This is a genomic window from Furfurilactobacillus curtus (genome assembly GCF_054657915.1).
The window spans coordinates 631130-688800 of the sequence record NZ_BAAHXU010000001.1 but is presented as its reverse complement, the minus strand read 5'-3'; the positions used below and the strand labels follow the sequence as shown (position 1 = coordinate 688800).

General features: G+C 43.2%; 52 protein-coding genes (2 of these 52 running past the window's edge). 44 read left to right on the top strand and 8 right to left on the bottom strand.

The window, feature by feature from the left end:
* From rny to dltD, 21 genes are all read left to right on the top strand, one after another.
* Positions 1-126, top strand: partial view of a ribonuclease Y gene (rny, locus tag ACYQ0Y_RS03565; protein WP_407883603.1) — the 3' end only. Its footprint begins 1434 nt before the window's first position; 126 of the gene's 1560 nt are visible here — the last part of the coding sequence; its start codon lies off the left edge, out of view; its stop codon occupies positions 124-126.
* A 219-nt stretch (positions 127-345) separates the two neighbouring features.
* Positions 346-2967 carry a DNA mismatch repair protein MutS gene (mutS, locus tag ACYQ0Y_RS03560; RefSeq protein WP_407883601.1) on the top strand — a complete coding sequence of 874 codons (2622 nt, stop codon included), beginning with the start codon at positions 346-348 and terminating at the stop codon, positions 2965-2967.
* 17 nt (positions 2968-2984) lie between these two features.
* Complete coding sequence (mutL, locus tag ACYQ0Y_RS03555) at positions 2985-4985, top strand: DNA mismatch repair endonuclease MutL (RefSeq protein ID WP_407883599.1); 2001 nt, start codon at positions 2985-2987, stop codon at positions 4983-4985.
* Positions 4986-5008: 23 nt separating this feature from the next.
* Complete coding sequence (gene ruvA, locus ACYQ0Y_RS03550; RefSeq protein ID WP_407883597.1) at positions 5009-5605, top strand: Holliday junction branch migration protein RuvA; 597 nt, start codon at positions 5009-5011, stop codon at positions 5603-5605.
* A gap of 31 nt (positions 5606-5636) precedes the next feature.
* Positions 5637-6644: a Holliday junction branch migration DNA helicase RuvB gene (gene ruvB / locus ACYQ0Y_RS03545; protein WP_407884021.1), complete on the top strand. Its 1008-nt coding sequence runs from the start codon at positions 5637-5639 to the stop codon at positions 6642-6644.
* 76 nt (positions 6645-6720) lie between these two features.
* Positions 6721-7203 (top strand): preprotein translocase subunit YajC, encoded by a 483-nt coding sequence (yajC, locus tag ACYQ0Y_RS03540; protein WP_407883596.1) that lies wholly within the window; start codon positions 6721-6723, stop codon positions 7201-7203.
* 144 nt (positions 7204-7347) lie between these two features.
* Entirely contained in the window at positions 7348-8484 is a 1137-nt protein-coding gene (gene dinB / locus ACYQ0Y_RS03535) for a DNA polymerase IV (RefSeq protein WP_407883594.1), read from the top strand.
* A gap of 85 nt (positions 8485-8569) precedes the next feature.
* Positions 8570-9520: a DHH family phosphoesterase gene (locus ACYQ0Y_RS03530; protein ID WP_407883592.1), complete on the top strand. Its 951-nt coding sequence runs from the start codon at positions 8570-8572 to the stop codon at positions 9518-9520.
* A complete protein-coding gene (locus tag ACYQ0Y_RS03525; protein ID WP_407883590.1) occupies positions 9517-10896 on the top strand; it encodes a DEAD/DEAH box helicase in 1380 nt (459 codons plus the stop codon). Before ACYQ0Y_RS03530 ends, ACYQ0Y_RS03525 begins: the two co-directional genes overlap by 4 nt.
* A 456-nt stretch (positions 10897-11352) precedes the next feature.
* The gene (gene alaS / locus ACYQ0Y_RS03520; protein ID WP_407883588.1) at positions 11353-14007 is read left to right on the top strand and encodes an alanine--tRNA ligase; all 2655 of its coding nucleotides are present in this window, start codon (positions 11353-11355) and stop codon (positions 14005-14007) included.
* A 238-nt stretch (positions 14008-14245) separates the two neighbouring features.
* A complete protein-coding gene (locus ACYQ0Y_RS03515; RefSeq protein WP_407883586.1) occupies positions 14246-14512 on the top strand; it encodes an IreB family regulatory phosphoprotein in 267 nt (88 codons plus the stop codon).
* The gene (ruvX, locus tag ACYQ0Y_RS03510; RefSeq protein WP_407883584.1) at positions 14509-14946 is read left to right on the top strand and encodes a Holliday junction resolvase RuvX; all 438 of its coding nucleotides are present in this window, start codon (positions 14509-14511) and stop codon (positions 14944-14946) included. Before ACYQ0Y_RS03515 ends, ruvX begins: the two co-directional genes overlap by 4 nt.
* A 31-nt stretch (positions 14947-14977) precedes the next feature.
* On the top strand, positions 14978-15277 hold the full coding sequence (locus ACYQ0Y_RS03505) for a DUF1292 domain-containing protein (protein WP_407883582.1): 300 nt from the start codon (positions 14978-14980) through the stop codon (positions 15275-15277).
* A gap of 95 nt (positions 15278-15372) precedes the next feature.
* On the top strand, positions 15373-15900 hold the full coding sequence (locus ACYQ0Y_RS03500; protein ID WP_407883580.1) for a CvpA family protein: 528 nt from the start codon (positions 15373-15375) through the stop codon (positions 15898-15900).
* A gap of 22 nt (positions 15901-15922) precedes the next feature.
* A complete protein-coding gene (locus ACYQ0Y_RS03495) occupies positions 15923-18292 on the top strand; it encodes an endonuclease MutS2 (RefSeq protein ID WP_407883578.1) in 2370 nt (789 codons plus the stop codon).
* 156 nt (positions 18293-18448) lie between these two features.
* Positions 18449-18766, top strand: coding sequence for a thioredoxin (gene trxA, locus ACYQ0Y_RS03490; RefSeq protein ID WP_407883576.1), 318 nt, complete (start codon positions 18449-18451; stop codon positions 18764-18766).
* 191 nt (positions 18767-18957) lie between these two features.
* Positions 18958-19104, top strand: coding sequence for a teichoic acid D-Ala incorporation-associated protein DltX (locus tag ACYQ0Y_RS03485; protein ID WP_407883574.1), 147 nt, complete (start codon positions 18958-18960; stop codon positions 19102-19104).
* Between the two features lie 24 nt (positions 19105-19128).
* Positions 19129-20658, top strand: a complete 1530-nt coding sequence (gene dltA, locus ACYQ0Y_RS03480) for a D-alanine--poly(phosphoribitol) ligase subunit DltA (RefSeq protein WP_407883572.1) — start codon at positions 19129-19131, stop codon at positions 20656-20658.
* Complete coding sequence (dltB, locus tag ACYQ0Y_RS03475; RefSeq protein ID WP_407883570.1) at positions 20655-21857, top strand: D-alanyl-lipoteichoic acid biosynthesis protein DltB; 1203 nt, start codon at positions 20655-20657, stop codon at positions 21855-21857. The genes dltA and dltB overlap by 4 nt, the downstream gene beginning before the upstream one ends.
* A gap of 34 nt (positions 21858-21891) precedes the next feature.
* Entirely contained in the window at positions 21892-22128 is a 237-nt protein-coding gene (gene dltC / locus ACYQ0Y_RS03470) for a D-alanine--poly(phosphoribitol) ligase subunit DltC (protein WP_407883568.1), read from the top strand.
* Between the two features lie 2 nt (positions 22129-22130).
* Positions 22131-23405, top strand: a complete 1275-nt coding sequence (gene dltD, locus ACYQ0Y_RS03465; protein ID WP_407883566.1) for a D-alanyl-lipoteichoic acid biosynthesis protein DltD — start codon at positions 22131-22133, stop codon at positions 23403-23405.
* Positions 23406-23467: 62 nt separating this feature from the next.
* Here the strand turns inward: dltD and ACYQ0Y_RS03460 are convergent, their stop codons facing one another.
* The gene (locus tag ACYQ0Y_RS03460) at positions 23468-23980 is read right to left on the bottom strand and encodes a DUF2507 domain-containing protein (protein WP_407883564.1); all 513 of its coding nucleotides are present in this window, start codon (positions 23978-23980) and stop codon (positions 23468-23470) included.
* 215 nt (positions 23981-24195) lie between these two features.
* Between ACYQ0Y_RS03460 and racE the strand changes: the two genes are divergently transcribed.
* From racE to ACYQ0Y_RS03430, 6 genes are all read left to right on the top strand, one after another.
* On the top strand, positions 24196-25020 hold the full coding sequence (gene racE, locus ACYQ0Y_RS03455; RefSeq protein ID WP_407883562.1) for a glutamate racemase: 825 nt from the start codon (positions 24196-24198) through the stop codon (positions 25018-25020).
* A gap of 93 nt (positions 25021-25113) precedes the next feature.
* Entirely contained in the window at positions 25114-25716 is a 603-nt protein-coding gene (locus ACYQ0Y_RS03450) for an XTP/dITP diphosphatase (protein WP_407883560.1), read from the top strand.
* Positions 25716-26246 carry a metallophosphoesterase gene (locus ACYQ0Y_RS03445; protein ID WP_407883558.1) on the top strand — a complete coding sequence of 177 codons (531 nt, stop codon included), beginning with the start codon at positions 25716-25718 and terminating at the stop codon, positions 26244-26246. The genes ACYQ0Y_RS03450 and ACYQ0Y_RS03445 overlap by 1 nt, the downstream gene beginning before the upstream one ends.
* Entirely contained in the window at positions 26243-27094 is an 852-nt protein-coding gene (locus ACYQ0Y_RS03440; protein WP_407883556.1) for an aldo/keto reductase, read from the top strand. Before ACYQ0Y_RS03445 ends, ACYQ0Y_RS03440 begins: the two co-directional genes overlap by 4 nt.
* 103 nt (positions 27095-27197) lie before the next feature.
* A complete protein-coding gene (locus tag ACYQ0Y_RS03435; RefSeq protein ID WP_407883555.1) occupies positions 27198-27620 on the top strand; it encodes a DUF948 domain-containing protein in 423 nt (140 codons plus the stop codon).
* A gap of 61 nt (positions 27621-27681) precedes the next feature.
* On the top strand, positions 27682-28203 hold the full coding sequence (locus ACYQ0Y_RS03430; protein WP_407883553.1) for a hypothetical protein: 522 nt from the start codon (positions 27682-27684) through the stop codon (positions 28201-28203).
* Between the two features lie 122 nt (positions 28204-28325).
* Here the strand turns inward: ACYQ0Y_RS03430 and ACYQ0Y_RS03425 are convergent, their stop codons facing one another.
* Positions 28326-29432, bottom strand: a complete 1107-nt coding sequence (locus ACYQ0Y_RS03425; protein WP_407883551.1) for a M24 family metallopeptidase — start codon at positions 29430-29432, stop codon at positions 28326-28328.
* 201 nt (positions 29433-29633) lie between these two features.
* Between ACYQ0Y_RS03425 and ccpA the strand changes: the two genes are divergently transcribed.
* Positions 29634-30635 (top strand): catabolite control protein A, encoded by a 1002-nt coding sequence (gene ccpA, locus ACYQ0Y_RS03420; RefSeq protein ID WP_407883549.1) that lies wholly within the window; start codon positions 29634-29636, stop codon positions 30633-30635.
* An 85-nt stretch (positions 30636-30720) separates the two neighbouring features.
* Here the strand turns inward: ccpA and ACYQ0Y_RS03415 are convergent, their stop codons facing one another.
* Positions 30721-31629: a LysR family transcriptional regulator gene (locus tag ACYQ0Y_RS03415; protein ID WP_407883547.1), complete on the bottom strand. Its 909-nt coding sequence runs from the start codon at positions 31627-31629 to the stop codon at positions 30721-30723.
* A 216-nt stretch (positions 31630-31845) separates the two neighbouring features.
* Between ACYQ0Y_RS03415 and ACYQ0Y_RS03410 the strand changes: the two genes are divergently transcribed.
* Both ACYQ0Y_RS03410 and ACYQ0Y_RS03405 read left to right on the top strand, forming a co-directional pair.
* Complete coding sequence (locus tag ACYQ0Y_RS03410; RefSeq protein WP_407883545.1) at positions 31846-32436, top strand: hypothetical protein; 591 nt, start codon at positions 31846-31848, stop codon at positions 32434-32436.
* Positions 32437-32599: 163 nt separating this feature from the next.
* Entirely contained in the window at positions 32600-35179 is a 2580-nt protein-coding gene (locus ACYQ0Y_RS03405) for a KxYKxGKxW signal peptide domain-containing protein (protein ID WP_407883543.1), read from the top strand.
* Between the two features lie 1100 nt (positions 35180-36279).
* On the opposite strand, the gene ACYQ0Y_RS03400 is transcribed toward ACYQ0Y_RS03405, so the two are convergent.
* Together ACYQ0Y_RS03400 and ACYQ0Y_RS03395 are read right to left on the bottom strand one after the other, a co-directional pair.
* The gene (locus ACYQ0Y_RS03400; protein WP_407883541.1) at positions 36280-37047 is read right to left on the bottom strand and encodes a CPBP family glutamic-type intramembrane protease; all 768 of its coding nucleotides are present in this window, start codon (positions 37045-37047) and stop codon (positions 36280-36282) included.
* A gap of 254 nt (positions 37048-37301) precedes the next feature.
* The gene (locus ACYQ0Y_RS03395; protein WP_407883539.1) at positions 37302-39575 is read right to left on the bottom strand and encodes an ATP-binding cassette domain-containing protein; all 2274 of its coding nucleotides are present in this window, start codon (positions 39573-39575) and stop codon (positions 37302-37304) included.
* 865 nt (positions 39576-40440) lie between these two features.
* Here ACYQ0Y_RS03395 and ACYQ0Y_RS03390 point away from each other — a divergent pair.
* From ACYQ0Y_RS03390 to ACYQ0Y_RS03335, 12 genes are all read left to right on the top strand, one after another.
* Positions 40441-41943 carry a nicotinate phosphoribosyltransferase gene (locus tag ACYQ0Y_RS03390; protein WP_407883537.1) on the top strand — a complete coding sequence of 501 codons (1503 nt, stop codon included), beginning with the start codon at positions 40441-40443 and terminating at the stop codon, positions 41941-41943.
* A gap of 2315 nt (positions 41944-44258) precedes the next feature.
* Positions 44259-44465, top strand: a complete 207-nt coding sequence (locus ACYQ0Y_RS03385; protein WP_407883535.1) for a hypothetical protein — start codon at positions 44259-44261, stop codon at positions 44463-44465.
* A 2-nt stretch (positions 44466-44467) separates the two neighbouring features.
* On the top strand, positions 44468-44806 hold the full coding sequence (locus ACYQ0Y_RS03380) for an acetyl-CoA carboxylase (protein WP_407883533.1): 339 nt from the start codon (positions 44468-44470) through the stop codon (positions 44804-44806).
* A 1749-nt stretch (positions 44807-46555) separates the two neighbouring features.
* The gene (locus ACYQ0Y_RS03375) at positions 46556-47152 is read left to right on the top strand and encodes a recombinase family protein (protein WP_407883531.1); all 597 of its coding nucleotides are present in this window, start codon (positions 46556-46558) and stop codon (positions 47150-47152) included.
* Positions 47153-47357: 205 nt separating this feature from the next.
* Positions 47358-50144 (top strand): MucBP domain-containing protein, encoded by a 2787-nt coding sequence (locus tag ACYQ0Y_RS03370; protein ID WP_407883529.1) that lies wholly within the window; start codon positions 47358-47360, stop codon positions 50142-50144.
* A 159-nt stretch (positions 50145-50303) separates the two neighbouring features.
* Positions 50304-51005: a hypothetical protein gene (locus ACYQ0Y_RS03365; RefSeq protein ID WP_407883527.1), complete on the top strand. Its 702-nt coding sequence runs from the start codon at positions 50304-50306 to the stop codon at positions 51003-51005.
* 3 nt (positions 51006-51008) lie between these two features.
* Entirely contained in the window at positions 51009-52046 is a 1038-nt protein-coding gene (locus ACYQ0Y_RS03360) for a hypothetical protein (protein ID WP_407883525.1), read from the top strand.
* A 278-nt stretch (positions 52047-52324) separates the two neighbouring features.
* The gene (locus ACYQ0Y_RS03355; protein WP_407883523.1) at positions 52325-52498 is read left to right on the top strand and encodes a hypothetical protein; all 174 of its coding nucleotides are present in this window, start codon (positions 52325-52327) and stop codon (positions 52496-52498) included.
* Positions 52499-52620: 122 nt separating this feature from the next.
* Positions 52621-53127 (top strand): hypothetical protein, encoded by a 507-nt coding sequence (locus ACYQ0Y_RS03350; protein ID WP_407883521.1) that lies wholly within the window; start codon positions 52621-52623, stop codon positions 53125-53127.
* 11 nt (positions 53128-53138) lie between these two features.
* Positions 53139-53636: a hypothetical protein gene (locus tag ACYQ0Y_RS03345; protein WP_407883519.1), complete on the top strand. Its 498-nt coding sequence runs from the start codon at positions 53139-53141 to the stop codon at positions 53634-53636.
* A 9-nt stretch (positions 53637-53645) separates the two neighbouring features.
* Positions 53646-54122 (top strand): hypothetical protein, encoded by a 477-nt coding sequence (locus ACYQ0Y_RS03340; protein WP_407883517.1) that lies wholly within the window; start codon positions 53646-53648, stop codon positions 54120-54122.
* Between the two features lie 125 nt (positions 54123-54247).
* Positions 54248-54802 (top strand): tyrosine-type recombinase/integrase, encoded by a 555-nt coding sequence (locus ACYQ0Y_RS03335; protein ID WP_407883515.1) that lies wholly within the window; start codon positions 54248-54250, stop codon positions 54800-54802.
* 41 nt (positions 54803-54843) lie between these two features.
* On the opposite strand, the gene ACYQ0Y_RS03330 is transcribed toward ACYQ0Y_RS03335, so the two are convergent.
* A complete protein-coding gene (locus tag ACYQ0Y_RS03330; RefSeq protein WP_407883513.1) occupies positions 54844-55356 on the bottom strand; it encodes a hypothetical protein in 513 nt (170 codons plus the stop codon).
* A 44-nt stretch (positions 55357-55400) separates the two neighbouring features.
* A complete protein-coding gene (locus tag ACYQ0Y_RS03325) occupies positions 55401-55850 on the bottom strand; it encodes a hypothetical protein (RefSeq protein WP_407883511.1) in 450 nt (149 codons plus the stop codon).
* A gap of 317 nt (positions 55851-56167) precedes the next feature.
* Between ACYQ0Y_RS03325 and ACYQ0Y_RS03320 the strand changes: the two genes are divergently transcribed.
* On the top strand, positions 56168-56590 hold the full coding sequence (locus ACYQ0Y_RS03320) for a helix-turn-helix domain-containing protein (protein ID WP_407883509.1): 423 nt from the start codon (positions 56168-56170) through the stop codon (positions 56588-56590).
* Between the two features lie 45 nt (positions 56591-56635).
* Here ACYQ0Y_RS03320 and ACYQ0Y_RS03315 read toward each other — a convergent pair whose 3' ends face one another.
* Positions 56636-57520, bottom strand: a complete 885-nt coding sequence (locus ACYQ0Y_RS03315; protein WP_407883507.1) for a DNA-methyltransferase — start codon at positions 57518-57520, stop codon at positions 56636-56638.
* Positions 57521-57577: 57 nt separating this feature from the next.
* On the opposite strand from ACYQ0Y_RS03315, the gene ACYQ0Y_RS03310 reads away from it, so the two are divergent.
* A protein-coding gene (locus ACYQ0Y_RS03310) for a hypothetical protein (RefSeq protein ID WP_407883505.1) crosses the window boundary here: on the top strand, positions 57578-57671 show its 5' portion. It continues 1622 nt past the right edge of the window; 94 of the gene's 1716 nt are visible here — the first part of the coding sequence; its start codon is at positions 57578-57580; its stop codon lies off the right edge, out of view.

The window sequence follows — 57671 nt, the reverse complement described above, 5'->3', positions numbered from 1 at the left end:
GATGATTTGCAGGCAGCTGTGATTGCCAGAGATGTTAAGAATGAGATTGAAAGTGATCTTGACTATCCCGGCCACATTAAGGTGACGGTCATCCGTGAAACGCGTGCCGTTGAATACGCGAAATAAAATTTCTAAATATTGTTTTAGTTCAATAAAGTAGCCGACATTCTCATTTTAGGAGTGTCGGCTACTTTATTGTTGATTTACACTCAGACGGACTGAGACCTATGAGGTCAACTCAGACAGTTGAGCAAAAAAATGTTAAAATTATCTCATTGTTTCAGTGCGAAATTCGATAACAACCTCTCCATAAGTAGTTATTATCGATCAAAAGGAGTTTATTGAATGGCCAAAAAATCGGCGCAAGAGAGTATGGAAACCCCGATGATGAAGCAGTATCAGGAGATTAAGGATCAATATCCGGATGCTTTTTTGTTTTATCGGATCGGTGATTTTTATGAATTGTTTAACGACGATGCAGTGAAAGGATCACAGCTGCTAGAATTAACCCTAACGGCACGTAACCATAATGCAGCGGACCCAATTCCGATGTGTGGAGTTCCACATCATGCAGTTCAAAATTATATTGATATCTTAGTTGATCATGGTTATAAGGTGGCCATTTGTGAACAAATGGAAGATCCCACCCTAGCTAAGGGGATGGTTAAACGAGAAGTTATCCAACTTGTTACCCCAGGGACTCGGATGCAGACGGGGATCAGTGGTGCGAAGGACAATAACTATCTTGCTGGGATGGTTCAACACGAGCATCAGTTTGGGTTTGCTTATACGGATGTATCGACTGGTGAATTGAAGACGGCTAATTTAACCACCATTGAAGCAGTCATGAATGAGATCATGGCGGTTGAAGCAAAAGAAGTGGTTGTTAATGACACGATTGATGAGTCGATTCGCGCGCGGTTTAAACCATTAGGAATCTTAGTTTCACAACAAGATACGGCTGTAGCAGCGAATGCAGAATTAAGTTTTCTAACGCAAGATTTAGACGATCAAGCAGAAAATAATGCTGTTTCTCTATTATTGACTTACATGGAGTCGACCCAAAAGCGCAGTCTAGCTCACTTGCAGCGAGCAATTGCCTATGAACCGTCCTATTATTTGAAGATGGATCATTATGCAAAACGCAACCTAGAGCTTTCAGTGAATATTCGAACTGGCAAACGTTCGGGCACACTGTTGTGGTTAATGGACGAGACGAAAACCGCGATGGGTGGACGTTTATTGAAGCAATGGTTAGACCGGCCACTGTTGTCACAAAGTGAAATCATCGCCCGTCAAGATAAAGTACAGTCATTATTAGATCATTATTTTGAACGCTCGAACTTACAAGATGAATTAACTAAAGTATATGATCTGGAACGATTGGCCGGTCGGGTCGCTTTCGGCAGTGTGAATGGGCGTGACTTGATCCAGTTGAAGACCTCACTTCAACAGGTCCCGAAAATTAAGTACGTTTTGCAAGAACTGGACGATCAGGTCTTTGGCGAGATGTTGGCCCATTTAGATCCGGTGGATGATGTGGCTGAATTGATTGAACGGGCCATTGATGATGAACCACCGATTTCTGTGACGGATGGTGATGTGATCAAAGACGGTTACGACAAACAATTGGACGCTTATCGAGATGCAATGGCCAATGGAAAACAATGGATTGCCGAACTGGAAGCTAAGGAACGAGCAGCGACTGGAATTAGCACGTTAAAGATTGGCTACAATCGGGTGTTTGGCTATTACATCGAAGTCACCAAAGCCAATTTGAGTAAATTGCCCGAGGATCGCTATGAACGCAAACAAACATTGACGAATGCTGAGCGTTTTGCGACTCCAGAATTAAAAGAAAAAGAGCAACTCATTTTGGAAGCCCAAACGAAGTCGACTGCTCTAGAATATCAGCTGTTCACTAAAATTCGCGAGGTGGTGAAAGCTGCCATTGCTCGCTTGCAGCGTCTGGCAAAAACATTGGCCAGCTTAGACGTACTGCAGAGTTTTGCCGTGGTCGCCGAAAATTATCGGTTCAGCCGGCCAACTTTAACGGATGGACATGATTTAGAAATCGAATCGGGCCGGCACCCTGTAGTGGAAAAAGCATTGGGCAAACAAGCCTACGTCCCCAATGACGTACGGATGGATGAACAGACAGCTATTCTACTGATTACTGGTCCCAACATGTCAGGAAAGAGTACCTATATGCGCCAATTGGCACTTACCGTCGTTTTAGCTCAGATGGGAAGTTTTGTGCCAGCAAAATCGGCAATGATACCAATTTTTGATCAAATTTTCACCCGCATCGGGGCCGCTGATGACCTAATCTCCGGAAATTCCACGTTTATGGTTGAAATGCAGGAAGCTAATGATGCTTTGGCACATGCCACCGCAAATAGTTTGCTGTTGTTTGATGAAATTGGTCGGGGTACTGCAACTTATGATGGGATGGCCTTAGCCCAAGCGATCATTGAATATGTGCACGATCATGTCCATGCGAAAACGTTATTTTCAACGCATTATCATGAATTGACAGGGTTATCGAATGAATTGACGGGGTTGAAAAATATTCATGTCGGAGCGGTCGAGGAAAATGGTGAACTAGTATTCTTACATCAGATCCAACCAGGCCCGGCTGATAAGTCGTATGGGATTCACGTGGCTAAACTAGCGGGGATGCCAGAAAAATTGTTGGCGCGGGCCAGCACAATATTGCAACAGCTCGAAGCAAACGCCGGAGAAAACCCGATGCCAGTAGATGTTGATCAACCATTGACTGAGCCAGCTACTGATGTACTGCCGTTAGATGAAACGCAGTCGACGCAATTAGCCTTATTTGACACACCAAGTCAGGACCCAACGACAGCAAAGATTTTGGCTGACTTAAAGTCGATGAATTTGATGGCGATGACACCGATGGATGTGATGAATAAGTTTTATGAAATTCAGCAACAATTGAAATAGAGGTAAGAGGTCAAGCAATGAGCAAAATTCAAGCTTTAGCAAGCGTTTTGGCTGATCAAATTGCGGCCGGTGAAGTCGTTGAACGCCCTGCGTCAGTAGTGAAAGAACTCGTGGAAAATTCGATTGATGCGCATGCGACCACTGTGGATGTGTTGATCGAAGCATCCGGTTTAAAAACGATTCAAGTGATTGATGATGGTAGTGGTATCGATGATGAAGAAGTTGAGCTAGCCTTTGCCCGACATGCGACCAGCAAAATTAGTTCACGGGCAGATTTGTTTCGCGTACACTCGTTAGGTTTTAGAGGCGAGGCGTTACCAAGTATTGCCTCGGTCGCGGATGTATGGTTAAAGACGGCTACTGGCGTCGGTGCAGGTAGCCAAGTACATTTCAAGGGTGGACAATTAGTTAGTCACACGGCAGCACAGGCTCGACCTGGCACTGAGGTAACGGTCAGCGACTTATTCTTTAATACACCGGCGCGGTTGAAATATTTAAAATCCGCACAAACTGAATTAGCTAACATCGTGGATGTTGTTAATCGAATCGCCTTAGGCCATCCAGAAGTCGCGATTAGTTTACAACACAACGGTCATGAATTACTTAGAACGGCGGGCCGCGGTGATTTGCAACAGGTGATTGCGGGAATTTACGGCGTTCAAACCGCGCGTAAAATGGTCGAAATTAAGGGGGAAGACGCCGACTTTACCTTGGCTGGCTTTGTTTCCCGCCCCGAATTAACACGTGCTTCGAGAAATTATTTGACGGTATTGATTAACGGACGGGCGATTCGCAATAGCCAGATAACTAAAGCACTCATTAAAGGATATGGTTCTAAGCTGATGGTTGGTCGGTATCCACTAGCGGTAATCAACTTACAGATGGATCCTTTTTTAGTTGATGTGAATGTGCATCCGACTAAACAAGAGGTTCGTTTGAGTAAAGAACCTCAACTGGTCAAGTTGATTGACCAGGTTGTATATCAACGATTGGCACAGGAAAACCTAATTCCTGATGCCTATCAAAATCTGACGGGAACGGTGCAATTTGACGCCGATCAAGTTGCCAGCCGACTGACCGAAGCGTCAACGCTTCATGACGAAAGCGTAGCAGTCCGACCAGTGTCACCAGTTTCAAGTGGTGCAACTTTTGCTCAATCCGAGGCGGCTGCCTCCACACCGCCACTACCTGACGCGTTGCCAAAGCAAGTATTAACGCCAATTGTGGTACACCATCGTGAGGAGATAGCCAGCCAACCAGTGGTGGATTTTGAGGCACGCTATCAAGCTGAACCAGTGGAACCGTTTGATGATGAGCCAATGAGTGATTCTTTGAAACCGAGTCAACCTAAAACGATGGAAATGTTACCTGAGGATCAAGAGCAGACTGGGCAACGGTTCCCAACCCTTTCTTATATCGGTCAAATGCACGGTACATTTTTATTCGCCCAAGCAGCCGATGGTTTGTACCTAATTGATCAGCATGCAGCCCAAGAGCGGATTAAATATGAGTTCTATCGTGTTAAAATCGGTGAAGTTGCTCGCAATCTTCAAGATTTATTGGTCCCCATTGTGTTAGATTATCCGACCAGCGATGTGTTGAAGATCACGGCAGCAAAACCACAATTAGAGCAATTGGGTTTGTTTTTGTCGCCATTTGGACATAATTCTTTTATTGTCCGGCAGCATCCAACGTGGTTTATTGAAGGGCAAGAAGCGTCTACGATTCGTGAAATGGTTGACTGGGTGCTCAGTGATCGACAGCTAACCGTTGCTAAATTTCGCGAAAAAACGGCCATTATGATGAGCTGTAAACGATCAATCAAGGCCAATCATCACTTAGATGAGCGCCAGGCCAAAGCTTTATTACATGACTTGAGTCAAACGGAGAACCCATTTAATTGTCCCCATGGGCGACCAGTTTTGGTTCATTTTACTAATGCCGACATGGAAAAAATGTTTAAGCGGATTCAAGATTCTCATGAGTCTTGGGCTGAATTTGATGAACATGAATTTTAATTAGCTCATGAAAGGGTCACAGTATGTATGAATATCTAGTTGGTCAAATTACGGAAGTTACACCCACCCATGTCGTTTTGGAAGTTAATGGGACGGGATATTTGATTCAAACCGCCAATCCTTACCGCTTCCAAGTCGATATGGAGACGTCAATCCGAATTTACGTTCATCAGGCGATTCGGGAAACCGAAGTGAGTTTATTTGGGTTTGTTGATCAAGCAGAAAAACGTCTTTTCTTAAAACTGTTGAACGTTTCTGGAATCGGACCTAAGAGTGCGCTAGCCATCTTAGCTAATGAGGACCATGATGGCCTCGTGAACGCGATTGAAACGAATGATGTTACTTTTTTGACCAAATTTCCCGGAATAGGCAAAAAAACGGCGCAACAAATCGTCTTAGACTTAGCCGGTAAGTTGGCTGATCTAGGAATAACACCAGTAGCTGCGTCATCAGTTAACGTTTCAGATAACGACGCTTTAGACGACGCACTGGCCGCCTTGACAGCTTTAGGGTACAGTAGTCGTGAGGTTAAGCGCGTCTCGAACAAGTTGGCGAACTTAGATCAGTTAACGACTGATCAGTATCTGAGTGCTGCCTTGCGAGAGTTGACCCATGCGTAGCTGAGGATATCATGAGTAAGAGAGGAGCTGGATCGTGGACGATGAATTAATGTCAACGCAACCCATGGATGACCAAGAGGCCTCATTGGAACGGTCCTTGCGTCCGACGACGCTGGCTCAATACATTGGGCAAGATGCGGTTAAACAACAGTTAAACGTGTATATTAGCGCAGCGACCAGTCGGGAAGAATCTTTGGACCATGTCTTGTTATATGGACCGCCTGGTTTAGGTAAAACCACCTTAGCGATGGTCATTGCTAATGAGATGCATGTTCAAATCAAGACGACTAGCGGGCCGGCGATTGAACGGCCTGGAGATGTCATTGCCCTACTAAATGAACTACAACCTGGGGATATTTTATTCATTGATGAAATTCATCGCTTACCTAAAATTGTCGAAGAAATGTTGTATTCGGCGATGGAAGACTTTTTTATTGATATTGTCGTGGGGCAGGGGCCAACCGCTCACCCCGTTCATTTCCCACTGCCGCCATTTACCTTGATTGGGGCCACAACTAGAGCAGGATTATTATCGGCGCCACTTCGGGACCGTTTCGGGATTGTGGAACACATGGATTATTACACGACGGCTGATTTAGAAGAGATTACGCTACGTTCTGCGGATATTTTAGCTACCCAGATCGTGAAGGCGGGGGCTCATGAAATTGCACGTCGCTCACGAGGCACACCGCGAATTGCTAACCGCTTATTAAAACGGGTCCGCGACTTTGCTGAAGTCGCCGGCCAGTCGGCAATTGATGCACCGATGGTCGATCATGCCTTAACTGTGTTGGGCGTAGATGACTGGGGACTAGATGAAGTGGACCTAAAGCTATTGGCAACCATGATTAAGTATTACAATGGTGGACCAGTAGGGTTAACGACTTTGGCAGCCAATATTGGTGAAGAGGCAGATACAATTGCAGAAGTGTATGAACCATATTTATTACAGGTGGGGCTGATTAAACGGACGCCTCGGGGTCGAATGGTGACTACGGCGGCTTATGAGCACTTAGGCCTATCAAAACCAGAGGCTTAATCAACGGAATCCATTTGGCAAGGGTTCGTAAGTTTGGTACAGTACTCTACAGAGTAAATTAAATGAGGTGGATGAATTGACAAGTTTAGTGAATTTCGATTTGATGGGTGCAAGTGGCGCCGCTGGTGGTAGTCTTTGGAGCACCGTTTTGATGGTTGTTTTGTTTGTTGGGGTCTTTTATTTTTTCATCTTGCGGCCTAACCGCAAGCAACAAGAACAACGTAAAGAAATGATGAATGGCATGCACATTGGCGATCATGTGGTCACCATTGGTGGCCTACATGGAATTATCGATTCAATGGATGCTGCTAAAAAAATTGTGACAATTGACGTAGATGGTATTTACTTACCATTTGATCAACAAGCGATTCACCACGTTGAAACGCCAGCGACAGCAGTTGCACCAGCGACAACTACTACGGCTAGCGCTGCTTCAGCAACTCCAGCCAGCGAAGCCACAAGCGCCGTAGATAGCGTTGTTGATTCTGCTGCAGACTCGACGACGGTGACCAGTGCTAGTGACACAGCAAGTGAAGCTAGTGACAGTCAGGCTAACTAGCTGTTAGGTAAGTTTAATTATGTGAATTATCTGCGATCATCGTATTCTGCGATGATCTTTTTTTGATTTAACTAGGGATCGCTGGTGAAGAGAACATATGTTTGCTAAAATAGGCTTATCAAGCTAGCGCGAGGAGAGTTGACAATGGCGGCCTTCATTCAAATTCCGGTGCGGGTCGATGCCAGCCGGAAAATCATTCATGTGGATATGGATGCTTTCTACGCTTCTATTGAAGAGCGTGATGAGCCACAATTAAAAACGCAACCATTGATTATTGCCCGTGATCCGCGGCAAACGGGTGGACATGGGGTGGTGACGACGGCTAACTATCGGGCCCGAGCGTTAGGTGTTCATTCAGCTATGGCGGCTAATGAAGCGCAAAAATTAGCGCCCCAAGCGGTATTTAAACGACCAGATTTTCCAAAATATCGGGCAATTTCTGCTCAGATTCACGAAATTTTTCATGAGTACACCGATCATATTGAGCCGATTGCCTTTGATGAAGCCTATCTAGATGTCACTCGGAATAAGCAGAACTTTAAATCGGCCGTTGCATTGGCGCATAAATTACAAACAGAGATTTGGGATAAGGTTCATTTAACCTGCTCCACTGGCGTTTCTTATAACAAATTTCTAGCTAAACTTGCTTCTGACTATGCGAAGCCCGTGGGGGTCACCGTCGTTTTGCCTGGAGATGCGGAGCGGTTTTTGGCACCATTACCGATTGAAAAATTTCGCGGCGTAGGCAAAAAAACAGTTCCGAAGATGCATGATTTAGATATTTTAACGGGCGCAGATTTGTTGACCTGGTCTGAGACTGATTTGATTCAGCATTTCGGTAAACTAGGTTATGGATTATATCGGCACGTTCGTGGTAGTGATGATCGTCCAGTTGAATGGCAACGCACGCGTAAATCGATTGGCCGTGAAGAGACATTCGATCAACCCTTGACCAATGAAACGGATGTCAGCGATCAATTGCAACATTTAGCGAACGACTTGACGGCGCATCTAAATGCACAGCAGCGTCATGGTAAAACGATTGTTCTCAAAGTTAGAGATGCCGACTTCAATACGGTGACGAAACGACAAACGCAGGCCGAGTACTACGAAAATATGGCGACTCAATTGTATGAGGTTGCTAAAGATTTGTTTGACGCCACGGCTGATTTAACTAAGGGGGTCCGTTTGTTGGGAATTACGATGACCAATCTTGATCCTTTAACATTTGAAAATTTAAGTTTGCCGTTGTTCTCGCCGGCCTCGTCCAAGGCTTTTTGAGGTCCATGGCACCGGATGCACTTTGTAATCGACGCGGCACTTCGTTATACTTGCAGATACCAGATTGACAAGAGGGGATTCATGCATGGATGTTCAAAAAGTAATTTTTGAGGAAATTAAACGTAAACAAATTATCATGATTCATCGTCATCAACGACCAGACCCAGATGCGGTTGGTTCACAAGTGGGGTTAGCGACAATTTTACAGGCGGCATTTCCAACCAAGCAGATTTACATCGTTGGCAAACAAGTCCCAGGATTGGCTTGGTTGGGTGAAATGGAGTCCGTTAGTGATGAATTGTTTGACGAAGCACTTATCTTGGTGTTAGATACTGCCAACGAGCCGCGAGTTGACGATCAGCGATGGCGGCGTGGGCAAGAAGTGATCAAAATCGATCACCATCCTGATGATGAACCTTTTGGTGATCTTAGCTGGGTGAATGAGACTGCTTCCTCAACATCAGAAATGGTGACGGACTTTGCTAATCGCTTTGAACTTTCGATTGACAAAGTGGCTGCTGCGGCTTTATATGCTGGGATTGTCGGGGACACAGGGCGTTTCTTGTATTCAGATACAACCCCCCATACGATGACGGTTACCGCGCAGTTGATGGCCACTGGGATTGACGCGGTAACTATCAATCAACACGAGGACGAAATGACTTTACCAGTTGCGCGATTGACCGCTTATTTATATGAACAGGTCCACGTGTCAGAAGTTGGAGCGGCCCATGTGATTTTAAGTGACGCAACGATTAAATCGTTTGAACTAGGTGACGCTGGGACCGCTAGTTTGGTCCCGATGCTAGGTAAGATTGCGACTGTCAAGACTTGGGCAATTTTTGAGGAGCAAGATGATCACAGTTATCGTGTTCGTTTGCGTTCCAAGGGACCTCAGATTAATGGATTGGCTCGGCAACATCACGGCGGTGGGCATCCGCTGGCCAGTGGTGCCAAGGCTCAAGATCTCAACGAGGCTAATCAAATGATCGCCCAGCTAGAGCAATTAACCGCCGATTTTAAGGAGACGATATGACAGAAACCTTTACAGATTTACAACTGCGGCCGGAGTTATTAGCGGCCTTAAAAGACATCGATTTTGTTCAGCCAACACCGGTTCAGGCTAAGCTAATTCCGGTGATTTTGGCAGGCCGGTCAGTGATCGGTCAATCCCAGACTGGAAGTGGGAAGACGCATGCTTTCCTGTTACCAATCTTCAACCGCTTAGATTTAGAAGCTAACGAAGTTCAAACCATTATTGCAACGCCATCACGAGAACTCGCGAATCAGATTTATGCCGACGCGAAACAGTTGGCTGAGCATTTCAACCAACCGATTCGGATTGCTAAATATGTCGGTGGTACGGATCGAGCTCGCCAAGAACGGCAATTAGAGAAGCATCAACCGCAAATTGTGATTGGGACGCCGGGACGTCTGCGTGATTTCATGGATGAGCATGATCTCGACTTGCATACGGCGCACCAATTTGTGGTCGATGAGGCTGACATGACTTTAGATATGGGCTTTTTAAATGATGTTGACCACATTGCGGGGGCCTTACCAAAAGATTTACAAATGTTGGTCTTTTCTGCGACAATCCCACAGAAATTGCAGCCGTTTTTGCGCAAGTATCTGACCAATCCGGTCATTGAAGAAATTCCGGTGACTTCAATTATTAGTCCGACAATTGATAACTGGTTAATTTCGACAAAGAGTCAGCAAAAAAATGAGCTCATCTATAACTTATTGACGATGGGTGAACCATACTTGGTTCTGATTTTTTGTAATACTAAGCAGCGGACAGCTGAATTGACTGCCTATCTGAAGGGTCAGGGGCTGAAAGTTGCAATGATTTCTGGGGATGTGCCAGCTCGTGAACGTAAACGGGTCATGAAACAGGTTCAGAATTTAGAGTATCAGTACGTCGTCGCGACAGATTTGGCCGCCCGAGGAATCGATATCAAGGGTGTTTCACACGTCATCAATGATGGCATTCCGGCGGACTTGGATTTCTTCATTCATCGTGTCGGCCGGACAGGCCGTAATGGGATGCCTGGGATTGCAATCACGCTGTATCAACCTGGCGAAGAAGACCGAATCGCTGAAATTGAGCAACTTGGGGTGACGTTTAAGCCGAAGACGATTCGAAATGGTGAGATTGTCGATTCTTACGATCGTAATCGACGCCAGCAGCGAACAGCCACGCATGCTAAATTAGATCCAACCCTTGTTGGCTTGGTCAAGAAAAAGAAGAAGAAGGTTAAACCTGGTTATAAGCACCAGATCAAAAACGCAATTAAGCGAAAAGCGCAACAAGATAAGCGGGTTGAGCAAAGAGAATCAGCTCGTTCGCAACGGCGTCAACACCGGCACCAAGGCGAGGCAAATCGCCAGCAACGTGGTGAGTCGTAGCTGGGCGCTGATCACCAGCTGTCCTTGTTTGCTGTCGCTTGAATTCAAAACGGCTTTGTCAAGGATCCTCGCAGAATAAACAGGTTAATTGGTTGATAGTGAATAACCTTGTAAAAGCTTGATCTGCACTAATTGAAGATTTTAAGCATGCAATCCGGACCTAGATCAGGCTTGCTTGTCAGACCCGGACAATGCTATACTGTTGGACGTCGAGGATATGCAATGATGTGACACTTTCAGCGACGCCCTGGTTGGTGAGAAGGACGAATGAAGCATCAGCGCGCTCCCTCACAGTAAAATTACACAAAATCTTGTTTAACCAACACGCGACTCGGCGTTATGAGTGAGAGGTTAACGATCAACATCGTTGCAAGCAAAGTGGAACCGCGGCTATTGAGCCGTCTTTGCAGGCAGCGGTGTTGTTTTTGTTGGGGCAAGCTTCATGAAAGGAATGCTATGAAAGAATTATCAAGTAGTCAGATTCGCCAAATGTATCTGGACTTTTTTGAACAGCATGGTCACAAAATCATGCCTAGTGCCTCATTAGTTCCCGTCGATGACCCGACCTTACTGTGGATCAACTCTGGGGTGGCCACGATGAAGAAATATTTTGATGGCTCCGTTGTGCCAGATAATCCGCGGATGACTAGTTCACAAAAGAGTATTCGAACTAATGATATTGAAAATGTCGGACGGACAGCTCGGCACCATACCTTATTTGAAATGTTAGGTAACTTCTCAGTGGGGGACTACTTTAAACCGGAAGCCATTCACTGGGCGTGGGAATTATTAACCGGTGATCAGTGGTTTGGCTTTGATCCTGATAAGTTGTATATCACAGTTTATCCTAAGGACAACGATGCCAAGGAACAGTGGTTAGATGCAGGTGTGGCTCCTGATCACATCTTGGCTGCCGAAGATAACTTTTGGGATATCGGTCAGGGCCCTTCTGGTCCTGATTCAGAAATTTTTTACGATCGCGGTCAGGCAATGAACAATGTTGCCGAAGATGATCCTGAAAATTATCCTGGTGGTGAAAACGAACGTTACTTAGAAATATGGAACATCGTGTTTTCACAATTTAATCACACACCTGAAGGCACTTATGAACCACTACCACATAAAAACATTGATACTGGCATGGGATTGGAACGCTTAGTTTCCGTCTTTCAACACGCCAAAACTAATTTTGAAACGGATCTATTTTTACCAATTATTCGCGCCACGGAACAGTTGTCTGATGGGAAACATTATGGCGATAATGCAGCCGATGATGTGTCCTTTAAAATCATTGCCGATCATGCACGGGCGGTGACGTTCGCGATTGGCGACGGTGCGTTACCTTCCAACGAAGGTCGCGGATACGTCATTCGGCGCTTGATTCGACGGGCAATTTTAAATGGTAAAAAGCTCGGGATTAACGAAGCCTTTTTGTATCAATTGGTTCCGGTGGTCGGAAAAATTATGCAAAGCCATTATCCAGAGGTTTTGGAACAAGCTGATTACATTGCCGGTGTTATTCATTCAGAAGAAGATCGCTTTAACGTGACGTTAGACACTGGTCTGTCCTTATTGAATGATACAATCGCAGCAACGAAGGCGGCAGGAAACACGCAATTAGCGGGTACAGACGCGTTCAAGTTGTTTGATACGTATGGTTTTCCAATTGAGTTGACGACTGAGTATGCGAGTGACGAAGGCTTGGGTGTTGATCAAGCCGGCTTCAAGGCCGCTATGGAAGAACAGCGTCAGCGAGCTCGTAATGCACGGTCTTCAGCGAAATCGATGGGTGTTCAGCGTGCGTTATTGACCGATATCAAGACACCAAGCCAATACGTGGGTTACACGCAATTGACAGTCGATCACGCTAAATTAATGGATATCATCGTTAATGAGGCACTTGTCGATGAGGCCAAAGAGAAGAATGAAACGGCCGAATTGATTTTCGATCAAACACCATTCTATGCGGAAATGGGTGGTCAGGTTGCTGATACTGGCACGGTCCTTGATGAAGATGGTAATGAAGTTGCTGAAGTGACCGATGTGCAGCATGCACCGAATGGTCAAAATCTGCATACGGTTAAATTGACTGGTACACTGAAGAAAAATGCCACTTATAAGTTGATTGTGAATCAGATGCGTCATCGCAAGATTGAGAAGAATCATTCGGCGACGCATTTACTGGACCAATCTTTGCGCAATGTATTAGGTGATCACACGAGTCAAGCCGGATCGTTAGTGGAACCCAACTATCTGCGTTTTGACTTCACGCATTTTGGTCAAGTCACTCAGGCAGATCTGCGCAAAGTTGAACAGATGGTTAATGACCAAATCTTTGCCGAATTGACTGTGAAGACAGTGGAGACGGATTTAGCAACCGCGAAAAAAATGGGTGCGATCGCGATGTTTTCGGAAAAATACGGGAAAACAGTCCGCGTTGTGTCAATGGGTGATTTCAACGTTGAATTTTGTGGTGGCGATCATGTCGCTAACACTAATGAAATCGGGTTGTTCAAGATTGTTTCTGAAACTGGGGTTGGTGCCGGTGTTCGCCGTATTGAAGCAGTAACGGCAGCAGAAGCCTTCGATTTCTTGAATAATGAAGAAGTACTTTTGCAACAGACGGCTGATTTAGTGAAGTCACAACAAGTCAAAGAGGTGCCGCATAAAGTGGCTGCGTTGCAGACTGACATTAAGCAGTTGGAGAATGAACAAACAGCGTTACAAGCGAAAATGGCGTCCCAACAAGCAGCCAATGCCTTTACTAATATTGAGGAAATTAATGGCGCTAAAGTCATTGCCCAAGCTGTTCAGGTCGCTGGTATGGGTCAATTACGTCAATTGGCAGATGATTGGAAGCAATCCTTGCCTTCTGATGTGTTAGTCTTAGCGACGGCTGCGGACGGTAAAGCTAACTTGTTAGTAGCCGTCGCACCGAATTTAGTGAAGACTGGGATCAAAGCTGGCGATTTAATTAAAGCGATTGCACCGGCCATCAACGGTGGTGGTGGTGGTCGTCCGGATATGGCTCAAGCCGGCGGTAAAAATCCGGAAGGGATCGACACGGCTTTAACTCAAGCTAAGCATTGGTTGGTCGACGCGATTAAGTAATTAGGTTTGAATGTTTACAGCGTTTCAATGACGTCATTATCTTCAATTTATTGAAGGTGATGGCGTTGTTTAATTCGTGAGCCTTGAATCTTTCAAAATCGTTACAACGCTCAAGATAATTGTTATTTGACGTCTGATTCAGTAGAATAGGTATCAGTCGGAGTGTGTTATCGACCAAAGTCAATCAGGATTTATTAGCGAAAACAAGCCGGAAAAACCAATCATGGAGGGAATGTAGATGGGGACCACAGACAAGACCATGTTTTTTGATTTCGACAATCAACAACAAAAAGATGTGCGTGAGACCCTCACAACGGTTTATCAAGCACTAGAAGAAAAGGGCTATAATCCAATTAATCAAATTGTTGGATATTTATTGTCCGGGGATCCAGCCTACATTCCACGCCTAAACGATGCGCGAAATTTAATTCGCAAACATGAGCGTGATGAGATCATTGAAGAACTGGTTCGAGCATACTTGAATGCGGGGCCAGCGGCTAAATGAAATTAATGGGACTTGATGTAGGCTCAAAGACGGTTGGTGTGGCGATTAGTGATGCCTTCGGGTGGACAGCTCAAGGCGTTGAAATCGTCAGGATTGATGAGGCCGCCGGAGAGTTTGGCTTGGATCGAATTGGCGAGTTAGTCACGAGTTTACAGGCCGGTGGATTCGTCCTCGGATTACCTAAGAATATGAACAACTCGTTAGGCCCTCGTGCCGAGGCCGCTCAACACTATGGTGAATTATTGACCGAACGTTTTAAGTTACCTGTTGATTTCATTGATGAGCGCTTAACCACGGTTGAGGCAGAACGAATGTTGATCGAACAGGCCGACACATCACGACGTAAACGTAAGCAAGTGATTGATAAAATTGCGGCGGCTCTGATTTTACAAAATTATCTGGATGCCCATGGTAAATTGACCCAGTTAGCATAATAACTTGAGTAACTAAGAAAGTAGGCAAAACATGGCAGACACAAATAACCAAGATGAACAACAAATTACGTTGGTGGATAACCAGGGCAACGAAACGTTATACAATGTCTTGTTTACCTTTACTTCGGAAGATTACGGTAAGTCATATATCTTGCTCTATCCAGCTGATGCAGCTGAAGATGAAGAAGTTGATATCCAGGCGTACGCCTTCGATCCAGAGGAAGAAGGTTCAACGGAAGGTGAACTTTCACCGATTGAAGATGACGCTGAATGGGATATGGTTGAAGAAATGTTAAATACATTTTTGGATGAAGATTCTAACCTATCCTAGTGGTTAACAATGACGTCAACGGCGCTGTATTCCATTTTGGAGTACAGCGCCGTTTGGGTGAAGCATACTATTTATTGTAAGTAGGGAATGAAACTATGATTTTATCGCTGATTGTTATTTTTCTATTATTAAGCGCATTGGGACGCGGATATCGACGCGGTTTTGTGGCCGAACTAGTTTCAACCATTGGCTATCTGGTCGTTTTGATAGTCGCTAAGATCCTAACGCCAAGCGTGTCGGCCATGATTCAGACTTGGTTGCCAACAAACCATCAGCACAGCGTCAACGATCAACTTCTGAGTACCCAAGTCAATCATTTTTGGGCCAGCGGTATTGCCTTTTGGGGCCTGCTGATTGTTGGGTTTGTGTTGTTACACTTTGTGATGCGGTCATTGAATCTGTTTACTCATTTGCCGGTCATCCACGGGATCAATGCGTTCGCTGGGGCCATTATTGCCGGTTGTTTAATGTACGGGTTGATTTTTTTTGGCCTTGCGGTTGCGTCTGTATGGCCGTCAGCTTGGCTACATCAACAGATCGCTACAGCGCCCATTTGCCAGTGGATTTTACACCAGACCCCACTGTTGTCGGAACAGATTTACCAGTGGTGGTTAACTCGATAAATTAAAGGAATGAAGAAAATTGATGAATAAACGTGGGTTAAAAACCCTCGAATTTGATAAAGTGAAGGCAAAATTGACAGGAATGTTGACGTCACCTGGTGGTCGGCAGGAGCTAGCAGCACTACAGCCAGCTACTGATCCCCAAATCATTCAAACCTGGTTAGATGAGACAAAAGACGGCGCAGATTTACTGCGATTAAAGGGAGGCATTCCTTTACCTGAATTAGCTGATTTGACGCCACATATGAAACGGTTAGCCATTGATGCTGCGTTAAATGGGTCCGAATTAGCGGCTGTGGGCAAGGTTTTACAAACCGCCGCCGCAACACGAGACTTTTTTAATCAATTGGCTGAGGATAAGTTAACTTTGCGACGATTAGATTATGTGGCTCACCGGATCGTGACATTACCTGACTTAACTAAGCGACTGAATACGGCAATCGAACCGGATGGCCGTGTGAGTGACGCAGCTAGTGAGGACTTGGCCGCGATTCGGTCACGAATTAAAAGTACCGAAGATTTGATCCGTTCCCGGATGCAAAACTATGTTCGCGGTAAGCAAGCTAAATATTTGAGTGAACCGATTATTACGATGCGTAATGATCGCTATGTTGTCCCGGTTAAAACAGAGTATCGTAGTCGTTTTGGCGGCGTTGTTCACGATGAGAGTCAATCGGGACAAACCCTCTATGTTGAACCTGAAGATGTCGTTGATTTAAATAATCGATTACGCCAAAGTCAGGTTCAAGAACGTAATGAAGAAGCGCGTATTTTACAAGAGTTGTCCGCTATTTTGGCGCCACATCGTGAAGAGATCATGGCAAACGCGCAAGTACTGGGACATCTCGATTTTGTTAATGCCAAGGCCACTTATGCTAAACAACTCAATGCCAGTGAACCGTTATTGAGTCAAGAAGGGCAAGTTAATCTCCGTCAAGCATGGCATCCTTTGTTAGATCCCCAAACGGCAGTTGCCAATGATATCAGCCTAGGTGCAGATTATGATGCGATCATTATCACAGGGCCTAACACAGGTGGGAAAACGATCACCTTAAAAACACTGGGTTTAACACAACTGATGGCTCAATCTGGTCTGTTCATTCCCGCCTTTGAGGATAGTACAGTGGCCGTGTTTGATAACGTCTTTGCGGATATTGGGGATGAACAATCGATTGAACAGTCGTTAAGCACCTTTAGTTCTCACATGGATAATCTGATCACAATTTTAGATCAGGCAACAGCGACTAGCCTAGTTTTGGTTGATGAAATTGGTGCTGGGACGGATCCCAAAGAAGGTGCCGCCTTGGCGATCGCCATCTTGGACGCTTTCGGTGCGATTGGAACTGACATCGTGGCCACGACTCATTATCCAGAGCTAAAGGCTTATGGTTATGACCGCCCGAGAACGACGAATGCTAGTATGGAGTTTGATGCGGAGACGTTGCAACCTACTTATCGACTTTTATTGGGGATTCCAGGGCGTTCGAATGCTTTAGAGATTTCGCAACGGTTGGGCCTACGATCAGATATCATTGCAGCAGCTCGTTCATTGACCAGTCAAAATAGTCAAGACCTTAATGCAATGATTGGCGATTTGGTGGAACAACGGCGGCGGGTGACCGAAACTGCGGAAGAACTCGATCAACAATTGTCGTCTGCCACGACCTTGCATGAAGAACTTGTTCAGCAGTTTGACCGGTTTACAGAACAAAAGACGCACCAACTGGATGTGGCGAAGCAAGAGGCAAATCACATTGTAGCGGATGCCAAAAAGCAGTCCGATAAGATCATCCATCATTTGCGACAGTTGGAAGTTAAGCAAGGAGCAGGCGTCCAAGAAAACGAATTGATTGATGCCCAGGGACGTCTTAATGCATTGAGGCAAGATCCTACCTTGGCTAATAATAAAGTGTTAGCTCGAGAACGGAAAAAGCATGATTTCCATCCCGGCGATAATGTGGTTGTTAAATCCTATGGACAACATGGCGTGTTAAATCGACAGACCAACACTCATGAATGGGAAGTTCAGTTAGGGGCGCTGAAGATGAAGGTTGATGAACGCGACTTAGAAAAGTCTAGCGCCCCAACTGTTAACGAGCGGCAACAACGTACCGCCCGTACTGTAGTTCACAGCAACATTGGTGCGCGGGCACAAGCTCAGTTAGATTTGCGTGGAAAACGTTATGACGCTGCGATGGCTGAAGTGGATCGCTTCATCGATTCGGCGTTATTAGCCAACCTTGGTGAGGTGACGATTGTTCACGGCAAAGGGACGGGAGCTTTACGCCAGGGCGTCACCCAATATCTCCAGAGTAATCCGCGAGTGGCAAGCTTTGGCTTTGCGCCAGCTAACGCGGGTGGAGATGGAGCCACAGTGGTTAAGCTGCGTTAATCGTTTTTGTAAGCGTGCTTGCGAAACTCAGATCTTATGTACCGCAGATCCAAATTGATCTTACGCACACGCGGCGGGCAAATTCGTTGCAACATTTATAAAAAAGCGTACACTTTGATTACGAACAAAAAGTTAGTGAATATGGAGGCCGTCGATATGACAGTTAAAGAAACAACAGATCAGACTTTTGAAGCCGACACCAACACTGGGGTTAGCGTTACTGATTTCTGGGCGACTTGGTGTGGCCCATGTAAGATGCAATCACCAGTTGTTGAACAATTAGCTGATGAAATGGGTGAGAAGGTCTCGTTTAGTAAGATGGATGTGGATGAGAATCAAGACACTCCGGCTAAATTTGGTATCATGGGCATTCCGACCTTGATTGTGAAAAAAGACGGCGCTGTGGTAGATACCTTAGTGGGTTATCACAGTAAAGAACAAATTGAAAAAACTTTGGCGCAGTATACGGCCTAGCCAGCTGTTACCCCGCGGCCGGGTACTCCTAATCCTTCTCAGTAAGGGTTAGGGGTTTTTTTGTGGACTTTCTGGTATGCTATTAGAGAGCCTTTGATTGATATCAATCAACTCTTAAGGTTTTTTTTACCAATCCTTTCGGAAAAAGCTTCTATACTGACTGTATTGGCATAAGTGGAGGCGTATATTGCATGGCAAAGATTAAACTGTGGTTAGCACAACCATGGGTGACGTTTATCTTACGAACCGCATTTTACTTTGTAGTCTTTTTTCTGCTGTTATATCTGTACAGTTATTCGGGAGTTAATCAAAGTAAATTTATCTACAACGAATTTTAGTGTTTGATAAACGGAGGATTTCTTATGATCGATAATATGATTACCACCATCGACAACTGGGCCGCCACCAGTCCAGATGCAGTGGTTTATAACGAGTTGGGGACGACTCATACTTATTTGGAATTAAAACAGGCTTCAGACACGATTGCCCAAACATTGGATGACATGCAACTGCCTGATGGCGCGCCCATCATTGTTTTTGGTGGACAACAGTTTGCCATGATCGCCAGTTTCTTAGGCGCGGTTAAGGCAGGACACGCTTATATTCCAGTTGATACGCATTCACCTAATGATCGACTGACCATGATTAATGAGATTGCTAAGCCAGCAGCGGTTATCGCCGTTGATGCTTTACCCGTTGAATTAGATAATGTGCCGATTTTAACTGGAGCACGTTTAGATCAACTGTTGGCGACGACCGATGTTGCCTATGAATTAACGCATGCGGTGAGTGGTGACGACAACTATTACATTATTTTTACGTCCGGCACGACAGGCATGCCAAAAGGGGTTCAAGTCAGCCATAATAATTTATTGAGTTTTGTCAATTGGATGATCGACGATGACTTCAGACTGCCGGTTAACCCAGTCACAATGGCCCAACCGCCTTTTTCGTTTGATTTATCAGTGATGGATTGGGCTCCCACGTTAGCATTAGGTGGCACACTGGCTGCATTACCAAAACGAATTACTGATGATTTTCGTCAGTTATTTGCGACATTACCTAAATTGGCGATGAATGTATTTGTTGCCACCCCATCGTTTGCTGATATTTGTTTATTAGAACCAACCTTTGATGAGGCGCATCTACCGGATTTAACGCACTTCCTGTTTTGTGGTGAAGAATTAACGACTTCAACAGCTACAAATTTGCGGCAACGGTTCCCACATGCGCATATTTTTAACACGTATGGCCCGACAGAAACGACGGTTGCGGTCACCGGTGTAGAGATTACCGATGCTTTGATTCAAAAAGGGCGGCTCCCAATTGGGACGGTTAAAGGTGATACTCAGATTCGCATTATTGACGAAGATGGGCAACAACTTCCAGATGGGCAACAAGGTGAGATTGTCATCAGCGGGCCGAGTGTCTCCAAAGGTTATTTAAATAATCCAGCTAAAACGCAACGGGCGTTCTTCAAAGAAGATGGGCGGCCAGCCTATCATTCTGGTGATCTGGGTTTTCTGGATGAAGCTGGGATGTTGCATTATCTAGGCCGTATCGATTTTCAAATTAAGTTGCACGGTTATCGAATTGAACTCGAAGAGGTTAACCATTACTTGGACGCGAACCGTTGGATTAAACAAGCGGTAGCAGTGCCAAAGTACGATGCTAATCATAAGGTTAATCAACTGTGGGCTTACGTGGTTCCAGAACCATCCGACGAATTTGCTAGCGATTTGCAACGAACAACTGCCATCAAACGGGAACTTAAGGACGTCATGATGGAATATATGATTCCAAACCGCTTTATTTATCAGGAGAGTTTGCCATTAACAGCTAACGGCAAAGTTGATATTAAGTCCATTATTGCTGAGGTGAACCCAGCATGATTAATTTAGAACCATATGGGAATCCCCAATACTTTGTTTACTTGATTATTGGATTAATCCCGCTCATGATCGGCTTGTATCATGGGCATCGCTGGCGTTGGTATCAAAGTCTCGTGTCCTTGGTCTTCATCTTTTTGATGTTTGACGGGGCTAAATGGCAGCAAGGTATCGCACTGATTGGCTTCGTGCTTTGGGAATGGTTGATGGTTGGCGGTTACATGGCCTATCGAAAACGATTTAACCAAGGTTGGGTCTTTTATTTGGCAGTTGTGTTAAGCATCATCCCGTTATCTTTTGTCAAGATTACGCCGGCCGTAGCAGCTGGTCAGTCATCGTTGTTTGGGTTTTTAGGTATTAGCTATCTAACCTTTAAAACCGTCGGCATGATTATGGAGATGCGCGATGGATTGATTAAGGATTTCCATCCACTGCTATTTATTGAATTTCTGCTTTTTATGCCAACAATTTCATCTGGGCCGATTGATCGTTATCGGCGGTGGTTAGATGATTATCAGGTTGTCCCAGATCGTCAGAAATATCTAGGCATGATCGAAAAAGCTGTGCATTACCTATTCTTAGGTTTCTTATACAAGTTCTTACTAGCCTATCTGTTTGGCAGTGTTCTGTTGCCGCGAATGGATTTAATGACCATGCGTTATGGGGGTCATGGCTTCTCTTGGCCACTGGTCGGGTATATGTATACGTACTCGATGGATCTGTTCTTTGACTTTGCCGGTTATTCGCTCTTCGCCGTTGGGATATCCTACCTGATGGGGATTGAAACGCCAATGAACTTTAACCAGCCGTTCCGGTCTAAGAACTTGAAGGATTTCTGGAATCGTTGGCATATGACGTTATCTTTTTGGTTCCGAGATTTTATCTTTATGCGACTAGTCTTCATGATGATGAAGAAAAAAATCTTTAAGAGCCGTGTCACAACCAGTAATGTGGCCTATGTTTTAAACATGTTGATCATGGGATTTTGGCATGGGGTCACTTGGTATTATATTGCTTATGGGATCTACCAAGGATCAGGTTTAGTGATCAATGACTGGTGGTTAAGATTTAAGAAGAAACATCAAGCGGCGATTCCACACAATAAACTGACGGAAGCCTTCGCAATTTTTCTAACGTTTAATACAGTTTGTGTCAGTTTCTTATTATTCTCAGGTTTTCTCAACAAACTTTGGTTTAAATAAAATTGCATAAGAGCAAATAAAGGAGCGCTTTATCATGGATGTAAAAGCAACAGTGATTGATATTTTAAACGATTTAACAGGGAGTGATGTGTCTGACGCAATGGACACCAACTTATTCGATGAAGGGCTTTTAGACTCAATGGGTTCAGTTCAATTACTGCTAGAATTGCAAAACCAACTAGGGATCAACGTTCCGGTCTCCGAATTTGAACGGACAGAATGGGATACCCCAGCTAAAATTGTGACCAAGGTGGAAGGACTTGTCGGATAATTATGAATTCGTCTAAACGACTGTGGCTGATTATTGGGCCGGTGATTGTTGCATTTGTCATCCTCGTGGCGCTACTGTTATCGCCACTTAACTCTAGTAAGCCTTCGTCAGCAATTCAGCGACGGGCAGCAGTTTCACTGTCCCCTCAGGTTTTTAAGGGACGACAGATTAAAAAAACTGCCTTGTCTGGTCATTACGTGCCGTTTTTTGGTTCAAGTGAATTAGCACGAATGGATCCATTACATCCATCTGTGTTAGCGGAAAAGTATCATCGGAATTATCGTCCGTTTTTACTAGGTGCGGCGGGGACGCAATCCTTAACGCAGTACTATATGATGCAAACCATTAGTACCCAAATGCAGCATAAAAAAGCTGTCTTTATTATCTCGCCACAGTGGTTCGTTAAAAAGGGTGCTCGTCCGGATGCGTTTGCCTTTTACTACTCAAAATTGCAAACCGTCGATTGGTTGCAACAAGAGCAGAATAATTCGATGGATCGTTATGCGGCTAAACGACTGTTAGCGATGCCTTCTGGGCGTTCCGATCGGGCAATCACGCGCATGTTGAAAAAGGTCGGCAGTGGGCATGCATTGTCTAATTATGACCGGCTGCAATTATCCATTCAAGCACTCATGTTGACCCATGAAGACCAGTTGTTCTCTGACATTGGATTGGATAATAATATTGCTAAAATTGATCGGGGAATGAAGCAATTGCCCGATTCTCAAAGCACTAGCGCCTTGGAACAAACAGCCGATCGCTTAGGCCAAGCTGGCACAACTAATAATGATTTGGGGATCAGTAATCATTTTTATTCGACGCGATTGCGAGGACACATCAAGCAATTAAAGGGTGCCCAGCGTCACTTGAATTATCGACAATCACCAGAATATAGCGACTTTGAGTTGGTCTTGAATCAATTTGCTAAAACCCATACTGAAGTGTTGTTTGTTTTACCACCTATTAATCAAAAGTGGGCTGACTACACAGGACTTAACATGAATATGATTGATCAAACTAATGCAAAAATTAAACATCAGTTGGCGACTCAAGGCTTTAATCATGTGTTGGATCTGAGTCATGATGGTGGCGAACCATACTTTATGGAGGATACGATTCACTTAGGTTGGCGCGGTTGGTTGGCCGTCGATCAGGGTGTTCGACCATTCTTAGCAAATCAACGTGCCACGACAAAGTACCATATCAATTCACGGTATTATTCGACGGACTGGCAACAGTTAGACCCGACTACCACTAATATTGAACAATTCAAATAATGGCAAGCGGATACTTTATAACGAAAAAAATCGTCGGATTTTCCGACGATTTTTTTATATTTTTAAATATTATTTTCGGCCGTGGGGGGAGTTGATTTGGGTTTAATTGATAGGGTCGGAACATTGGCGGCCCTATCACCAATTAAGTCTTTCGGATCTGTTTGAATCATCAATGAGACCCCATCATGTTGAATTTCGTTGACGGTTCCTTCAGTTGCTGCGCCAGTGATGAGCTCAAACTGTTGCGCCAAAAAGCCGGCTTCTAAATCAAAATCAGCATCAGGATTGGCAGCTAAACGGCCCGTAACAGTAGCGCCGGTTAAGGTGAACTGCTGTTGTCGCCGGTTTTGTTTGGTACGCGTTAGAGTACCAAAGCCGACCTGGTCAAAAAAATTTATGATGGCTACTTCGTCGGCCAATGGATTTTGACGGGCAACTTGGCGCCCAATCCAGTAGAGAATATTCATTTGGTCGGTGCCGAGAATGGTTGGCAGCACTTCATCTCGCATAAAAGCAGCCCCTAGCGCGGAAACGTCAGGTTGCTGGCGCAATTTTTCATAGGTTGATTGATCCATCTTAATCTTCACCTCAGCGAATGTCTTACTCTCAGTATAGCGTTCTAATCTGGAACTTTCATCTGCTTTGCTTGGTAAATTAATTAATTTAAAAGTTGTTTGTCTTCATACAAAATCAGGAAGCTTGTTAAGAGGTTCAAACTTGAAATTGATCCGTAAAAGGCTCATGATTTAGTTTCAAGAATTTTAGTGTAACGTAAGAAGGAGTAAGCACAATGGTAGAAATTGATCGCTCACGGTTAGACCCGCAGTTGCCAATCGGGTTGATGGATTCAGGTGTCGGTGGCTTGACAGTCGTTAAACAAGCGTTAAGACAATTACCCAACGAGACGATTCGTTTTATCGGTGATCAGGCGCGGCTCCCTTATGGACCGCGACCAGCCAGTCAAGTGCGAGCCTTTACGTGGCAGATGGTCCATTTCTTGGAAGCTCAACCAATCAAGTTGTTAGTCATTGCCTGTAATACGGCGACGGCCGCGGCCTTACCAGATTTACAGGCGGCCTTAACGATTCCAGTAATTGGGGTGATTAAGCCAGGGGCTAAAGCAGCTATTCAGGCGACCAAGACCGGCCATATTGGCGTGATTGCCACAGAAGGTACCGTTCGAGCAGATAGTTATGCCAAGACGATTCACGCACAAAATAAGCATCTCAAGGTAACCAGCCTGGCTTGTCCTAAGTTTGTGCCACTGGTCGAAAGTAATGAGTATCAGGCTCCAATTGCTAAGAAGATCGTTGCTGAAACGCTCCAACCACTGTTAAATCAGCGGATCGACACGTTGGTTTTGGGTTGTACCCATTACCCCTTGTTGGCTCCATTTATTCAAAATGTAATGGGAGATCAGGTTACGCTAATTAATTCTGGTGCGGAGACGATTAATGGGGTGGCCCAACTTCTCGATGTTTATCAGATGGCCGCGCCACAAAAAGTGGGCGAAGATCGGTATTTTACGACCGGGTCACCGGTAATGTTTAAGACCATCGCGCAATCATGGCTGGAATTAGCTGGAATGGATGTATCAAAAGTCGTGATTGATTGAATTTTACGGGTAAAATAGTCATTATTAATGTAACGAACATCACCTTGAGAGATGTTATAAATCACTATCACTGGTCAATTTTGGAGGTTAATCATGGCGGACACAATTGTAATTGCGACAGAAAATGCGGGTAAGGCAGCAGAGTATAAAGCTCGTTTAGAACCATTAGGGATTCAGGTTTTAACATTGGCCGACTTTCCTGGTGTCACTGTACCTCCTGAGGATGGGAGTTCATTTGCCGAAAACGCGCAAATTAAAGCAGATGCTTTATCTAAGAGCGTGGAGATGGCTATTATTGCTGATGATTCTGGCTTACAAGTTGACACCTTAAATGGGGCGCCTGGGATTCACTCCGCTCGTTATGCGGGCAACCATGATGATGCGGCTAATAATGAAAAGCTACTAAAGGCGTTAGCTAATGTTCCTGATGATGAACGGACCGCCAATTTTCACACCACGATTGTGGCCGTCAAACCGAATGGAAAGCGTTTGGTTGTCAGTGGCGATGTCCGCGGTCAGATTCTGCGGGAAGCTCATGGCAGTGATGGCTTTGGCTATGATCCACTGTTTTACGTACCGTCCATGAAGAAGACATTCGCTGAAATGTCGACGGCCGAAAAAAACGAGGTTAGTCATCGTGGTCAAGCAATGGCAGCTCTTTTAGAACAATTTCCAACATGGTGGGCGGAAGATTAATGAAACTACTCATTGTTAGTGATAGCCACGGTGATCGAGCCATTCTTGAGCAACTAGTTGCTCAGTTTTCCGGTCAGATTGATGGCTGGTTTCATTGTGGCGATTCAGAGTTGCCCGCCGATGACCCACTATGGCAAACTTTTCATGTGGTTGGTGGAAATATGGATTTTGATCCGCAGTATCCTAAAAAATTGTTGATACCGATGGGAAATCAGCGGATCTTCTTGACACACGGACATCGCTATCAGATCAAATTAGATCTCACAGCCTTAGCACTAGCTGCCAAGCAAGAAAAGGCGACCATGGTCTTTTTCGGTCACTCGCATGAGTTAGGATTAGCACAAAATGATGGCACGCTTTTTTTGAACCCAGGAAGTGTCAGTCAGCCACGTGGTGAATTTGCTAAACTAGGTGGCACATTCGCAATTGTTTCCGTCAGTGGGCAACAGTGTCAAGTAGACTTTCATACGCGCGATGGTCAAATTGTATCTGAGTTAACAACAACCTTTACAATGGGGGACATAAAATGACGAAGAAAGTATTTGAATTTGATGATGACTTAGTGGTTAACCGATTGGGTTATGGGACGATGCAGCTTCCCGGTAAGGGGGTCTGGGGTCCAAATTCAGATCCAAAAAATGCCGTTGCTGTCGTGGATGCGGTATTAAATAGTGATGTGAATTTCATCGACACAGCGGATGCTTACGGTCCTTGGTTTGCTAACTTGTATTTAAAACAAGCGTTGCAGAATTACCAAGGTGCGCACAAGATGATTGCCACTAAAGTTGGTTTTACTAGACAAGGACCCAATCAGTGGACAGTTCTAGGTAATCCGGCTTATCTTCGACAACAAGTGGAATTGAACCTGTTTTCTCTTGGGTTAGAACAGTTAGATCTGGTGCAGTTACATCGCATTGACCCTGATTATCCATTAGCTGACCAATTAGGTGTTCTAGCAGATTTGCAACATGAAGGGAAAATTAAGCATATTGGCCTCAGTCAAGTCAGTGTAGCTCAATTAGAGGCCGCCAGACAGATTGTCCCGATCGTATCCGTTCAGAATCGATATAATTTGATTGACCGCAGTGATGAGGACGTGTTAGCTTATGCCCAAGAAAATCATTTAGCGTTCATTCCTTGGTTCCCATTAGCTACTGGTGAATTAGCTGAGGCTGGTGGGGTGTTGGCCAACATTGCAGCGATCCATCATGCAACGCCAGCTCAGATTTCATTAGCTTGGTTATTGCAACGTGCTGATGTCATTTTGCCAATCCCTGGTACTGCAAATGCGGCTCATTTCTTTAGCAACGCTGCCGCAGCTAACATTACGCTTAGTGAGGCAGAAATGACGGCATTGACCGACCTTTCTGACGAGTAATCACTTATTGAAAACGGTTTTTCCGGCAGCCACTTTTATGGTATGCTGGTGAAAAGTAACAAGTGACAGGCTTCATTAAATTAAACGTAGGTGGAGGCAAAATATGACAGGTGGACAAGTAGCTGGTTTAATTGCGGCGATCGCCTTTTTACTGTTGGTTTGTTTTATCGGTATCTTTCTCATGCGATTGACCAAAACATTTGGTGAAATTAACCGAAGTATGGTTGTGATTACCAGTGATGTGGATGTTTTATCGAAACAAGTTGAAGATATTATGGGTAATGCCAATGAATTATTGGACGATGTGAATCATAAAGTTGCCACGATTGATCCGGTTTTCAAGGCCGCAGGTGATCTTGGTGAGAGTGTTTCAGATTTAAACCAAGCGACACGTGACTTAACGCAACGGGTGACTAACTCTGGTCAGCGGGCGGGACGATTTGGTTCGCTAGCAAGAACAGCAACCTCGGTTTACCACATGGTCTCTAAACATAATGCTAAACGGACGGATACCAACGAAAGTTAGTTTTAAAAATTAGTTTTGGTGTAAAGTCGGCAGTTTGATTCGATGAAAGTGGGGAAATCTTATGGCAAAAGGATTTTGGTTAGGTTTAGTATTAGGCGGTGCTGCGGCATATGCCGGTTATCGATCATTGACGAGTGAACAGCGGGAACATTTGCGTGAAGAAGGGTTAGAACGTTATCAAGCATTACGGGATCGGGCAGTTGACTATGCCTTTTACGCAGCCGATGCTGTGGATGACATGAAGGATTCGCTGCGAGATTATTCTGATTCGGCTACGGCATCCGCCCGTGATTTTGCGGACAATCTTGGTGATCACCGGGCTTCATTGCGGGATCGATTTGCTGCGGATCATGATGACTTTGACGCGGAAACTGAATCTTTGCGCGCACAGTTAAATGCTGATGACGATGATGAGGATGATATCGTACTGACAGCCAGTGATTCAGTTGACTCAGCCGCGGGAAGTATGGCTGATGAAGACACAAGTAGTGCAGCTGCCTCAGCGAATGATGATAGTGCCACTTCAGACGCTGGCGATAACGATTCTTCAACAACGGAAAGCAATTCAAATACGCAGGCTTAATGAGGCCGTTGGTGAGCTGGTTAATTGATAGAAGAATAGGGGCTTGTTACTAAAATGACCCCACGCAAAAAGGAACTCACTGGAAAGGTGAGTTCCTTTTTGCGTGGGGCGACTACTGAAGATTAACCGACATAAGTCAATTCTTTACTGGTATGGGTAAAAGGCTCACAACCATCTGCCGTGATGTGAACACAATCTTCGATCCGAACACCAGCGACGTCAGGGATATAAATGCCAGGTTCAATCGAGAAGCACATTCCTTCAGTTAAGACAAGGTCGTTGCCTTCCATAATGCTTGGGTATTCATGTTCTGACTGACCCATCCCGTGTCCAAGACGGTGAATAAAGTACTCGCCATAACCAGCGTGATCAATAATATCGCGAGCGACTTTGTCGAGCTCAGCAGCGGTGATGCCTGGTTTAGCAGCGTCCATCGCAGCTAACTGAGCTTCTAAACAAACTTTATAAATGTCAGCTTGCTTTTCATTTAACGTGCCCAGTGCAACCGTCCGCGAGGCATCAGAAATGTAGCCGTCGTGAACGGTACCTAAGTCGAATAAGACGAGCTCGTTATTTTCAATTTTGTGGTCGCTGGTTGCACCATGTGGCTCTGCTGCATGGGCGCCAGCCTGAATCAGCGTTTCAAAGCTCATGTTCATGACACCACGCTTCATCAGTGCATACTGCAATTCAGCGGCCACTCGTTGTTCAGGAACACCGGCTGCGACAGCTTTGAAGCCAATTTCGAAAGCATAGTCCGCTTCTGCACCGGCTGCGTTAAGTAACTCAATTTCGTGCGGTGTTTTGATGACTCGTAACGAGGCGATAAAGTCGGTGGCATCTGTATCAAACATGGATGTCGGAAATTGTTCATGTAATTGATTGAAGCGCTCAATGGTCAAATTGCCCATTTCGATTGCCCATTTGGTCGTTTTATCGGTTCGATGTTTGATTTGGTCAGCGATCATGGCATAAGCGTTTTCGTGATCCAAGTAGCCGTACACTCCAAATGGCCAACCGGTGTCTTTCACGGCTTCAACTTCTAATGCCGGACAAAATAAGAAAGGATCTTGGTCAGGGAAGACCACTAAAGCCAATACTCGTTCAATGGGGTCTGACCCAAAACCAGTTAAGTACTGAATCGTCTGAAAGTTGCTAAAGTACGCGACGTTAACGCCTTGATCATTGGTCCATTGGCGTACGCGGTTAAGCTGTGTATAATCTGCCATCATGCGCTCCTTAATAATAAAATTTACGATAAACAAATTTAGTATAGCACAACAGGCGTGGCTTCTTGCAGAAGAACAAGGTTTGCATTATATTTAAAGAAAGCGGTTACAGAATTGCTTTCATATGTATATTTTGTTATATTTGAGTGGCTGTGAAAACGAATGAAAACAAATAAAATCAATGATGAAAGGGTATAACATATGGATAAACAAACCGTTACAATTTATGATGTCGCTCGTGAAGCGGCAGTTTCTATGGCGACCGTTTCACGAGTCGTTAATGGAAACCCAAACGTTAAACCTGCTACCCGGCAAAAGGTGCTCGATGTGATCGACCAGCTGGACTACCGACCAAATGCAGTGGCTCGCGGATTAGCCTCAAAGAAAACAACAACCATCGGTGTTGTGATTCCAGATTTAACCAACTCCTATTTTTCTGAATTAGCGCGGGGCATTGACGATGTGGCGTTGATGTACAAGTACAACATTATTTTGGCCTCCTCAGATGAAAATCATGACAAAGAATTGCAGGTGGTTGATAACCTAACCGCTAAGCAAGTTGACGGCATCATTTTTATGGGCAATCAGATTAGTGATGAATTGCGTGAAAGCTTGGATCGGGCTCATGCACCGATTGTATTAGCCGGATCTGTCGATGAGCAACGGCAATTACCATCGGTGAATATTGATTACGTTGCTGCGGTGACAGATGCGATGAATCGCTTAATTCAACGAGGAAATAAACGAATTGCGTTTGTGACTGGATCAATGGATGAAAGTATCAACCATGACTATCGCTTGAAGGGATATCAACAGGCTTTGAGCAGCGCTCGATTAAATTATGATGCGGGACTCGTCTTCCAAACCGACTATTCGTATCGTGCCGGTTATGCACTCGCGCAAGCGTTACAGGATGTGAAAGCGACCGCAGCCTATGTCGGTGATGACGAATTGGCTGCTGGCGTATTGAATGGTTTAACCGATGCAGGGGTTGATGTACCTGCTGATTTTGAGGTCATCACTAGTAATGACACTCGGTTTACGGAAATTACCCGTCCGCGGATGAGCTCCATTACTCAACCACTGTATGACATTGGTGCTGTATCCATGCGGTTGCTGACGAAACTTATGAACAATGAAGAGATTGGTGAACGGACCGTTGTCTTACCATACGGGCTCAAAAAACGTCAATCGACCAAATAGATACGACACGGCAAATAAGCATGTAAAGAAACGATGTCCTTAATGTTGATTAGGGGACATCGTTTTTTGCTCTAATAAAAATAGATTAAATATCGAATAGTTCCTTCGCTGAGGATTGGGTGGCAGGTAGGAGTGGTTTGGTTCGCTCCATCGCCCTAGGTAAGCAAGAAATCCCAACTTGGAATGAAAGCTCTTTGAGAGGAATGGGTAGTGTGATGGCATTGATATGCTTGAACTGACGTTTGATGAGGATGTCTGGCGCAACCGTTACGCCAACTCCGTTAACTGCTAAGTTAATCGCGCTTTCAAAAGTTGGTAATTTAATTGCATCTGACATGTGGGTGCCATGTTTGGTTAACCAAGCCATAATTAAACCATTGCTGAATGATTGGTCTGCAGTTGAAATGAGCCGCAGTCCATCTAAGTGACCAAACTCTAATTGGGACAAGTCTGATGGTTGATCAGAAGCATGAATTGGTTCAGGCATGATAAGTGTCGCTGGTTGATTGGTAATTAAGGTAAATTGTGTTTCACTATTCGTCAACGGTGAACCAAGTAGGGCATCGATGTTACCGTTGAGCAAACTATTTTCTGCCGCCTTACCGGCTAAAGCAGTCACACTAATGTGCAAGTCTGGATTTTGTCTAATTAAGTCTTGAACGATCAAGCTGAGCCAATGATGTGCGATCGACGGATCAACTGCGAGCTTTAATTGTTGGCCTTGTGCCTGCTGGTGAGCAAAATGGCTCATTTCAGAATCCATTTCTTGGGCCAATTGTTGTGATCTTTGTAGGTAGTTTAACAAGCGAGTACCTGCCAAAGTAAGGGTGATTGGTCGATTTTTATGATTAATTAATTGAACATGGAAGCGATCTTCGGCTTGTCGGATAATGCGACTCACGTAAGGCTGTGTAACAAATAGTTTTCTAGCCGCGCTTGAGATGCTGCCGGCTTCTTCAATTGCTTGAAGAAATGTTAATAAAGTATTATCCATGGCACTTGCTCCTTGCTGGAAAGAGTTAGTTGTATGCCATAAGTTTAGAACACTCTCAAAGCAGAAAGTACAAAACTCTTATGCTATAATAATTATTCTCGTATAACTAAACAGTTATAAAAGGAGTATTGTTTGATTCTACAAGCAAGCTGTAAGATGTAAACTAATCAAAATCATGATTAAAAATTTATTGATATTGTCATGTGGGGGAGCTATATGTCACAAGCAGAAGAGACTTTTTTTAAGACCATGTCACCGGTTGACAAACGATTATTTGCCGATGGTGCTAGCCTAGAGGAGGCCGTTACTAGTCGGCTTGATCGCCATCTTCAGCAAGTTCTGCAAGAGCCCAAAATGCTGAAAGCCTTTCGCGCTGATTTAGTGATGGGATTAACGATTTTTGATGAACATCATCAAATTGACCAAGCAATTGGGTGTGCGGCCAGGATTCAGTTTATTGATAGCTGTGGAGTTGTTTTAGAAGCACTTGAACGAGGGGAACATGCTTTTTATATACCGAACCATTACGTGATCTTGGATTTAGGCTTTGAGTATATCCAGAAACATCAAGATCTGGATCAAGAGATGTTGACTTATCTTTTGATGCAAAGTTATGTTGCAATTCGGCCAGTTTTGTCTTACGTGTATGAAGATCTAGATGGTTTTTTAAGCATGTTAAAGGTATATTCAAGGAATCTTGAACGAAAAGAACCGCATTCTAAACTACATGTTCTGACAGATTACTTTCCGATGCGTAAAAATTGGGACCTAGACTTTCTACAACAGCAGGGGTACATGCTGATATAATTATAACGTCAGTATTATATTATTATGGAAACCTTTGCAAATACCATTGGTTATGAAATAGAAATATCGTAAACTTACGGTAGTTGTTATTAAGATATTCTTACGATTCAATAATCGCGAGTCTGTCTTAAATTTCTTTTTTTACTTTTGGAGGTAGGAAAATATGTCACGAGACACAAAGAAACGTTTCAAGATGGTCAAGGCCGGTAAACAATGGTTGATCGTGCCGATCACTTTCTTGTCGTTAGGTGCATTTGCCGGTGGTGTTCATGCCGATAGTAGTAATGAACAAGGCGCTGCTGGTCAAACAAGCACTGAAGTTGTTAATCAGATGAAGAATAACCAGCCTGGTACAGCGACTCAGCCAGCACCTGGCGTTCAAGCCGGACAATCCGCTCAGGATCAAAATGCGACTAACATTGCTAATGGTCAAGGTAATGCTGGTACACCTTCAGCATCTACGATTGCTGATCAATCAGCTAAGGACCAAAGCAATACGAACATGGCTAAGGGCCAAGGGTCTGCAGGTCAAGGTAACGTCGCTGAAAACGACAGTAACCAAACTGTTAATCAGGCTGTAATTGCAGCTAAAGCCGCATTAGCACAAGCTCAACAGGGAGCCACTACTCTAAAAGCTAACGCTTTGGCAAGCTATAAAGCATCTATGGCGCCATACTTAGCAGCTGTCAACACTGCCATGCAACAATTGATGACAGACACACCAGCTAATGATGCGCAAACTATTGCTAAGGATAAGGCAGCGCTTGCGACAGCTACTCAAACTGCAAACACGCAATCAGCTAGTTTCCAAAAATTACTTAACAGTAATAACGCCACAGCTGATAAGGGTGTGGCTGATGCGCAAACAACCTTGACGAACGCTTCCAACGACGTCCAAGGTGCTGCAGATGGTCAGGCGGCCGGAATTGACGCTGTTTTAAACGGCAACCAATTAGGCAGCAACGTATTGACTGGTAAATCAGACAAGTTTGTCTTGGCTTACAATGAAGCCGTTGCTGGCGCCAATGCTGGTGTACAGGCTGCTAAGACAAATACTGCTGCTTCAGATGCAACAATTATGGCTGGCGGTCCTGCATTCAAGCCTGCTTATCAAGCAGCCTTAGAAAAGACTTACGCTGATATGGGTAAGGCTGACGGTACTTTGGCCGCTGAAAAGGGCGTTTCACCATTAACTACTCAGGAGTTGGCAACTAAAGCACCATCTTATCGGACTGCTTACCAAGATGCTTTCCGTCAAACGAGTACAGCCATTTTGGCGCAAACTGCTGAAGGGATTCAACAGGCCTCTAGCGATATCACTGCTGGAATCGCACCAATGACCGATGCCCAGTTAGCTGCTAAGACACCTGGTTTCCGTGATGGGTACAATAAGATCATGAAGCCACACTTGGCTGAAGTAGCTCAGGCTGATCAACTTGCATCAAAGGGCCAAGGCCAAGCAACACAAAGTAGTCAAGCTACGATTGATCGCGACGCAGCAACTGATGAAGCTACTAGTGATGCGTTAAATAACACTCATCTTGGTGGAGATGTCCTTTCAGGTAAGAGTGAAGCCTTTGTTAGTGCTTACAACGATGCTTACAAAGGTGCTCAAGATGGCATTGCTGCCGCTGAAGCAAACAAAGTTCTGTCAGAAGCAGAATTAGCTGCTAAAACGCCTGCATACCGGACAGCTTACAAGACTGCTTTTGCTAAAACTAGTTCAAATATCTTAGCATCTAGTGCTAAGGGTATTGATCAAGCTACGAAAGATTTCGCTGCTGGTAAACAAGCAAGCGAACAAGAGTTAGCTACTCAAGACCCAGCTTATCGCGCTGCTTACAACAAGCAGTATGGTAAGTTGACTGCTGAAAAGTTAGCAAATGCTGGCCAAGGCCAAGCAACGCAAAACAGTCAAGCTACGATTGATCGCGATGCAGCAACTGACGAAGCTACGTCTGATGCATTGAACCACACACATCTTGGCAGTGATGTTCTTTCAGGCAAGAGTGAAGCGTTCGTCAATGCATACAATGATGCTTATAAAGGCGCTACTGATGGGATTCTTGCTGCTGAAAAGAACCAAGTTTTATCTGAACAAGAGCTGGCAAGTAAGAGTCCTGCATACCGCACCGCTTACAAGAATGCTTTCACTAAGACTAGTCAAAACATCTTGAAGTCAACTGCTGCAGGTATCGATCAAGCTACTAAAGACTTCGCGGCTGGTAAACAAATGAGCGAACAAGAATTAGCTGCTCAAGACCCAGCCTTCCGTGATGCTTACAACAAGCAATACGGTCATTTGACTGCTGAAAAGTTGGCTGAAGCTGGTCAGGGTAAGGCAACTGAACCTGATCAATCACAACTTGATGCTGACCGTCAAAAAGCTAAAGATGATGCTGCCGCTAAGGGTAATGGCGGGGATACCAACACCAACAAGCCTAGTGACAACAATGAAAGCAAGGGCGAAGACAACGGCTCGACGACTGATGCCAAGAGTGGTGAAACAGCTGGTAACAAGACCACAAATGGGGCTGAAGTCACTGGTCAAAACGGTGCCAAGGTAATGCCAACTGCTGTTTCTGGTCACAAAGCTGCGACTAAGTCGGCTACTACTAACAACAAAGCTGCATTACCAGCAACTGCTGCTAATGAAAATGCTAGTGCTGTTCTTGGTTTAACTTTGATTGCTACTTTGGGTGCAGGTTTACTGAGCTTCGGTCTTAAGCGCAAACATGCTTAATCCAGCAATGTAGCTGTGATGATTAACTTCCAAAAGTAAATGATTACCATTTGCTCAGGTAGATGAAGCATTTCAAAGTATGCACGAAGGTTTTAAAAAGATCGTGTCTCTTTTAGAGGCACGATATTTTTGTAACCAAATTTATCGGAAAGTTTTAATGAGTGATCGTCCCGTAAAAATTTACCATCATTTCCTCATGGTATGTATCTAAAAGGGGCGACTAACCTTAGCAAAGGGGTTTGTGTTGATCTTTAAAGTCATCTGAACTTTGAAGATTAAGCGGTAGCTATACCGTATTTATGGTGGAATTTTTATTTCAAAGCTGAATATTGTTACTCGTTTTAGCGATATACCAGATAATTCCAAAGTATCCAGTACTAGAGGCTGCCAAGTCTTTAATTGTGTCTACGAAAATGAAGTTGAATGGTACTTTGGTATGTTCTCAGTGTTAGGCAAACAACTTAATTAATAGGTACCATATCTTGCTTGTCAATTAAGATAAACCTGAAGAAGAAATTCGCTAATTATATAATGGTTGAACACAAAGTGGCGAGGTTAAGATACTATTGGTGTCACAATTCTGGGTTGAGATTTATGTTCACTGTAACTGATAGATTTGGAATTGAACAGCAAACTTATTATGACCAGTGGGGAGGCTAAACCAACTAAAACGCTTCAAAAAGCGAATGAGAAATCGTCGGTTTTTTATGACAATCAATTGATAACTTTTACCCTAATAAGTGATCAAGTAATGTTTAATGACAGGCTTCTCGATGAGGATTCGACCGTGGCATAGCACTGCGGTTGGAGCTTATTAAATATTTATGTTCAAGTTTTTGTATGCGCGTTAATAGCGGCCTTGCGTGTTCTTATGAGTGCAGAGTGATCAGTTTTTGGTTCAATAAAGGGGGGCCTGCACACTTATATTTGAAAAAATGAGTCTAGCGTATTTAAAAACGTTGGGAATTTACGCGACGGGGCAAGCTAAATCATATTATGGGATTGAATTTATAGTTTGCTTTGTTAAATGTGTTTTGTCATCCTGACTGACGAACCAGGCTGGAAAATGCGCTTTTAGTCTTTTAGCATATTATGGAAATCTAATGTAAGTGAGGTATAAACGAGCTAAACATCGTTACTATTAGGTACCCAGAGGTATCAAATAAATAGTGCATAACAAAAGCAGTCCAAATACTCTTTGAATGTAAATAGGAGCCAGTCATAAAGATTCGGGCAACCCCGATCACAAGTAACATTTGTGGTAGGTTCCAATTATAAACTGCAAAATGGGCCAAGCCAAAAGCGATCATTGAGATAAATAATGACCCCCAAATTGCTGTGTTTCTAGAGAGATGGAATTGTTGGATTAAAATTGCCGTCATTGCTAAAAAGATAAAAATCCCCAGAAACTCTTCATCCATTAATTGAAAAAGATTATTAAAAGCTTGGATAAAAAAAATTGGCCACTTATGGGAGCCTAAAAGTGCTGTGGCATTTGGATTACCTACAGTTTTATCCCCAAACACCAATAGTATTTTTGGCGTAATAATTGAATAAATGATTTGAGCAATGAACAATAGGCCAGTATATCCCCACTCTTTCAATGAAACATGCTGAAAAAGTTTCCATGGTGATTGGCCACTGATTAGCCAATACCCACCAAGAAACAAGCAGGTAGGAATCAATGATAGTATAAAAAAGATTAACCAATCGTGTCCGGCTGATAATCGTTCTGAAATGAGGACCACACTTATTATTAGAACGATTGGATAAATGAATAGCAGCCAGAGGCGACCATTGTTAATGTGATCATCCACTATTGGTAAAGGGCGAGAATCATCGCGACGTTCAAAAAAACTATTTCTCATCTTCACATCCTCCTATGCGATTTACTTTAGTCAACTTTATCGGTAAATACCAAATAAATTAATTGTGGATTTTGGAATTTTATAGCCTCTAACAATATGTATTGATGGATATTACTATATGAGTAAATGATCGGGCCGAGACAAAAATAAAAATTTTGCCTCGGCCCGATTTGTTATCTAGCGATTACTACCATAGAGGCTAAGTCAAAAGCCTCACATTTCCGATTGTCCGGTTAAAAAGTCCAGCTGATGCATCAATGTTGTCGTGAATTCAATAATTCTCTTAGAGCCATGCCGGTTCTTGAATCGTTGTGGCTTACGGCATCTTTTGGTCGACCGCTAAACATCAATCGGCCTCCATAGCGGCCAGCGTCGGGGCCAATATCAATGAGCCAATCGGCCTGGCTGATAACAGCCAGGTTATGTTCAATGAGAATTAATGAATTACCTTGATCGACTAATTTGTTGAACAACATCATCAGCCGATCGGTGTCTTTCAAATGAAGACCGGCCGTGGGCTCATCTAGTAAATAGATCTCACCAGAGTGACTGAGTTCTAACGCCAATTTGAGTCTTTGTCGTTCACCGCCTGATAAGGTGGTGAGGGGCTGGTCCAATGTGAGGTAACCAAGACCCACTTGATCTAAATGGCCTAACTTTTCTGCAATCTTGGGTTGATCAGAAAAAAAAGCCAGTGCATCTATCACTGTCATCGCTAGAACATCAGCGATGGTTTGCCTGTGATACTGGTAGTTTAATGCTTCTTTATTATAGCGTTTGCCGCCACACAGTTCACAGACTTGAATTACCGGATCCATGAATGCCATGTTGGTGATCGTCACGCCTTTGCCATGACAACGTGGGCAGCCGCCTTTACCGTTATAACTGAATAGTTGTGTTGACACGTTATTTGTTTTGCCAAATAATTTTCTGACCGAATCCAGAATTTCTAAGTACGTGATCGGTGTCGACCGAATTGTAATGCCAACCGGGTCTTGGCTTAAATCGACATAGTCATCTGTCAGTTGTTGTTTGAGTGCTGATACCAAGGAGCTCTTTCCAGATCCTGCAACTCCGGAGATCACCGTGAGGACGCCCAATGGGATGTCGACTGAAACCTGTTTTAAGTTATGGCTCGAAATGTCACGTAACGCTAAGAAACCCGTCATTGTCCGATTTTTGCCAAACGAAACAGGACGTCGTAGCCAGTCAGCGGTCATCGCTTTTGATTTTAGAAGTTCAGGGTAGCTACCGGTAAAAGTTACTTTTCCACCAGCTTGACCCGCTTGCGGCCCAATTTCAACTACGTAGTCAGCGAAGTCGATCATACTAGGATTATGCTCCACGATCAAAATGGTATTGCCTTTTTCTTTAAGCTTTGTCAGCGCCCGTTTGATTAATTGAATATCATGGGGATGCAGACCTACGCTAGGTTCATCCAGGATATAAACCATATCGGATAACGCGCTGGTCAAGAATTTAGCGATCTTAATTCGTTGGGCCTCACCACCTGAAAGTGTATTTGTACTCCGATTTAAGGTGAGATAGCCTAACCCGATATCGATCAAGGATTGGATCTTTGTCTTTAATTCTCGAATGACATCAGTGGCAAGGGGCACCTCGATTGCGTTCAGAAAACGGATCACATGGATTAAATCAAGTTCGCTGACCTCTGCAATATTCATATCGTTAATATGATTAGTCAGGACTTTTGGGTTTAACCGCGCGCCATGACAAACAGGGCAAGGTTGTCGGGTGACAATGGCAGCAATCGCGGCTTGATGATGTTTGGCTTCAGCCTTACCCAAGATTGAGCGGCGAATCCGTGGAACTAAACCTTCATAAAGGGCAGATTTGTACCAATTAGCCGGTGGGTTCTGTAATTTTTGTTGTGGTGCGTGCATGAGTAGCTCGAATTCCTTAGGTGTGTAGTCTTTCAATGGTTTGTCGTTGTCGAATAATCCTGTATTGACATATCGTTTCCAGCGCCACGTATTGACGCCAAAGCTTACAAATGTCAGCGCACCTTGATTCAATGATTTCTCTGGATCAATCAGCTTTGATTCGTCGATATCGTCCACATACCCTAATCCCTGACAGTGTGGACACATCCCTTGGGGGAGGTTGAATGAAAATGAGTCCGAATAACCAACAAAGGGTTTTCCAATTCGTGAAAAAAGCAGTCGGAGCAATGAATAAATGCCTGTATAGGTTGCCAGTGTCGATCGGGCATTTTTTCCAATTCGTTGTTGTTCAATTACAATGGCAACCGGTAGATGGTCAATGCTACCGACGTGAGGTTGACCGAACTTGGGTAAATATTGTTGTGTAAAACTTGGAAATGTTTCATTGAGCTCTCGTCTTGAGGCGGCTGCAATGGTATCAAAAACCAACGAAGATTTACCAGATCCAGATAAACCGACGAATACGGTGGTTTGATATTTTGGAATCTTCAAACTTACGTGCTTTAAATTATTTTGCGTGGCGTCGGTCACGTCAATCGATCCCCGGGCAAATAAATCTTTCATTTGTCGATCCCTCCTTTACATCTTTTTCAGCATAGCACGAAGAAAATTTTTCCGGAAGTTTTTGGGTTAAATCAAAGTAATGAGAAAGGGGCTTATTGTTGTTGGCAGCCTTCTTTTACTTTAAAACTTAAATAAATGACCATAAATTCAGATTTGTGAATGTCGAAAAATAAAAGGGCTGGGATTAGACTTCTTATAAACATTGGCATTCTATTTAGCATGTTTATTTTTAGATTTGAACATAGTTAGTTTAACTAAGATAAATTAAAAGTACCCGTGGCGGGAGAGTAACTAATAAAAGTCAGATGTATCAGAAAGATAATGTGTGGAAAAAAGTTTAATTATTCTTTAAATGGAGATAGATATCCAACATAATAATTCGCTCTGCAGCGATTACGCACAAGATTTTGAATGTATTCTGAGATTAGAGCAATGCTTACCATCTGGATGATTGGGTAAATTAAACAATAGCTATTGATAATAGATGAGAATCCTTAGTAATGCAGCCATTTCGAATACAGAGTTAATTAATGATAAGGTGGCGTATTGTTGTAGTAAGCATTTAGAAAATAGAGCTAGTTTAAAAATCAATAATTTAGGAAGACCTAGGAGATTAACCTGGATTTTACTTGCCATAGTATTTGTATACACTCTGAGATTGTTGAAAAAAGTGATTTGTTAGGCGATTTTGACAGCCCATCATCGTTATTTGTGATATGAATTTCATCTGTTTATTTAATAAATTTATGATGATAATCATGCGAAAAAAATTATAAATATTTCTGGAACAAATCACTCAAATAAGTGGGGCTATGATAGAATGTTGGCGCCAAATAAAATTCAATCGGGAAGGATCGTGATTCTGATGGCAACACGTTACCTTGATGATAGTTTGACGCTTCACACTGATACTTATGAGATTAGTATGTTACAGACCTATTTTGAGGAAGGGGTGGCTGATCGGCACGCTGTCTTTGAGCTGTACTTTCGTGATTTACCTTTTCACAATGGCTACGCGGTGTTTGCAGGTGTAGAACGTTTGATCGGTTACATTAACCAACTTCGTTTTAGTGAAGCAGATCTTGAGTATCTAGCGAGTTTAAATCAGTATTCAGTCGGGTTTTTAGAATATTTACGTAACTTCCGGTTTACTGGAACCATACGTGCTGCCCGCGAAGGCGACCTGGTTTTTAATAATGAACCTGTTGTTCAGGTTGAAGGTATGCTTGCGGACTGTCAACTAGTTGAAACCGCGTTGCTCAACATCGTTAACTATCAAACACTGGTTGCTACGAAAGCGGCTCGCATTCGTTCCGCCGTTGGTAGTGATGGCATAATGGAATCCGGTAGCAGACGTGCGCAAGAAATGGACGCAGCTATTTGGGGAACGCGCGCTGCATACATCGGTGGTTTTGATTCAACGAGTAATATGCGAGCTGGAAAAATTTTCGGTATTCCTGTGAGTGGCACGCATGCTCATAGTTTGGTACAAACGTATCGGAATGATTACGATGCCTTTATGGCCTATGCGCGTTCCCATAAAGATTGCATTTTTCTAGTTGATACGTATGATACGCTCCAATCTGGAGTTCCAAGCGCAATTCGCGTTGCTCGTGAAATGGGCGACCAAATTAACTTTTTTGGTGTGCGGATTGATTCAGGAGATATGGCGTATATCTCTAAGCAAGTCCGGAAACAATTAGATGAGGCTGGTTTCTCAAATGCGAAGATTTACGCCTCTAATGACCTTGATGAACAGACAATTACTAACTTAAAGATGCAACACGCAAAAATCGATGTCTGGGGCGTGGGGACAAAATTGATCACGGCATATGATCAACCCGCTTTAGGTGTTGTATACAAATTAGTTTCGATCGAAGATGAACAAGGTAAGATGGTAGACACCATTAAATTGTCAAGCAACGCCGAAAAAGTAACCACCCCTGGGAAAAAGCAAATTTGGCGGATTACTAAGCGGGTTGATGGAAAATCGGAAGGTGATTACGTGGCTTTAGCGGATGAACGACCTGACCAAGTCGATAAGTTGCACATGTTTCATCCAACCTATACCTACATTAATAAAAATGTATCCGATTTTAATGCTCGCCCTGTCTTGATTGATATATTTAATCAGGGACAGCAGGTTTATGAAATACCTACGTTGATGGAAATAAAAAAATTTGCAGCTGAGCAATTAGCATCGTTATGGAGCGAATATAAACGAGTTTTAAATCCGCAAATTTATCCAGTGGATTTATCACAGAAGTTATGGGATCACAAACAACATGTCATTGATGAAGTGCATGCTTATGTAAGCTCCTTAAAGTTTAACGTCGAATACACTCCATCTAACAAAAGCGTGAAATAACTGTGTTAATTACAGTGATGACATTGGTTTTAGAGAGTGTCAAAGTGGGATTGACTGATCTAGGAACGGTTAACTTAGTAAAGGTCGCTTTATGAATCAAAGTAGCTTTTTTAAATGCTTGAATATAATAGTTTAACTAATGTAGATACAGTATAAATGTGCTCGTGAATGTCACCAGTAAAAGGCCCAATTTATCCAACAGTTAATACATGGCGAAAGAAGCCCGAATGCTCTTTGAGTGAAGATGGGCGCCAGTCACAAGAATTCTTTTGACACCAGTTATGAATAACATTTGTGGCAGATCTCAATTGTAGTCAGCAAAATGAACCAAACCAAACAAAACAAGCCTATTAAGTTAAACAAGCACGTATACGAGGAACTAATTGATGATTTTTCTGACAAACTGACGCTAACAGTTATCGAAGAACACAATTAAGTTGTGGACTGCTGGGGCTATTTTGGATGGGCAGTGTTAACCGAAATATTTAATCAAGCGGATATGCAGCTAGTTTTTAAAACCTAAGTGAAACAATTGAAGCACGGGGCTGCTGGTGGTATAGTTGTAAAGGTTATTTTGACCAAAATAATAATTACCTCAAAGGAGTTGCTGAATATGTCAGGACATTCCAAGAGTGGCTCCGGGGTAAATTGACTCCATTAAAAATCGTGAAAAGTGCTGCTACCATTAAGTTGGTGGCAGTTTTTGTTTTTGGACTAAAAATTAGAATTCTCGGGATTTTTGTACTGTGGTTAGCGAAGAGAGACCAAATTGAGCACACAGGAAAAGTTTGGTACTTTTTGAGACAGTAGGCGAGTTGATTGACCGAAACTTCAAACTGGTAAAAGTGAGAGACCCAAAAGAGACCACGTGCTTAAGAATCCAGTAACTGTGCTGGCTTAGAAATCTTTACAGATAAGCCATTGCTTTAAAGATAATTGAGTAATGCTAAGCTATCTCATAAGGTTAAGTCATCCGAGACCAAATCGAGCTATTCAAAATGAACCAAGTAATCGACCAAGCGTGTTCTAGTGTGTTTCAAAAACTATGTGAAACAATTGAAGCACGGGGCTGCTGGTGGTATAGTTGGTAAGGTTATTTTGACCAATAAAAAACTAATTAATCAAAGGAGCATGCCAATATGTCAGGACACAGTAAATGGATTCCTGAGGCAAATTTGCTCCATTAAAAATCGCGAAAAGTACTGCTACCATTGACTTGGTGGCAGTTTTTTTATTTTTACCCAAAAAAGTGAAATGTAAGGACTTTTCCCTGTTTTTGGCAAAAGAGAGAGCAAAATGAGCACACAGTTTTGTAGGGCAAGGTTTTTGGGACACTAAGACAGTTGATTGTGTGAAACATCGTTACGAGTTAAAACAGAGACCAAAACGAGACCAACAGCCTGAGCTAGCCGGTTATGAACGTTCCGAAAGATAATTGGATATTCTATGCCAAGGTAAGCCATTTTTAGGCCACTGATTAACCGGTGGTATAGCTACTTCATAAGGATTAAGAAGAAAAAAGTAGGCATGTTTTGAAGCAAAGTGCCTGTGGCTGTTGGACTAAGGCGCCATCGCCAAATCGGGTTTTCACGGGCGCACACAGGGCGTCTATATGAATAATATGTATTTATACCAATCGTCGAATCAAATTGGACACACGGCCTCACGTTTCCCAAGGAACTCGAAATAGGGGTGAGGAGGAGGTGTAATCTGACAGCTAGATCGGAAATTAGGAGGCTTATTCGGTGCGTTGATTAATCGAAAAGAAGTGATTTTTAGATTTCTGAGAAGATAAATTAGAGAAAAAATCTTAAAAACGTCTGTATTCCTGAACTGAAATTTTGCGGCTAAATTCTTAAAAACGTCTGTATTGCTGACCTAAAATTCATGTGGATTATGGTCAAACTTTAGAACGGATTACTGATTAACCACTAGCCAACGAGAAGCATAATATAGAGTGGATTAACGGTTCTACTAGGCGGTCAGAATACCTGACCTGCCAGCACTTTTAAAAAGTTGCACGAAGAGATAACCTCCACCAACAACTGGCTTGAACAGATCGTACACTAATTTCTGTTAAGCAATGCTTGAAAGCTAAAACTAATGTTGTTGTTTAAAGCCAAAGCAAAAAAATCTGTATTGATTCAATTAAAACAAGTGTGAACTACTCATCACTTACAGTAAGCATATTAATACTCAGGAAGCATTGAATCGAAATAATCATGATTACAATTTTTAACAAGGAGAGTTGAAAAAGGGACTTGTTATTATGCGAACGTATGTTCTATAATCTACCTTGTTAGGGAGGCAATATTATGAGCATTACAGATCAAAGATGGCAAGTTCAATTAATGAATATTCCCCATGGCGCTAGGTTTCATCTGTCTGATTTACCAATCTATCCGGTGTTTAAGGATGACCCACGAAAGTTAGTTGAATTTCAACGTGAATTCGAGGATTGGATTAAATCAACTGATGAACGGTATGTTAGCCGTGGCGCTAGTGATTACTTAAAGGTTTAGCCGTGAAATCAGATGCTGCAATCATCACCGAACGTATAGAGAAACTTTTTAAACGGGCGCCAAAGACGATTTACAAAATTGAATGTGTGAATGACCGTTTCGATCGAACGTATAATTTCTTTTTTGAGGAACACCCCAAGGGGAAGAGACCGCATTCCACGCCACTACATACAGTTGAAAGGTATGAGATTGCTTATTTAGAACAGCTGATTAAACAAATCAGACAGAAGACTCAATTAACAATTTACTTCGCTGGCTTTACTGGTCAGCATTGGCCTTATGCCCAGACCATGATCCAAAAGAAACCAATACCCAATGAGTACAAATTGGACGAGGATTAATCACACAAAGACCGGCGGCTAGCCGGTTTTTACATCATCTATATGTATTTACTCTGATGAAGAGTGGAGAATGGGTAAGTGGATTACTTTGATTAACGATCCCAAGCTTCGGCGAAATTGCCTTAATCACTATCGCCAAAACTGCTGAAACGTCTGCATTAGTGATCCAAAACTTGCATTAATTTGATTAAGTTAAGCGCGAATCGCCAAAGAGGATTAAGCTTCACAAAGTAGATTAAAGCATACTGATTATGGCATGATCATGAAGACCACTATAGGCCATATTGCTTGTTAGGTCGGCATTTTAAAACGATCTGAATGAAGAGATAACGTTGGTCAGATTAATCACTTTACAAAAGTTACAATGATTTTGTTGAAAAGATGCTTAACCATGCAAAGCAAAAACAGCCGCCGAACTTTTTCTTTTAATCCAACTATGAACATAATCATGAAGATGACTCATCAAGTGATCAACCATGGAAGAAGATATTAATACAGCAACAGTGAAGACCATGTTAAGTTGATTCAAATCAGCAGAATTAAGTGATTATTCTAAATTGAATTAGCATTTTGTTAAGGCAAATTAGAACAAGACGACCTCAATAGTTGATGGCCACTGATCAAGTTAAAAGCTATGAATCAAAGAATGAGCCTTGGTGCCAAATTGATCTAACAGCCAAGTATTTAATCGCCAGCGAGGCAATCTTATCGCACAAATCGCCACACAGCCATCCAAGGTTGAAGACCAATATTCATACCAAACAGCAATCAAGATGGTACACAAGCTCACACGTTGGCACACAAGGGTTGATTATAGGAGATGAAGACTCCTGATGACGATCTAAAACTGGTTAAGTTGATTCGAAATGGCAAGTTGGTTAACTTGATTAACTTGATTCAATCGATAAGATCAGTTGATTCGGTGCGATGGGTATCTTTTTTAAAAGGGTTTCTTCATATTATTGTGTAAGTATTGATGATCGGCTCAGCCGGTCTTTTCTTTTGCCCAAATTATAAACTTGATCCAAATGGCAATCTTTAATTTGAGGCGATTTACCAAAGAGTATTTCACGACGGAATTTTATCCATTGGGTTAAGTTAGCAACCTGCCAGAGACGACCAATCCTGTGCTGAGAGACGATCCGTTCAAGAATACTTCATTGCTGCGTTCCAGCTCAAAACTAAGATTTAAGCACACTTCAGAGACGATCCACCACAGGTCGGTGAGCCGATTGCTGAAACAATACTTCAATTCTATGTTTTGTAATCAGGCACCAATTATCAGCATGAGAAAGTGCGAGAGAACTTTGCGACGAATGGCTCAAGAATACAGTATGACCATTCTTTGGCTAATCACTCTGAGCTTTTTTAATTTACTGACAATCAACTCAACAATACTTCATGACCGTATTTCAGCCAATGAAGGCAGCAGTTTCGAACAAGCGAATGCTATTTCATCACTGAGACGATTGGTTAAGGAATACCACTGCTGTGAATTTTATCGATTTTGCAAAGAGGACTATGGCACAGAGACGACAATCTCATATTTTGAGACGATCGTGGCAAGAATACCTTATGACTGTTTTCTAGCCAATTTATTAACTTGGAGTTGATATTTGAGACGACTGACCTAATCTTGGTTCGAAAATGGGACGAATGTTGATTTACTACCAAGAAGTAACCACTGAAATAAAACCGTACGTGAAACTTACATAAACTCTTATACATCAAGCATAGGAGTGATTGAAGATGACAAAAACGGTGGCATATATAAGGACTAGTACTAATCGACAAGATTTAGGGTTAGAGTTCCAGCTTGGCGAAGTTAGGAAATATGAACCAGATAGAATCTATAAGGAACAGATATCAGGTAGAAAGGAAGATCGGCCGGAGTTGTCAAAAGCACTTAAGAGTTTGAAAGCTGGCGATACTTTATTAGTTTACAAACTAGATCGATTAGGGCGTTCGGTTAAACAATTGGTTAATATAATCGCTGAACTCGACGCGATGGGAGCTCATTTCAAATCCATTCATGATCAGATCGACACATCAACGACGAATGGTAAGTTCATGTTCACAATCTTATCAGCGGTTGCAGAACTGGAGGCTAATATGATCTCGGAACGAACCAAGGATGCCTTAAAGGCAACTAATAAAAGGTTAGGACGGCCAAAAACGGTAAGTGAATTAACTAAGAAAAAAATTTTAACTGCATACCAATCGCATGATTTAACTGTTCAAGAACTCGCCAAACGTTATCACGTTAGTACTACTTACGTTTACAAACTAGCCAAAAAAGCCGGTCTATCAAGGTCTAGCAATAAAATGAACGTTGCACATACGTAACGCTTTTGGTACGATAAGCCTGTTAATAAGAGTAGCCCTCTTATTAATTAATCGAACGTTTAGTTTAGTTTCCAAAATTCCAAATACTACATATCTTGAAGTGTTGATATCACTGACATTGATCAGTTATATCAGCGCTTTTTTTAGTTCTTCAATAAACGTTCGTTTTGTTGAGTCTATTTACGTAGGAAAGTAGGGGTTATTTATGATGAGCAGAGCTCAGTACAGATCATTACATACAGACGAGAAACGCCACGTTAAGTTATATAAATCAGGCAAATTATGGTTAGCAGCCGGTATCAGTTTGCTTGCGCTGACCGGAGTTGCCACATCGGCGAATGCATCAGTAGCACCACAATGGCATGCAAATAGTGTTGCTACGGTTAAGGCAGAATTAGCTAAGTTAGGCACCGATCCATATACCATTCAAAATGGTGATACCCTTTGGGCAATCAGCCAAGCAACCGGCGTTAGCGTTAACGATTTGGCGAACCAAAACAAGATCGCTAATGTTGATTTAATTTATGTCGGCAACCACCTGTTTGTGCATACAAACGTTGATGGCTCAAAGCAGGTTACGGTAACTGACGCCAACGGTGCGACGATCGGTCGGTTTAATACACCGACTCAAGCGCCAGCTGCCAACGTTCAAACACCATCAACTATGCCAAGTGCCTCAACTCAGCCAAGTGTTGGTACTACTCAACAACCAGAAGCAATCACGGACGCCAACCATTCCGGCGAGATGGGCGCATCTTACTTCAAGCCAGGAACTCCAGACAATTCACAAGCCGCTTCTGACGCCGGCAGCGTAACAAGCCAAGCACCGAGTGACGCTGGTTCTGTGACAAGCCAAGCACCAAGCGATGCCAGCCAAACGCCATCACAAGCGCCAAGTGACGCCAGCCAAACGCCATCACAAGCGGCAAGTGACGCCAGTCAGACGCCATCACAGGCACCAAGTGACACTAGTCAGACGCCATCACAGGCACCAAGTGACACTAGTCAGACGCCATCACAAGCCCCATCTGACGCCAGCCAAGCTCCATCGCAAGCACCAAGCGATGCTAGTCAGACTCCATCACAAGCACCAAGCGATGCCAGCCAAACGCCATCTCAAGCACCTAGTGATGCCTCGACAGCTCCATCTCAGGCGCCTAGTGATGCTTCACAAACGCCAAGTCAGGCACCAAGTGGCGCTTCACAGACCCCAAGTCAGGCGCCTAGTGATGCTTCACAAACGCCAAGTCAGGCTCCAAGTGATGCCTCAACAGCTCCATCTCAGGCACCATCAGATGCAAGTCAGACGCCGAGCCAATCCCCATCCAACGCTTCAACCGCGCCATCGAACGCAGGTTCAACTAGCAGCGAGGCCGGTTCCAGCACGAGCCAAGCCCCTGCTGAGCAGTATGCAGACGTTACGGTAAGTTACACCGATATGGACGGCAACACGATTGCCCCAAGTACCACACTTGCACACCAATTAGTCGGTTCCACAGTTAGCGCATCTGCACAAGTGATTAATGGTTATGATTACTACGGCTCAACCAAATATCTAACTGTTGCGGAATCGGGCAACTCCATCGTGTTCCACTATTCGAAGCAAGCACCCGTAGCCCAATATGACGATGTTATTGTGGAATACCTGGACGCCGATGGTAATTTATTGACCCAGCCAACCACGATGGCACACCAGCAGGTAGGTTCCACACTTACGGTAAGTCCAATCACTATCGACGGTTACACCCCACGTGATCAGAGCAAGAGCTGGACGGTCAAGTCAGCAGGAAACATCATTGATTTCTACTACGACCGTGCCGAACAGCACGCCAACGTGACCATCAATTATGTGGACGCCGCAGGCAACCAACTTTCGCCAAGTGACACGCTCTCCGATCAGGTAGTAGGCACCATGGCCAGCGCAACGGCCAAGAACATCGATGGTTACACGGTTGATCAAGCTACCAAGACGGCGAACGTGACCGACTCTGGCGCAACGATCACCTTTGTTTACACGAAGAATGCTCCTGCCCAATCCACGGTTACGATCCACTTTGTTGACGAGAATGGTAACAAACTAGACAACGATCTGACTCTGACCGGCACCACAGGTGACAATTTCAGCTTTGCCGCTCCATCCGAAATCAATGGTTATGACTTGGTAGGTGACTCATCAATCAACGGTATGTACACTGCCGGAGGTTCTGACATCACGGTTAAGTACGCTAAACACGTATACGCCAACCAAGATATGGCTACTGTAGCCAACGATATCCTACAAATGGTGAACGATCTCCGTGCCCAACACGGCCTATCCGCAGTAACGATGGACAATGCAACCTTACAGGCAATTGCCCAGACTCGAGCTAACGAGACTTTCACTGAAGGCAAAGAGGATATCTCCGCAGCGAGCCACACTCGTCCGGACGGCACGCAATGGTACACGGCTTACACTGAGGCCGGTTACCAAGGTTCGGCCATTGCAGAGAACTTGAACATCGATAAGATCGGCGCCACTGAAGCCGAGACTGCAAGCATCATCTTCAACGACTGGAAGAACAGCGCCGGCCACTTGGCCAACATGTTAGATGCTTCGGCCAACCAAATCGGCATTGCGATCGTAGAGAACCCCGACAATGGATACACATATGCAATCCAAGATTTTGGTTACGTTAAGCCGGAAGTAACCAAGAACCCAGATGGTTCAGTGAATTACTCTGAGTACGGCCTAACCGAAGCCGACATTGATGCCCAAGTAGAAGCACGGTTAAAGGGTATGGGCTGGAGTTACCAACCGGGTTCCGTGAAAATTCAACCAAAGATTTGGAACGGCATGGAAGCAGCGAACGACTCAGCATACTTTGATCCAGACTTTGTAAACTATTACTACAACGCTGGTGTAAGTGGTTCTGACTATGGCCAAGGTGAAGTAGCCATCACAGACAAGAACGGCAACATGCTCGGATTTATGGAAGTCCAGTGGTTGAAGTAATCATCCAGATATTCAACCCTGTTAAGTGAATTCCTCCACCCAGCTTCAGCACCACGAAAGAGCCTTTCCCATACGGGAGGGGCTTTGAGGAAGACGAATTGAAGATAGAGAAGACCGTTGTAAACTCAGCGGTCTTTTTCATGAAAGGAAATCTAAGTTATGAAGCCACGGCACATAATCGACACCATTGTTGCGGTTGTGATGATCCTTATGGCAGTATTTATCGGATTCTTGTTAGGTGATCATAAGCCAGCAACGAAAACGGTAACAAAGGTTGAAAGTGTAAGTACTAGTTCTTCAAACTCCTCGCAAAATAGTAAGTCCAGTGAGAGGAGTTCTTCCACCACATCATCACAGACTTCTTCGACTAAACAGGTTAAGCCCTATCAAAATGTGGTTTATTCATTTCATAAGACCAATTCTGCAGGAACCGTTGACGTTGATTACAGTATCATCTTACGTTCTGATGGTACGGCTACCCAACAATTGATCAATCGTGCGCAGACTTCTCCTAACATTCAAATCGAAACTATCACTTACGCCGTTAATGATGACGGTCAAGTACGATTCCTTAAGCCAGTAACTGCGGTTGATGCTGAATATGCCGCCCCAGGCGATATTCTAAAATTGCCACCAAAGTCAGTAAGCTGGACGGGGAAGGGATCAGACACCCCCAATCAGGCTGGTACGGTAATTAATAATAGTTACCAGATACGTTTTAAAGGTGACGATTATTCCAAGTTGTTGACTAATGAAGTTGGTCTATATGCAACACAATCAGGCGCCCCAGAGCCAAATGATCCGGTTAAATTGGGGCAACAGTTACAAGATCAGTATACTCAAGATCAAAGTGGTGACTAAAACATGAAGACAAGAAGAATAATAAAAGCGACCATCAGCTTGTTGGCATTGATGACTTTAGGAATCACATTATCAGGTTGTCAATCTGGAACTGCTAGCAAGCAAAGCAGTAAAGATAACGCGTCGAGCAATAAGCCCTCCGTTAAGGCATTGAATAAATTTAGTGCCACTGATCGTTATGCTTTGATTTATTATGGCGGCGTTAAAGCAGTTGACCAAATCAAGGCCGATGACGAAACAAAAACTTTTAAGAATGCGATAATGGCATCTGATCGCAGTAAGGATACAGCGCTGAATGTTACGCCAATGAAAATCAGTAAGGACTTCGTATCCAACCCCGGAACGGGCTATTTAATGGCAATAGCACCAGCTGACGTAACAATTATTGGATATGTTGGTTATACTCGTGAGGCGGATAATATCTATTACTACGCTTTGATTGGGAACGACCCTAATCGTGCGGCTTTTTCAACGGTTTCCTTAAAGAGCCTTTATCGTCAATACTATTTACCCGAGAAACAGCGGTTGCAAGTTGAGAATCTGAAAGCTCGGTTAAATATTAAAAAGGTCAACACTACTTTTGCCTCCGACTCATCAAGTAGCGCTTCTGAGAGTGAGTCAACTTCAACAGCAGATTCATCAAGTGGTGAAACTAATAACGATTCCTCTGGATCTGGTATTAGAACATCGCTCGGCCAATCTATTTTTGACGAGGGTGCACAACCAACTGCTAAACGATTATTTAAGTACATTCGTGGAACTGAAGACCCTAATGCAAAATTGGTATCATCTAATGCGCCCGATCCTGATCCATTGCAGAATGGTATGGACGATTATTTGTTAAGCATAAGCGTGATTAAAGATCAAACGGCTACAAATGCCAAGCCGGTTACCTACGCAGTTGCTAAAAACGGACAAATTTATTTTCAAGTAGAAGGTGGTCAAACCGAAAATGGAGTAGATAATTATTTTACGGATGTTGATGGTCGATATGGCTACTATTTCTCCAAAGATGACGTAAGGAAGCAATTGGGTCAATAAATACATGTAGTGAAGACGCCGAATAGGCGTTTTTATTTTGGTCAAAATTAGTAATTTCAAACCGCCAGATAAACTGAGCCACATGGGCAAACTAACAAGAGGTAATCTTTGATCAGTGCTCGAGAGAAATGTTCCTCAACCATCGCATTTTGAAGACCTGTTAATTTATCGAACGAATCCTTGGTTGAGGCATTCTTTCAGATCAGGTACGAGAATTTATCGAAACTTATATCGTATTGAAACAAATCAATACTTACACGTCAGGAGGTGATGACGAGGTGAAAAAGCAACTAAAAATATTGATCGATTTGGCTCCCAATTTGAAACCAGATCGATTTGCTAAGTTGAACAAGCAATCGCAAAGTGATTTGCTCTGGTTTGTTGCAACCACGTTACCAAAGTTAGCCGACCAAGATGACCTATCCCAAGTTGGACAGGAGACCGCCTTGTAGGTTTTGACAAACCGAAAAGCATGGTCAAAATCGAGGTGAAATTGCTGAATCTGGGGTTAACGGATCACCATCTGAATGGTTTCGGACAGAAATCTAACTTAAAGAGAGGAGTAAGAGAAGACATGTTAGAAAATACAATAAAAGTTGAATGTATTGAAGAGCCGGGATTTTCTGAGGAGACCTTAGTGATGACCGCCTATGCACGGCCAGACATCATTATCGCTAAGGAAGTTCACCACTCGATCAACGCCGGTATAATCACCGAACAAGCAACCGATGAGCAGGTTAAACACTATAACTTAATTATAATTGGCCAAGCTTTATCGTTCGCCGAGCGATTAAACCTACAAATCTATCCAACTGTTTTTAGTTGGAAGGATGGCCTTTCGGACTATGCTGGTTCGCTGTTTGAAAAGGTCCGACAAGACAAACCGATTAACTATCACCAACAAGCGCTTTGGCCAAAAAATGAGACCTATCAGGAATACTTAAAGGATTTGGTAGAAGAGATCAAACTGCTATGGGGTAAGCCGAGCGAAGCTAGAATCTTGAGAATGCAATACGGCGGTCACTTATCCGATTTAACCAAACAAATTCAAGAAATGGATATCGCAAATAATATTAAGTGAGGAGAAAAAATATGAATGAAAGGACAGTACGGCTACAGGTCAACAGTATTAAGATTCAGGATCATCTTGTGATCCAGTTAGACGGAAAAATCAATGGTATCACGGCTTATTATGACAAGTTGGATAATGTTAAGCTTTGTAACCCGATCATTGAAGCGGCTATGGAAAACAAGGATGAATACTCACAAAACCTTGCATTACTTGAGCTGAGCTTAGTTTTAAAAGCAATCGAGAACTTCCCTGGTTATGACATTGAGGTTGAGAACCTGCAATTCGGCTCAGGTAATGAACGTGCCATGGACGCCTTAGACCAGATGATCAATGACATTAAGGGGTACACGTTAATGGCCAACTACGTTCCGCAGACCAAATTTGAAACAATCACTTCACAGCGTGCCTTCGATAAAATTCGTGATGGGGTTGATGACTTGCATCGTGTGGAACTAATTCGACCAAAAGAAATCAATGACTTGGAATTGAACTTTGATGATTCAGATCTGCCGTATTGAGGTACTAATATGAAATTTGATGAACTAACTGTAGAAATCAATAATCACGATCATGGTAATGGAACAATCTCTGTTGATGTGACAGCCAAAATTGACACATTGCCAATTTATCACCAGCGGTATGACAATATTAGCGTTGCTGATCCATTTTACGTTAATTTAAACGGCACAGGAAGCGGTTATCACGAGGGAAACGCCGTATTTAATCTTCACGTTTTGCTTCATGCAATCGAAGAGTTAGGCGTTGATCAAACAGATCTAGAAACACTAAACCTCCGATTTGAAGATGAAGACGGAGATACGGTTAAATGTTTACAAAAGTTGGTAAAAGACTGGAATAGCCATACCTATTTTGTGAACCTAAATGAACCATACGAGTTTAAACGTCCTTGGAATAAGGAGCACTATTATGAGTTGATTAAACGGTTTCTGGCGTTTCCAATCAATATGTTGCCAACGGATCGGGGTAAGGAACAGAACGAGTAACAATTTGTATATTTAGTTACATACATAATGCCTGGATAATGGGCTTTAAAAATAAGAGCACAAAAACAGGTAATGTTTTTCCGAAAATATGGGGAAACATTACCTGATTTTGGAAGGAAGGGAGCATGAAAAATCATAAAATCGAACCGATCAGAGATAAAGCACTGTTACAAGAATTTATTGGCCAATTAAGGCAAGGACGCAATGGGAAAAGAAATGCACTTTTATTTAAGTTAGGCATCACTACTGGGTTACGGGTATCTGACCTGATTAAAATTAAGGTGAGCGACGTTGTAGGAAAGAACTCGTTTACTTTAGTTGAACAGAAAACGCATAAATCACGAGTTGTGGACTTAAAAGAAGTACTGAGTGACTTAATTGAGTATTTACCTACGGTTAAGTCAGAATGGTTGTTTCCATCCAGCGTCAATCCCACGAATCACATAGGCACCCATCAGGTCTATGTTTTTATCACGAAAACTGCCGATAACTTAGGCTTAAAGAATATCGCTACACATACCATGAGGAAGACATTTGGCTACTTCTTCTATCGTGACACTAAGGATATTGCAACCCTCATGCGGATCTTAAACCACTCTAGTCAGGCCATCACGCTCCGGTACATTGGGGTTGAGGAAGAGCAGGTTAAGGAGAGTATGGCCAGTTTTCGAATTTTTTAAATAAAAAAGACAGCCAATTTTGACTGTCTGAAGTGGTGAATTTATTTAGTAAACTGATGAATGATTGAGGCATACTTTTTGGCACGTTTAGCGCATGTTGGGGACATTTCCTTAATAGATACGGCAAAAAAGTCTGAGGCTTTTACGCCTGTGTATCCGTCATCCTTAGTTGCTTGGATGATATCTATCAGCAGTTGGATCAAAGTATTGCCAGTAATACCAGTTAACAACTTAAAGTAACTGTGAAGCCAGTCTGAAGCTACTGGATCTAAGATTAAAACATCCATATTTAGACTACCATCTTGAATGGTCTTAAAATAGTCTTGAGAGGTTAATAAATGACAAATGTAGTCTAGTTGAATTGCTGGATTAAAACACTGATCAATATCATCGTCGAATTGATATATTCCAAGGCGGTCAATTCTTTTAATGGTTAGAGAAAACTCGTCAACAAGCGCAATATAATCACTAAATTTGAAAGGTGCTAACCAGGTTGAATCGTTTTCTACAGATGCGAAATTAACTGAATTAAATTGATTTTTTTTAATATTCATAGTTGTTTATCTCCTAAACTAATAATTTGTTATCTACGGTATTTTTATTGAATCTGTTGAATGGCAGTTTCGACTGCGTTAGCGAAGGGTTTAAAGCTGGAAGACATTTGACGATAAGTGACGTTTAAAAAGTCCTTTTGCATATTTTGAATTGTTGGATGAAGGTTATTGTCTTGTAGTATCTGAGCGAGTGATGTAAAAAAAACCTGTGCAGGAAATTCTCGCTTTTTCGGGTAGTTGAAAAGATATTGGAAATAATCTCGTAAATGCTTGAAAGTTTCATAGTCACCAGATTTATCGATGCTTGAGATATCTAGATATTCTGATATCAGCAAAATCTGTGCAACTGGATTATAGATATCTGAAGTCAATTTGAATCCGGCAGCGGTTTTATCAGGTAGTTTGAAAAATGTGTAGAACATGTCACTGAGGTGAATGTAATCGTAGAAGCTGAAGTTAAGGTCCCAAGTAGTAGCATTTTCGTTTGTTGTCATGAGTGTATCTCCATTTCTGTTTAATTTAGCTGCGTACAGCATTAATGTGATAAAAGTTATGAACCGAATAAAGCTAGAATATTTAGTTGTCAATGTACGTGGCAAAGCAACCTTACAAACGGATAATGAATGTTTTGCTAGATGTTAAATCCTTGCTGATGACTATATAATACATCTAGCTTTATTAATTTCAAGCCTTTTTGAATAAAAAGTTTTATTTTTTATTCTAAGTTAAATCATTTTAGAATGTTAAGTCGAATGTTTACACGCCGATATGATTGATAGTACAATGTTTGTAACAGAAAGGAATGTATTCAATGGCAAAAAAAGGAAGCCGATTAAATGAAAAAGAAGCGGCATTTTTTGATGAGCATTTTCGTCCTTCGATGAAGAATCAGCATGTCACGCAGGCCAATTTAGCCGATCAAATTGGAACAACCCGGCCAACAGTGGCTATGTGGATGCAAAATAGATCACGACCATTGAGACCTGCTTTTTTGAAGATCGCCGAAGTACTTGACTGGGATTTATCAGGTGTGTCTAGACAAGAAGACGATCCAGCCCCAGTTGAAGAGCTGCCAGAAAGCAAAACATCTGAGCCAGCACCAGCCTCGGTACCCGAAAAACCAACGATTGTGGACTTGAGACTTAGCTTGATCAGGCAACAAGTTGCCGAGATGGACGAACTACAATTCTTACAACTTCAAGAACACATTGCTGATATTCTGGCTGGTAAGTAAGAAACCCCCAAGTCACAAGCGTGACCTGAGGGTTTTACTGATTGATTAGCTGTGAAGACCTAAGAAGATGGACTTACCACGATTTTTCTTGAACTCGTCCAAGCGTTTTGAACTAGCCTTAAATTGTTTTTCATCCAATTCAAACGCATAGAAATTTCGTCCCAAATCGGTTGCTGTTATTGCCGTAGTACCGGAACCTGAGAATGGATCAAGTAATAAATCTTCTGGGTTCGAGAATCTACGAATAAGGTAAGACCACAAATCAAATGGTTTAGGTGTGGCATGTTTAGCACCGTTATCACCATAAACATATGATTTGTTCTTCGGTCTGGTGGTAACGAACGTGTTATCGATCGTTGTGTTATCAACATAGTTTTCTGCAAGGTTAGCAATCGTTCGTTGGGTTGTGGCAAAAGAGTTCGTGGCGATTAGCGCATACTCTGACCAATATTTTGGATCTAAAGTTGGTTGTGGGTTCGTTTTTGCCCACTCGAAAGTGCTATCGACGATCCATTTATCCTTAATTTTTGGCGATTTTTTGAGCCAGTTGCGCATGATTTGGACATTGGCATACCGATTGAAGACGATCATGGCGCTATCATCTGCCATCTTTGGTTCGATTACTTCCAAGAAGTGTTCGAAGAACTTTTGCTTAAGGATTGAGAGAATGGTTAAGCGCCGGTCAGTTGTGGTGGATTCGTCAGCATATTCAGCTTTGAGGGCAGGATCTGTTTCTAGCAAAATACGTGCGTCATCCCAAGTTTCACCGTTAATACCAGCCGATACATCTTTTTTAGTGGCGGTGTTCAAAAAGTAGGGTGGATCTGTTATCAGCAGATTTACACTCTTGTCGGGAACTTGTTGAATGAGTTTGAATGAATCACCCTCGATAATTCGATTTAGGGCGACTTGTTGAGGCATTTCTGACATTAGGTTACTTCCTTAAGGGACATATTAATTAGGCATAATTTTAACAGGAGTTTGATGATGACGGAAGATTTAAAAAAACGAGCGCACGAAATTTCGGTAAAAATTGAGGCAGATTGGAAAGCTCATTCTCGGCGATTTGACTACCTGTTTG

Excerpts from the sequence above, each read along its gene's own strand:
- mutS (WP_407883601.1), top strand. The coding sequence starts at position 346 with ATGGCCAAAAAATCGGCGCAAGAGAGTATGGAAACCCCGATGATGAAG.
- mutL (WP_407883599.1), top strand. The coding sequence starts at position 2,985 with ATGAGCAAAATTCAAGCTTTAGCAAGCGTTTTGGCTGATCAAATTGCG.
- ruvA (WP_407883597.1), top strand. The coding sequence starts at position 5,009 with ATGTATGAATATCTAGTTGGTCAAATTACGGAAGTTACACCCACCCAT.
- dinB (WP_407883594.1), top strand. The coding sequence starts at position 7,348 with ATGGCGGCCTTCATTCAAATTCCGGTGCGGGTCGATGCCAGCCGGAAA.
- ACYQ0Y_RS03530 (WP_407883592.1), top strand. The coding sequence starts at position 8,570 with ATGGATGTTCAAAAAGTAATTTTTGAGGAAATTAAACGTAAACAAATT.
- ACYQ0Y_RS03525 (WP_407883590.1), top strand. The coding sequence starts at position 9,517 with ATGACAGAAACCTTTACAGATTTACAACTGCGGCCGGAGTTATTAGCG.
- alaS (WP_407883588.1), top strand. The coding sequence starts at position 11,353 with ATGAAAGAATTATCAAGTAGTCAGATTCGCCAAATGTATCTGGACTTT.
- ACYQ0Y_RS03515 (WP_407883586.1), top strand. The coding sequence starts at position 14,246 with ATGGGGACCACAGACAAGACCATGTTTTTTGATTTCGACAATCAACAA.
- ruvX (WP_407883584.1), top strand. The coding sequence starts at position 14,509 with ATGAAATTAATGGGACTTGATGTAGGCTCAAAGACGGTTGGTGTGGCG.
- ACYQ0Y_RS03505 (WP_407883582.1), top strand. The coding sequence starts at position 14,978 with ATGGCAGACACAAATAACCAAGATGAACAACAAATTACGTTGGTGGAT.
- ACYQ0Y_RS03500 (WP_407883580.1), top strand. The coding sequence starts at position 15,373 with ATGATTTTATCGCTGATTGTTATTTTTCTATTATTAAGCGCATTGGGA.
- ACYQ0Y_RS03495 (WP_407883578.1), top strand. The coding sequence starts at position 15,923 with ATGAATAAACGTGGGTTAAAAACCCTCGAATTTGATAAAGTGAAGGCA.
- trxA (WP_407883576.1), top strand. The coding sequence starts at position 18,449 with ATGACAGTTAAAGAAACAACAGATCAGACTTTTGAAGCCGACACCAAC.
- ACYQ0Y_RS03485 (WP_407883574.1), top strand. The coding sequence starts at position 18,958 with ATGGCAAAGATTAAACTGTGGTTAGCACAACCATGGGTGACGTTTATC.
- dltA (WP_407883572.1), top strand. The coding sequence starts at position 19,129 with ATGATCGATAATATGATTACCACCATCGACAACTGGGCCGCCACCAGT.
- dltB (WP_407883570.1), top strand. The coding sequence starts at position 20,655 with ATGATTAATTTAGAACCATATGGGAATCCCCAATACTTTGTTTACTTG.
- dltC (WP_407883568.1), top strand. The coding sequence starts at position 21,892 with ATGGATGTAAAAGCAACAGTGATTGATATTTTAAACGATTTAACAGGG.
- dltD (WP_407883566.1), top strand. The coding sequence starts at position 22,131 with ATGAATTCGTCTAAACGACTGTGGCTGATTATTGGGCCGGTGATTGTT.
- ACYQ0Y_RS03460 (WP_407883564.1), bottom strand. The coding sequence starts at position 23,980 with ATGGATCAATCAACCTATGAAAAATTGCGCCAGCAACCTGACGTTTCC.
- racE (WP_407883562.1), top strand. The coding sequence starts at position 24,196 with ATGGTAGAAATTGATCGCTCACGGTTAGACCCGCAGTTGCCAATCGGG.
- ACYQ0Y_RS03450 (WP_407883560.1), top strand. The coding sequence starts at position 25,114 with ATGGCGGACACAATTGTAATTGCGACAGAAAATGCGGGTAAGGCAGCA.
- ACYQ0Y_RS03445 (WP_407883558.1), top strand. The coding sequence starts at position 25,716 with ATGAAACTACTCATTGTTAGTGATAGCCACGGTGATCGAGCCATTCTT.
- ACYQ0Y_RS03440 (WP_407883556.1), top strand. The coding sequence starts at position 26,243 with ATGACGAAGAAAGTATTTGAATTTGATGATGACTTAGTGGTTAACCGA.
- ACYQ0Y_RS03435 (WP_407883555.1), top strand. The coding sequence starts at position 27,198 with ATGACAGGTGGACAAGTAGCTGGTTTAATTGCGGCGATCGCCTTTTTA.
- ACYQ0Y_RS03430 (WP_407883553.1), top strand. The coding sequence starts at position 27,682 with ATGGCAAAAGGATTTTGGTTAGGTTTAGTATTAGGCGGTGCTGCGGCA.
- ACYQ0Y_RS03425 (WP_407883551.1), bottom strand. The coding sequence starts at position 29,432 with ATGGCAGATTATACACAGCTTAACCGCGTACGCCAATGGACCAATGAT.
- ccpA (WP_407883549.1), top strand. The coding sequence starts at position 29,634 with ATGGATAAACAAACCGTTACAATTTATGATGTCGCTCGTGAAGCGGCA.
- ACYQ0Y_RS03415 (WP_407883547.1), bottom strand. The coding sequence starts at position 31,629 with ATGGATAATACTTTATTAACATTTCTTCAAGCAATTGAAGAAGCCGGC.
- ACYQ0Y_RS03410 (WP_407883545.1), top strand. The coding sequence starts at position 31,846 with ATGTCACAAGCAGAAGAGACTTTTTTTAAGACCATGTCACCGGTTGAC.
- ACYQ0Y_RS03405 (WP_407883543.1), top strand. The coding sequence starts at position 32,600 with ATGTCACGAGACACAAAGAAACGTTTCAAGATGGTCAAGGCCGGTAAA.
- ACYQ0Y_RS03400 (WP_407883541.1), bottom strand. The coding sequence starts at position 37,047 with ATGAGAAATAGTTTTTTTGAACGTCGCGATGATTCTCGCCCTTTACCA.
- ACYQ0Y_RS03395 (WP_407883539.1), bottom strand. The coding sequence starts at position 39,575 with ATGAAAGATTTATTTGCCCGGGGATCGATTGACGTGACCGACGCCACG.
- ACYQ0Y_RS03390 (WP_407883537.1), top strand. The coding sequence starts at position 40,441 with ATGGCAACACGTTACCTTGATGATAGTTTGACGCTTCACACTGATACT.
- ACYQ0Y_RS03385 (WP_407883535.1), top strand. The coding sequence starts at position 44,259 with ATGAGCATTACAGATCAAAGATGGCAAGTTCAATTAATGAATATTCCC.
- ACYQ0Y_RS03375 (WP_407883531.1), top strand. The coding sequence starts at position 46,556 with ATGACAAAAACGGTGGCATATATAAGGACTAGTACTAATCGACAAGAT.
- ACYQ0Y_RS03370 (WP_407883529.1), top strand. The coding sequence starts at position 47,358 with ATGATGAGCAGAGCTCAGTACAGATCATTACATACAGACGAGAAACGC.
- ACYQ0Y_RS03365 (WP_407883527.1), top strand. The coding sequence starts at position 50,304 with ATGAAGCCACGGCACATAATCGACACCATTGTTGCGGTTGTGATGATC.
- ACYQ0Y_RS03360 (WP_407883525.1), top strand. The coding sequence starts at position 51,009 with ATGAAGACAAGAAGAATAATAAAAGCGACCATCAGCTTGTTGGCATTG.
- ACYQ0Y_RS03350 (WP_407883521.1), top strand. The coding sequence starts at position 52,621 with ATGTTAGAAAATACAATAAAAGTTGAATGTATTGAAGAGCCGGGATTT.
- ACYQ0Y_RS03345 (WP_407883519.1), top strand. The coding sequence starts at position 53,139 with ATGAATGAAAGGACAGTACGGCTACAGGTCAACAGTATTAAGATTCAG.
- ACYQ0Y_RS03340 (WP_407883517.1), top strand. The coding sequence starts at position 53,646 with ATGAAATTTGATGAACTAACTGTAGAAATCAATAATCACGATCATGGT.
- ACYQ0Y_RS03335 (WP_407883515.1), top strand. The coding sequence starts at position 54,248 with ATGAAAAATCATAAAATCGAACCGATCAGAGATAAAGCACTGTTACAA.
- ACYQ0Y_RS03330 (WP_407883513.1), bottom strand. The coding sequence starts at position 55,356 with ATGAATATTAAAAAAAATCAATTTAATTCAGTTAATTTCGCATCTGTA.
- ACYQ0Y_RS03325 (WP_407883511.1), bottom strand. The coding sequence starts at position 55,850 with ATGACAACAAACGAAAATGCTACTACTTGGGACCTTAACTTCAGCTTC.
- ACYQ0Y_RS03320 (WP_407883509.1), top strand. The coding sequence starts at position 56,168 with ATGGCAAAAAAAGGAAGCCGATTAAATGAAAAAGAAGCGGCATTTTTT.
- ACYQ0Y_RS03315 (WP_407883507.1), bottom strand. The coding sequence starts at position 57,520 with ATGTCAGAAATGCCTCAACAAGTCGCCCTAAATCGAATTATCGAGGGT.